This is a genomic window from Pasteurella atlantica, from assembly GCF_963693435.1.
In the GTDB taxonomy this organism is placed as follows: Bacteria; Pseudomonadota; Gammaproteobacteria; order Enterobacterales; family Pasteurellaceae; genus Phocoenobacter; species Phocoenobacter atlanticus.
This window is the reverse complement of sequence record NZ_OY856306.1, coordinates 173,015-230,685: the sequence shown is the minus strand read 5'-3', so window position 1 is coordinate 230,685 and position 57,671 is coordinate 173,015. Positions and strand designations below refer to the sequence as shown.

The 57,671-nt window shown below is 35.5% G+C and carries 46 protein-coding genes, 1 tRNA gene and 1 pseudogene (2 of these 48 running past the window's edge); 18 read left to right on the top strand and 30 right to left on the bottom strand.

Features of this window, described 5'->3' with window-relative positions:
- From srlB to uvrD, 4 genes are all read right to left on the bottom strand, one after another.
- Nucleotides 1–249, bottom strand: partial view of a PTS glucitol/sorbitol transporter subunit IIA gene (gene srlB, locus U9966_RS01075; RefSeq protein WP_306346766.1) — the 5' portion only. The gene continues 114 nt to the left of window position 1, outside the view; 249 of the gene's 363 nt are visible here — the first part of the coding sequence; it begins with the start codon at nucleotides 247–249; its stop codon lies beyond the left edge, outside the window.
- A gap of 14 nt (nucleotides 250–263) precedes the next feature.
- Nucleotides 264–1,238: a PTS glucitol/sorbitol transporter subunit IIB gene (gene srlE / locus U9966_RS01070; RefSeq protein ID WP_306346765.1), complete on the bottom strand. Its 975-nt coding sequence runs from the start codon at nucleotides 1,236–1,238 to the stop codon at nucleotides 264–266.
- A 21-nt stretch (nucleotides 1,239–1,259) separates the two neighbouring features.
- On the bottom strand, nucleotides 1,260–1,808 hold the full coding sequence (gene srlA, locus U9966_RS01065; RefSeq protein WP_306346764.1) for a PTS glucitol/sorbitol transporter subunit IIC: 549 nt from the start codon (nucleotides 1,806–1,808) through the stop codon (nucleotides 1,260–1,262).
- Nucleotides 1,809–2,323: 515 nt separating this feature from the next.
- The gene (gene uvrD, locus U9966_RS01060) at nucleotides 2,324–4,510 is read right to left on the bottom strand and encodes a DNA helicase II (protein ID WP_306346763.1); all 2,187 of its coding nucleotides are present in this window, start codon (nucleotides 4,508–4,510) and stop codon (nucleotides 2,324–2,326) included.
- 288 nt (nucleotides 4,511–4,798) lie between these two features.
- On the opposite strand from uvrD, the gene U9966_RS01055 reads away from it, so the two are divergent.
- A complete protein-coding gene (locus U9966_RS01055; RefSeq protein WP_306346762.1) occupies nucleotides 4,799–6,058 on the top strand; it encodes a SulP family inorganic anion transporter in 1,260 nt (419 codons plus the stop codon).
- A 93-nt stretch (nucleotides 6,059–6,151) separates the two neighbouring features.
- Here the strand turns inward: U9966_RS01055 and asnB are convergent, their stop codons facing one another.
- Nucleotides 6,152–7,735 carry an asparagine synthase B gene (gene asnB / locus U9966_RS01050; protein ID WP_306346761.1) on the bottom strand — a complete coding sequence of 528 codons (1,584 nt, stop codon included), beginning with the start codon at nucleotides 7,733–7,735 and terminating at the stop codon, nucleotides 6,152–6,154.
- A gap of 245 nt (nucleotides 7,736–7,980) precedes the next feature.
- Between asnB and menB the strand changes: the two genes are divergently transcribed.
- Nucleotides 7,981–8,838: a 1,4-dihydroxy-2-naphthoyl-CoA synthase gene (gene menB, locus U9966_RS01045; RefSeq protein ID WP_211597305.1), complete on the top strand. Its 858-nt coding sequence runs from the start codon at nucleotides 7,981–7,983 to the stop codon at nucleotides 8,836–8,838.
- Nucleotides 8,839–8,910: 72 nt separating this feature from the next.
- On the opposite strand, the gene ompA is transcribed toward menB, so the two are convergent.
- The 3 genes from ompA to accB form a co-directional block, all read right to left on the bottom strand.
- Nucleotides 8,911–10,008, bottom strand: a complete 1,098-nt coding sequence (gene ompA, locus U9966_RS01040) for a porin OmpA (RefSeq protein WP_306346760.1) — start codon at nucleotides 10,006–10,008, stop codon at nucleotides 8,911–8,913.
- A gap of 279 nt (nucleotides 10,009–10,287) precedes the next feature.
- Nucleotides 10,288–11,631: an acetyl-CoA carboxylase biotin carboxylase subunit gene (accC, locus tag U9966_RS01035; RefSeq protein ID WP_306346759.1), complete on the bottom strand. Its 1,344-nt coding sequence runs from the start codon at nucleotides 11,629–11,631 to the stop codon at nucleotides 10,288–10,290.
- A gap of 16 nt (nucleotides 11,632–11,647) precedes the next feature.
- Nucleotides 11,648–12,109 (bottom strand): acetyl-CoA carboxylase biotin carboxyl carrier protein, encoded by a 462-nt coding sequence (gene accB / locus U9966_RS01030; protein WP_306346758.1) that lies wholly within the window; start codon nucleotides 12,107–12,109, stop codon nucleotides 11,648–11,650.
- 336 nt (nucleotides 12,110–12,445) lie between these two features.
- Between accB and U9966_RS01025 the strand changes: the two genes are divergently transcribed.
- Nucleotides 12,446–12,802: a diacylglycerol kinase gene (locus U9966_RS01025; RefSeq protein WP_306346757.1), complete on the top strand. Its 357-nt coding sequence runs from the start codon at nucleotides 12,446–12,448 to the stop codon at nucleotides 12,800–12,802.
- Between the two features lie 98 nt (nucleotides 12,803–12,900).
- Here the strand turns inward: U9966_RS01025 and U9966_RS01020 are convergent, their stop codons facing one another.
- From U9966_RS01020 to U9966_RS01010, 3 genes are all read right to left on the bottom strand, one after another.
- Complete coding sequence (locus tag U9966_RS01020; protein WP_211598759.1) at nucleotides 12,901–13,332, bottom strand: guanosine-3',5'-bis(diphosphate) 3'-pyrophosphohydrolase; 432 nt, start codon at nucleotides 13,330–13,332, stop codon at nucleotides 12,901–12,903.
- Between the two features lie 16 nt (nucleotides 13,333–13,348).
- A complete protein-coding gene (locus U9966_RS01015) occupies nucleotides 13,349–14,614 on the bottom strand; it encodes an HlyC/CorC family transporter (RefSeq protein WP_306346756.1) in 1,266 nt (421 codons plus the stop codon).
- Between the two features lie 121 nt (nucleotides 14,615–14,735).
- Nucleotides 14,736–15,509, bottom strand: a complete 774-nt coding sequence (locus U9966_RS01010) for a cytochrome C assembly family protein (RefSeq protein WP_306346755.1) — start codon at nucleotides 15,507–15,509, stop codon at nucleotides 14,736–14,738.
- 188 nt (nucleotides 15,510–15,697) lie between these two features.
- Here U9966_RS01010 and U9966_RS01005 point away from each other — a divergent pair.
- A tRNA-Ser gene (locus U9966_RS01005) sits at nucleotides 15,698–15,787 on the top strand.
- A 53-nt stretch (nucleotides 15,788–15,840) separates the two neighbouring features.
- On the opposite strand, the gene U9966_RS01000 is transcribed toward U9966_RS01005, so the two are convergent.
- The 3 genes from U9966_RS01000 to U9966_RS00990 form a co-directional block, all read right to left on the bottom strand.
- Nucleotides 15,841–16,323, bottom strand: a complete 483-nt coding sequence (locus tag U9966_RS01000; protein WP_306346754.1) for a flavin reductase — start codon at nucleotides 16,321–16,323, stop codon at nucleotides 15,841–15,843.
- A 10-nt stretch (nucleotides 16,324–16,333) separates the two neighbouring features.
- Nucleotides 16,334–16,654 (bottom strand): HI1450 family dsDNA-mimic protein, encoded by a 321-nt coding sequence (locus U9966_RS00995; protein ID WP_306346753.1) that lies wholly within the window; start codon nucleotides 16,652–16,654, stop codon nucleotides 16,334–16,336.
- A 90-nt stretch (nucleotides 16,655–16,744) separates the two neighbouring features.
- The gene (locus tag U9966_RS00990) at nucleotides 16,745–17,299 is read right to left on the bottom strand and encodes a DUF2799 domain-containing protein (protein ID WP_306346752.1); all 555 of its coding nucleotides are present in this window, start codon (nucleotides 17,297–17,299) and stop codon (nucleotides 16,745–16,747) included.
- Nucleotides 17,300–17,450: 151 nt separating this feature from the next.
- Between U9966_RS00990 and dapD the strand changes: the two genes are divergently transcribed.
- Nucleotides 17,451–18,272, top strand: a complete 822-nt coding sequence (gene dapD, locus U9966_RS00985; RefSeq protein WP_211598740.1) for a 2,3,4,5-tetrahydropyridine-2,6-dicarboxylate N-succinyltransferase — start codon at nucleotides 17,451–17,453, stop codon at nucleotides 18,270–18,272.
- Nucleotides 18,273–18,387: 115 nt separating this feature from the next.
- On the opposite strand, the gene U9966_RS00980 is transcribed toward dapD, so the two are convergent.
- The 3 genes from U9966_RS00980 to U9966_RS00970 form a co-directional block, all read right to left on the bottom strand.
- Nucleotides 18,388–19,017, bottom strand: coding sequence for a BamJ family beta-barrel-assembly machinery protein (locus U9966_RS00980; protein WP_211598738.1), 630 nt, complete (start codon nucleotides 19,015–19,017; stop codon nucleotides 18,388–18,390).
- A gap of 198 nt (nucleotides 19,018–19,215) precedes the next feature.
- Nucleotides 19,216–20,937 carry a hypothetical protein gene (locus U9966_RS00975; protein WP_306346751.1) on the bottom strand — a complete coding sequence of 574 codons (1,722 nt, stop codon included), beginning with the start codon at nucleotides 20,935–20,937 and terminating at the stop codon, nucleotides 19,216–19,218.
- A gap of 739 nt (nucleotides 20,938–21,676) precedes the next feature.
- Nucleotides 21,677–22,840: an FAD-dependent oxidoreductase gene (locus U9966_RS00970; protein WP_306346750.1), complete on the bottom strand. Its 1,164-nt coding sequence runs from the start codon at nucleotides 22,838–22,840 to the stop codon at nucleotides 21,677–21,679.
- A 210-nt stretch (nucleotides 22,841–23,050) separates the two neighbouring features.
- Between U9966_RS00970 and U9966_RS00965 the strand changes: the two genes are divergently transcribed.
- The 3 genes from U9966_RS00965 (at nucleotide 23,051) to U9966_RS00955 (ending at nucleotide 30,198) form a co-directional block, all read left to right on the top strand.
- Nucleotides 23,051–24,580 (top strand): YifB family Mg chelatase-like AAA ATPase, encoded by a 1,530-nt coding sequence (locus U9966_RS00965; protein WP_306346749.1) that lies wholly within the window; start codon nucleotides 23,051–23,053, stop codon nucleotides 24,578–24,580.
- 245 nt (nucleotides 24,581–24,825) lie between these two features.
- Nucleotides 24,826–26,025: an aminotransferase class V-fold PLP-dependent enzyme gene (locus U9966_RS00960; protein WP_306346748.1), complete on the top strand. Its 1,200-nt coding sequence runs from the start codon at nucleotides 24,826–24,828 to the stop codon at nucleotides 26,023–26,025.
- Between the two features lie 174 nt (nucleotides 26,026–26,199).
- Nucleotides 26,200–30,198 (top strand): BapA/Bap/LapF family prefix-like domain-containing protein, encoded by a 3,999-nt coding sequence (locus U9966_RS00955; RefSeq protein WP_322631707.1) that lies wholly within the window; start codon nucleotides 26,200–26,202, stop codon nucleotides 30,196–30,198.
- Between the two features lie 228 nt (nucleotides 30,199–30,426).
- On the opposite strand, the gene fumC is transcribed toward U9966_RS00955, so the two are convergent.
- The 3 genes and pseudogenes from fumC to rpoZ form a co-directional block, all read right to left on the bottom strand.
- The gene (gene fumC / locus U9966_RS00950) at nucleotides 30,427–31,821 is read right to left on the bottom strand and encodes a class II fumarate hydratase (protein ID WP_306346745.1); all 1,395 of its coding nucleotides are present in this window, start codon (nucleotides 31,819–31,821) and stop codon (nucleotides 30,427–30,429) included.
- Between the two features lie 167 nt (nucleotides 31,822–31,988).
- Nucleotides 31,989–33,404, bottom strand: a pseudogene (locus U9966_RS00945) (RelA/SpoT family protein); the annotation flags it as partial.
- Nucleotides 33,405–33,432: 28 nt separating this feature from the next.
- Entirely contained in the window at nucleotides 33,433–33,717 is a 285-nt protein-coding gene (gene rpoZ / locus U9966_RS00940; RefSeq protein WP_306346744.1) for a DNA-directed RNA polymerase subunit omega, read from the bottom strand.
- A gap of 169 nt (nucleotides 33,718–33,886) precedes the next feature.
- Between rpoZ and rraA the strand changes: the two genes are divergently transcribed.
- From rraA to U9966_RS00925, 3 genes are all read left to right on the top strand, one after another.
- Nucleotides 33,887–34,378: a ribonuclease E activity regulator RraA gene (gene rraA / locus U9966_RS00935; RefSeq protein ID WP_306346743.1), complete on the top strand. Its 492-nt coding sequence runs from the start codon at nucleotides 33,887–33,889 to the stop codon at nucleotides 34,376–34,378.
- A gap of 173 nt (nucleotides 34,379–34,551) precedes the next feature.
- Entirely contained in the window at nucleotides 34,552–36,303 is a 1,752-nt protein-coding gene (locus U9966_RS00930; protein ID WP_306346742.1) for an ABC transporter ATP-binding protein/permease, read from the top strand.
- Nucleotides 36,296–37,954, top strand: coding sequence for an amino acid ABC transporter ATP-binding/permease protein (locus U9966_RS00925; protein WP_306346741.1), 1,659 nt, complete (start codon nucleotides 36,296–36,298; stop codon nucleotides 37,952–37,954). The genes U9966_RS00930 and U9966_RS00925 overlap by 8 nt, the downstream gene beginning before the upstream one ends.
- Before the next feature lie 79 nt (nucleotides 37,955–38,033).
- Here the strand turns inward: U9966_RS00925 and U9966_RS00920 are convergent, their stop codons facing one another.
- Both U9966_RS00920 and U9966_RS00915 read right to left on the bottom strand, forming a co-directional pair.
- Nucleotides 38,034–39,548 (bottom strand): PTS transporter subunit EIIC, encoded by a 1,515-nt coding sequence (locus U9966_RS00920; RefSeq protein WP_306346740.1) that lies wholly within the window; start codon nucleotides 39,546–39,548, stop codon nucleotides 38,034–38,036.
- Between the two features lie 191 nt (nucleotides 39,549–39,739).
- The gene (locus tag U9966_RS00915) at nucleotides 39,740–40,417 is read right to left on the bottom strand and encodes a phosphoribosyltransferase family protein (protein WP_306346739.1); all 678 of its coding nucleotides are present in this window, start codon (nucleotides 40,415–40,417) and stop codon (nucleotides 39,740–39,742) included.
- A 117-nt stretch (nucleotides 40,418–40,534) separates the two neighbouring features.
- On the opposite strand from U9966_RS00915, the gene U9966_RS00910 reads away from it, so the two are divergent.
- The gene (locus U9966_RS00910) at nucleotides 40,535–41,344 is read left to right on the top strand and encodes a Cof-type HAD-IIB family hydrolase (RefSeq protein WP_306346738.1); all 810 of its coding nucleotides are present in this window, start codon (nucleotides 40,535–40,537) and stop codon (nucleotides 41,342–41,344) included.
- Between the two features lie 150 nt (nucleotides 41,345–41,494).
- Nucleotides 41,495–43,519, top strand: coding sequence for an NAD-dependent DNA ligase LigA (gene ligA, locus U9966_RS00905; protein ID WP_306346737.1), 2,025 nt, complete (start codon nucleotides 41,495–41,497; stop codon nucleotides 43,517–43,519).
- A gap of 77 nt (nucleotides 43,520–43,596) precedes the next feature.
- Here ligA and mnmE read toward each other — a convergent pair whose 3' ends face one another.
- From mnmE to ampD, 8 genes are all read right to left on the bottom strand, one after another.
- The gene (mnmE, locus tag U9966_RS00900; RefSeq protein ID WP_306346736.1) at nucleotides 43,597–44,955 is read right to left on the bottom strand and encodes a tRNA uridine-5-carboxymethylaminomethyl(34) synthesis GTPase MnmE; all 1,359 of its coding nucleotides are present in this window, start codon (nucleotides 44,953–44,955) and stop codon (nucleotides 43,597–43,599) included.
- Between the two features lie 32 nt (nucleotides 44,956–44,987).
- A complete protein-coding gene (gene lipA, locus U9966_RS00895) occupies nucleotides 44,988–45,950 on the bottom strand; it encodes a lipoyl synthase (RefSeq protein ID WP_211597345.1) in 963 nt (320 codons plus the stop codon).
- A 21-nt stretch (nucleotides 45,951–45,971) separates the two neighbouring features.
- Nucleotides 45,972–46,625 (bottom strand): lipoyl(octanoyl) transferase LipB, encoded by a 654-nt coding sequence (gene lipB / locus U9966_RS00890; RefSeq protein WP_306346735.1) that lies wholly within the window; start codon nucleotides 46,623–46,625, stop codon nucleotides 45,972–45,974.
- A complete protein-coding gene (gene ybeD, locus U9966_RS00885) occupies nucleotides 46,625–46,918 on the bottom strand; it encodes a DUF493 family protein YbeD (protein WP_306346734.1) in 294 nt (97 codons plus the stop codon). The genes lipB and ybeD overlap by 1 nt, the downstream gene beginning before the upstream one ends.
- A gap of 72 nt (nucleotides 46,919–46,990) precedes the next feature.
- Nucleotides 46,991–47,974: an octaprenyl diphosphate synthase gene (gene ispB, locus U9966_RS00880; RefSeq protein ID WP_306346733.1), complete on the bottom strand. Its 984-nt coding sequence runs from the start codon at nucleotides 47,972–47,974 to the stop codon at nucleotides 46,991–46,993.
- Nucleotides 47,975–48,437: 463 nt separating this feature from the next.
- The gene (locus tag U9966_RS00875; protein WP_306346732.1) at nucleotides 48,438–49,607 is read right to left on the bottom strand and encodes an alpha-hydroxy acid oxidase; all 1,170 of its coding nucleotides are present in this window, start codon (nucleotides 49,605–49,607) and stop codon (nucleotides 48,438–48,440) included.
- A gap of 123 nt (nucleotides 49,608–49,730) precedes the next feature.
- Nucleotides 49,731–51,326: an L-lactate permease gene (locus U9966_RS00870; RefSeq protein WP_306346731.1), complete on the bottom strand. Its 1,596-nt coding sequence runs from the start codon at nucleotides 51,324–51,326 to the stop codon at nucleotides 49,731–49,733.
- A gap of 153 nt (nucleotides 51,327–51,479) precedes the next feature.
- A complete protein-coding gene (gene ampD, locus U9966_RS00865) occupies nucleotides 51,480–52,052 on the bottom strand; it encodes a 1,6-anhydro-N-acetylmuramyl-L-alanine amidase AmpD (protein ID WP_306346730.1) in 573 nt (190 codons plus the stop codon).
- A gap of 61 nt (nucleotides 52,053–52,113) precedes the next feature.
- Here ampD and U9966_RS00860 point away from each other — a divergent pair, with 61 nt between their 5' ends.
- The 5 genes from U9966_RS00860 to U9966_RS00840 form a co-directional block, all read left to right on the top strand.
- Nucleotides 52,114–52,953, top strand: coding sequence for a 23S rRNA (adenine(2030)-N(6))-methyltransferase RlmJ (locus U9966_RS00860; protein ID WP_211597352.1), 840 nt, complete (start codon nucleotides 52,114–52,116; stop codon nucleotides 52,951–52,953).
- A 152-nt stretch (nucleotides 52,954–53,105) separates the two neighbouring features.
- Nucleotides 53,106–54,092 carry an oxidoreductase gene (locus U9966_RS00855; RefSeq protein WP_306346729.1) on the top strand — a complete coding sequence of 329 codons (987 nt, stop codon included), beginning with the start codon at nucleotides 53,106–53,108 and terminating at the stop codon, nucleotides 54,090–54,092.
- Between the two features lie 99 nt (nucleotides 54,093–54,191).
- Nucleotides 54,192–55,742 (top strand): TolC family protein, encoded by a 1,551-nt coding sequence (locus U9966_RS00850; RefSeq protein ID WP_306346728.1) that lies wholly within the window; start codon nucleotides 54,192–54,194, stop codon nucleotides 55,740–55,742.
- Nucleotides 55,743–55,759: 17 nt separating this feature from the next.
- The gene (locus U9966_RS00845) at nucleotides 55,760–56,764 is read left to right on the top strand and encodes an HlyD family secretion protein (protein ID WP_306346727.1); all 1,005 of its coding nucleotides are present in this window, start codon (nucleotides 55,760–55,762) and stop codon (nucleotides 56,762–56,764) included.
- 3 nt (nucleotides 56,765–56,767) lie between these two features.
- On the top strand, nucleotides 56,768–57,671 hold the 5' portion of the coding sequence (locus U9966_RS00840) for an ABC transporter permease (RefSeq protein ID WP_306346726.1). The gene runs 305 nt beyond the window's last position; 904 of the gene's 1,209 nt are visible here — the first part of the coding sequence; it begins with the start codon at nucleotides 56,768–56,770; the stop codon falls past the right edge of the window.

Below are 57,671 nucleotides of genomic sequence, written 5' to 3'. Positions count from 1 at the left end.
GTGGCCTAATTCTTTTAAATTATGTGAAGCCACCGAACCCACAGCGGTAATCGGGTAATCTTTACCGTCAATTTGTAAAAGATCACCCGCCTTTACATCACAAAGTAATTCACCGTGATTATGAATAAAGCAGTAGTCTTCCAAATCTTTTGGGACACTTTGTTTAAAAGTGATAAACATATTTTCAACAAGGGCATCTTCGGCTAGTTCGCCCACTTTTGTAATCATTGTTTGGTAAATTACTTTCATTATTTCTCCTTAGATTAGTAAATAAATGCTGATACAAACCAAGCAAGTAATACTGTTGGAGCACCGGTTAAGAAACGGCTCACTAGCACTGAAGGAACACCTACTCGAACGGTATCTTGTTTAGCTTCTGCTAAAGATAAACCAACTGGAATAAAGTCACAGGCTGCTTGAGCATTGATTGCGAATAATGCTGGCAGTGCTAAATGTGGTGGAATATTACCCAATCCAATTTGCGTTCCCACTAACACACCGATTACTTGTGCAATTACCGCTCCAGGGCCTAAGAATGGAGAAAGGAATGGGAATGAACAAATCAATGCAAGAATGATTAATCCAATTGGACTATTTGCTAAAGGTGTTAAACCGTGAGCAATCCAATCCCCTAATCCCGACGCAATGATAATTCCAATAAGAGCAGAAACGAATGCCATAAATGGCAGAATTGTTTTTAAAACGGTATCAATAGTATCACGTCCAGCTTGGAAGAATACCGCAACAATTGATCCCATACCCATACCAATTCTTGACAGTAAACCATCAGTTTGTTCAGTAATTTTTTTAGAACTATCATAGTCTTTTACAATAGATTTAGCTGGTTTTGTTGGTGCTACAGCATCACTTTCAGTCAGTGAAATATTTTCTTCTTTGACTGCAGAAACATAAATGTTTTCCACAATAAATTCAGCTAATGGACCAGATTTACCTGTTGCGTGAACATTGATTGTTGGAATACCACGTTTAGGGTATAAACCACAGCGTAAAGTACCGCCACAATCCACAATCGCAATACCGATTTCGCTATCATTTTCAGGTTCACCCTCTTTAAAGCCATCAATCGCTTCCCAACCTGTAAGTTCAACAAGTTTATTGACGATAGCAGGACGAGTACCAGCAGTCATATAAAGGATTTTTTTACCTTCTTCAATAGGTAGTGTTAAAGGACCGCCCCAACCGCCATTACCTTTTTCAATATAAAGTGCTTTTGTCATAATTTGGTTCTCCTATCAATCTTATAAACGAACTTCACGATCAAGTGTAATATTCATACGTTTTTCAAAAAATGCAGTAGTAAAATCTGTAACCCAACCACGGAAGAAGTTAGTGACCATACCGACTAATAAATAGCTCACTGCAAGTGGCGCAAGAGGAATATTTAATGTAGTTAAACCACTTGCAATACCAAGATAAACAAAAAGTTCGCCAGGATTGATATGTGGGAATAAACCATTCATTGAGTGACAGCTATAAGATGCTGCAGCATAATAACTTGGCTTATAGCACTCTGGTAAAAAACGACCAAGACTTAATGTCATCGGGTTACAGAATACAAACGTACCAATAACAGGGAGAATTAAATAACGAGAAACTGGGTTGCCCGCACTACGTTGTGCTAAACGCTCAATTCTTTCTTGACCAATAAATTTGATCAACGCATTCATTACAACCAATAAAGAAATAAGCAAAGGAAGAATACCTGTTGCCATACTAACAAAGACTTCCCCACCTTTTTGGAATAGCCCAATAAACCATTCCGCACTATGAGTAATTACTTCAATCATAATAGACCTCGCTTTTAGAATTTACGAAAAACTGATTCAACCATTTGAATCATCATAGATATAATAGATCATTTTAAATTAAAAAACTTTTAAGTAGATCACAAAATGAAAATATTTTATTTTATTTTGAAAGGTTTTTATTGAGAAGTAATTAAGAAAGTAAATTACTTTCTTAAAATTTATTGTTATAACAGGTAAAGATTAATCAGAACTAACAGAAATACAGGGCATCGCAAACTTTTACCTATTGATTTTTAGAAATCAGTAATAACTATTGGATGCTATTAAGAAAAGCAAGTATAACAATTGTAAATTGTGGACTGCCATATTGTATCAGTTTTCCACATAACTCATTGATGTATAAATACATTACAGGGAATTAAATTTGTAAACTTTCAATTTGATCTACCCGCTATATTTATACCTAATAATATAATTTATTGATTTTTATTAGATTTTAAGTGCTATTTTGCTCTAATGAAAGCATGATCCTGCCCTGAAAAGAAATATACAAATCAAACTTTTTCTAGCTTCGCCATTTTAGCCACTAACCACTTAATTCCATTTTGAACAAAGGCAATTTGTAAACGTGTCTGTTCACCAGATCCTTCTACATTAATAATAGTCCCCTGCCCAAATTTACTATGTTGAACTTTTTGACCCATTTGCCAACCTGTATCTTGTGATATTGAAGAGGAGGAAGCGGTACGATGTTGTGAACTTTTTACAAAATTTGCAGGGCGGTTGATTGTGCCACGTAAACGAACTACTTGGATATGTTGTTCTGGTAATTCAGAAATAAAACGTGATGGAATATGGCGTTCTTCTTTACCGTATAAACGACGATTTTCGGCATAGCTTAAGGTAAGTTTTTTCTTGGCTCGAGTAATGCCAACATAAGCCAAACGGCGTTCCTCCTGCAAACGATCTTCTTCAAAACTTCGTCCACTTGGAAAAATACCTTCTTCTACACCTACGATAAAAACACGTGGGAATTCCAAGCCTTTGGCTGAATGTAATGTCATTAATTCAACATAATCTTGATGAGGTGAAGCTTGAGACTCTCCCGCTTCCAATGAGGCGTGAGTAAGAAATGCGGTTAAATCTGTCATATCTTCGGCTTCATCCGGTTTAGTAAATTGACGTGTTGCTGTCACTAATTCCCCTAAGTTTTCAATACGAGCCTCACCTTTTTCACCTTTCTCTTTTTGATACATATCTAATAAACCTGAGCGGTTGATGACAAATTCGGTTTGCTCAAAAAGGGGCATTTCTGAGGTTTCAATATCGATGGCATTGATCAATTCAGTAAAGCGTAATAAAGCATTAGCAGCACGTCCTGAAAGTTGCTCTTCTTGTATGGCGACCTGTACAGCTTGCCACAGTGTAATTTGACGAGTACGAGTCAGTTGTCGCAAAATATCTAGGGTACGATCCCCAATCCCTCTTGTTGGCGTGTTCACGACACGTTCAAAAGCAGCATCATCTTGTCGATTGGATATTAAACGTAAGTATGCCAGTGCATCTTTAATTTCTTGGCGTTCAAAAAATCGCATTCCACCATAAATACGATAAGGAATATCCGCTTGAATTAAGGCTTCTTCCATCACACGAGATTGGCTATTGCTACGATAAAGAATGGCACATTCATTTAATTCTCCATCATTTTTACACCATTGTTTTATTTGTGAAGCAACATAACGGGCTTCATCTAACTCATTAAAGGCTTCATAAATTTCAACAGGATCACCGTTGCCACTATCTGTCCATAAATCTTTTCCTAGTCGGTTTTTATTATTTGAAATAAGGGCATTCGCACTATGTAATATATGCCCCGTAGAACGGTAATTCTGCTCAAGACGAATTGTTTGTGAATTAGGATAATCCTCTAAAAAGCGTTGAATATTTTCAACTTCTGCTCCTCGCCAACCATAGATAGATTGATCATCATCGCCAACCACAATGACATTGCCAGATTGTCCTGCTAATAGACGAATCCAACAATATTGAATGTGGTTGGTATCTTGAAATTCGTCAATCAAGATATGTGGAAAGCGTTCTTGATAACGTTTTAAAATCAGAGGCTTATCCTTAAATAATTCATAAGCTCGAATTAATAATTCAGCAAAATCTAACAAACCCGCACGATTACAGGCATCTTGATAAATTTGATAAATTTCTATCAGTCTTTTTTCATTGCTATCATTTTGATGATCGATTTGATGCGGGCGTAACCCTTTATCTTTTTTACCATTGATGTACCACATCACTTGTTTTGGGGGGAAGTTTTTCTCATCAATATGATGTAATTTGAGTAAACGTTTAATTAAGCGATGTTGATCTTCTGAATCCATAATCTGAAAATCTTGCGGAAGATTGGCATCCAAATAATGAGAGCGTAGTAAACGGTTTGCAATACTATGAAATGTACCAACCCACATTCCAAATAGACGATGATTAGAGGATGAAAGCGTATGCTCAATACGATGACGCATTTCTGTCGCTGCTTTGTTGGTAAAAGTAACAGCAAGAATATTGGATTCAGGAATATTTTCAACGCCAATCAGCCACGCAATACGATGGGTTAAAACTCGTGTTTTACCACTGCCAGCTCCTGCAAGTACTAAATAGTTACCCACAGGGGCAGCGACTGCTTCACGTTGCTTTTCATTCAGTCCATCTAATAATAATGAAAAATCCATCCTTTACCTCAAATTTTTTTATATTTGTTATTTTGCATCTGTTTTTTTATACAGTAATTGTTTGGCATTATAGATCAAAGCGGTAAGATGTTGCAAAAAATTTGCAATTATTTTTTACTGGGTTTTCATTATTTTTACTTTTTTTCCCTTTTTTTAGGCGTATAATACCCGATCATTTTGTGATTAAATTTTTATTTTTTCACCCCTTTATAATTACTTGATAACTTTACTATTATGATTTCTTCATCTAAAAGCAATTTTTCAATTTCTAATTTATATACCAATATAATGGCTGCATTAGTCGTGAGTTTTGTTGCCTTGAGTTTAGGTGCGTCTTTTGGCTTATTATCAGGACGTGGGGCATTATCAGGTATGATCGCCGCCGGTGTGATTGCCTTTGTGACATCTTTATTTGGTGGAACAAGAATTCAATGTTCAGGACCTACTGCACCAATGTCAGCGGTGGCAATTGCAGTTTTAGTTTCTGCACAACAATTAAGTGCAAACCAACTTGAAGGGATGACCGTTAATCAACTTTTTAATTTTACCGTTATTTTAAGCGGTTTTATGTTGGGGTTTGCCGCATTATTTCGTGCAGGTAATTTAATTAAATGGATTCCAAATAGTGTTATTTCAGGTTTTATGTCTGGAATTGCTGTGCTAATTTGGATTGGACAAATAGAACAATTATTTGTCGTTGATAGTCTTTGGGTGTTTAATAAAACGGCTCTACTTAATAGCTTAATTGCACTATTAACTCTGGCTATTATTCTTCTTTTTCCTAAAACAAAAAATAAAACTTTCCGTCGAATTTTAGCTTTTTTCCCTGCCACATTAATGGCAATTATAATTAGCACTCTGGTTGTACATTTATTTAATATTCCGATTGAAACTATTAATATAGATAGCAGTGTACTTTCAGTCTCTATCAGTGAATGGGTACAGGCTCAAATTCCAACACATATGTCTTTTGAATTGTTGATATTTGCACTTCCTTTAGCATTTCAGCTAGCATTATTATGTTATCTAGATACCTTAATGACAGCTTTGGTAATGGATAAAATCAGTGGTGAGGATACTCAACGTAATCGTGAGCTTGCTGCTCAAGGTTTAGCAAATGCAGCGGCTGCCTTACTTGGTGGCTTACCAGGTGCTCAGGCAACTATTCGTTCTGTACTAATTTTAAAAGAAGGAGCAACATCAAGATTTGCGGGGATTTTAGTGGGTGTTTTTGTGATTGTGGAAATTTTTGTTTTCCTTGATTGGATCAGCCTTATTCCAAAAGCGGTATTTATAGGAGTGCTGTTTAAAGTCGGTTACGATGTATTTGATAGAACAGTTGCACGAGAAATTGGCAAATTATTATTAGGGCGAAAAGCATTACTTTCTAAGAAAGATGTACCATTAATTGTATTAACCGTATTAGTCACACTCTTTGTGAATTTGAGTGTTGCCGCAATTGGAGCAACAATTTTATTCTATATTATTCAAAAATTAACCAATAATAGTTTACCTGATTTGAATAAATTATTGGTTAAACACGATTGATAATTTGAAAAAATATCCAAAAATTTACAACTAAAAAAGTGAGCAACATTAAGATGCTCACTTTTTTGTAAATTTTAATAAAAATCTAACCGCTTACTTGCCACTATCTCCATAGTTTTTAAGAACTCGTGCTGATGGATCGTTAACATTACAGCCTTCCCACTCTTTATTCGGCATCCAGAAATCTTTAATCCACTCTGCTTGATCTGGATAGAACTTTTCAAAAATATCACGATAAAGCAAGCTTTCTTTGGTAAATGGTGTGCCGTGTAAATATTTTTGTTTAGCATTTTCTAGATCTTCATCAGAATATTTACTTTCTGCAAATTCTTTTAAATGATCCACCATTGAGTGACCAACAGCATCGGAAAATGCGGCTTTTTCACGGTATAAAATACTATCTGGTAAATAATCTAAGCCCTCAAATGCTCGGCGTAATAAGTATTTCCCTTTACCGTATTTATTCATTTTACGCTCTGGGTTAATACTCATTGCGTAATCTACAAAATCAATATCACTAAATGGTACACGAGCTTCTAATGAATTTGCAGCTAAACAACGATCCGCACGCAATACATCATACATATACAATTCACGAATACGCTTTTGTGATTCTTTTTGGAATTCGGCAGGTGTTGGAGCAAAATCCGTATATTTATACCCAAAGATTTCATCACTCACTTCGCCCGTTAAAAGCACTTTTAAGTCAGTATTTTCACGGATATATTTACAAATTAGGTACATTCCCATACTTGCACGAACTGTCGTAATATCCCAAGTTTCTAAGTGCCAAATTACTGTTTCTAATGCTTCTAACACATCTTCTTTAGTCATAATCACTTCAGTATGTTCACAACCTAAAAAATCTGCCACTTCTTTAGCATATTTTAAATCAATAGGATCCGTTTCCATTCCTACAGCAAAGGTACGAATTGGTTTATCTAAATGTTTTTGAGCAATCGCACACACTAATGACGAATCTAATCCACCACTTAATAAAAAGCCTAATGGTGCATCGGCGTGTAAACGCTTAATTACCGCTGCTTCTAATTTTTCTTTTAAATTTTTTGCAATAGTTTCAACATCTTGATCGATAATCACTTTTGGATCAGCAATATCGTTATAACAAACAAACTTACCCGCTTTATAATAATGACCTGGAGGGAATGGCACAACATCACGACAAAATGAAATTAAACCCTTCGCTTCTGACGCAAAAGCAATCGCACCTGTTTCTTTATCGTAACCATAAAATAGTGGACGGATACCCATAGGATCACGACCAGCCATAACTTCACCTGTTTTATGATCAAACATTACCAGTGCAAATTCAGCATCAAGCATTTTCATCATTACATCAATGCCTACGTGTTCATAAAGTGGAATTAATACTTCACAGTCACTGTGTGAATGGAAATTATAGGTATCTTTTAAAATTTCAGTTAAATATTCAAAGTTATATATTTCACCATTACACATTAATTTTACACCATTATGTTCAAATGGCTGGTTACCATTATTGGTCATATCCATAATAGATAAACGGTGAAATCCCCAAATTCCTCCATCATCAACACTGATACTTTGATGATCAGGACCACGATGGAAAGTTGAATCATAACTTTTCTTAAATACTTCACTCATCTCTTTTGCTGATGAATATACAAAACCACACATTTTTTATCTCCAAATTGATTATTCTTTAATTTAGTTATTTTATTTTAAATAAAAATAATCAAAATGCAATTATATTTACTAAAATTATTCAAATATTGCCAATAAGATGAATCTCATTTAATATAAAGCCACTTTTATTAGATATATAATTCTTTTATAGATAAAATCCCTTATTATTTAGACTATCGTTAAAAAAGCAAAATTCCGTTATAATTCTTTCACTTTTAACAAAATAAGGAATAATTATGCAAAATCCAAATGATGATGTACTTTATGCACCAATAGAATGGCAAGATTATAGTAAAAACTATACTGATATTTTATATCACAAATCAACGGATGGAATTGCCAAAATTACGATTAACCGTCCTGAAGTCCGTAATGCTTTTCGACCACAAACGGTCAAAGAGATGATTCAAGCTTTTGCAGATGCCCGCTTTGATGAAAAAATAGGAGTGATCATACTCACTGGTCAAGGTGAAAAAGCATTCTGTTCAGGTGGTGATCAAAAAGTACGTGGAGACTACGGTGGCTACAAAGATGATAGTGGTGTACATCATTTAAACGTACTTGATTTCCAACGTGATATTCGTACTTGTCCAAAACCAGTTGTTGCAATGGTTGCAGGCTATTCTATTGGAGGTGGTCACGTATTACATATGATGTGTGATCTAACTATTGCCGCTGAAAATGCTATTTTCGGTCAAACGGGACCAAAAGTAGGGTCATTCGATGGTGGCTGGGGAGCTAGCTATATGGCTCGTATTGTTGGGCAGAAAAAAGCCCGTGAGATTTGGTTTTTATGTCGTCAATATAATGCACAAGAAGCATTAGAAATGGGATTAGTCAATACTGTTGTTCCGTATAGCGAATTGGAAAAAGAAACCGTAAAATGGTGTCGTGAAATACTACGTAACAGTCCAATTGCGTTACGTTGCTTAAAAGCAGCTCTAAATGCAGACTGTGATGGTCAATCTGGCTTACAAGAACTTGCTGGCAATGCCACGATGTTATTTTATATGACAGAAGAAGGACAAGAAGGGCGTAATGCATTTAATGAAAAACGTCAACCCGACTTTAATAAATTTAAACGTAACCCTTAAATTTAATAGTTTGTTACTACCAATAAAAAAGCCCACTAATATGGGCTTTTTTGTTATTCTTAAAAATACTAATTACATAGTAATTTTTTTAACGCCTTGAACTCGAACTTCAACACGACGATCAGGTGCTAAACAAGAAATTAATGCTTTACGACCTTTTACTTTATCACAAGTATTACCAGTTGCTGGGTTTGTTTCACCATAACCAACTGCTGTAATATTTGCAGGTTGAACACCTTTAGATACTAAGTAGTTTGCTACTGTTTCAGCACGACGTTGTGATAAATGCATATTAGATTTTTCAGAACCAATACGGTCAGCATAACCACTTACTTTAACTGCTGGAGTTTCTAAACCTAATGCATTGATTTCAGCATTTGCTGAATCTAATACTTTAGATGCTGCAGGTTTTAAGCTTGCTTTACTAAATGCAAATAACACATCTGAACTAAATGCAAAGTTCTTAGTTACCACTTTAGCGGCTTTAGGAGCTTTAACCTGACCAAAACGATAAGAAATACCTAAGCTAACTGAACCGATGTCTGGACGGAAATCAACTCGTGAACCATCTTTATTTTCAAAACGTCCAACACTGTTAACCCATTGATACTCTAAACGAGTTGCTAATTGAGGTAATGATGGTAAGTTATATTCTAAACCAGTTGCAAATACTGCTGAAACGTGTGATGAACGTTGACCTGGTTGAGTATTACCAGCCAATTGATTATCTTTAAAGTTATAGTCTGTACGTACTAATGCAGCACCAACACGACCATAAACATCTAAACCGTTAAGAACCTGATAGCTACCTTTTAAGCTTAAAACAGGACCACGGTTTTTCATTTTAGCTACTGTTTCACCATCTTTCTTAACGCCAGAATAACGTAATTTTGCAGAACCAAAATCATCATAAGCTAATTCAGTCGCTAAACCAAATTTACCATTATTAAGAATTTGATAACCACCAAAAACACCGTAAGCTACAGAGTTTTTATAAAAACCGTAGTCTTTACCAAATGTATCTTTGATCTTGTTATCATTTAAACCATCATGAAATGATGCCCAACCTGCTTTAGCACCCACATAAAAAGTTTGTGCTTGTGGTGCTGCTTGAGCAACGCTTGCTAATGCTAAGCTAGAAATAGCTAATGCAATTACTGATTTTTTCATATTGTTTTCCTCTATAAAAACTATTATGTTTAGAATCTTTATTGATTCTTTGTTATCTTTGCCACATTGTACATTACATTATAAGCAAAATACAACTTTCATTGTACAATAAAAAAAACTAAAAAAAAATACTTTTCATAAAATTGTGCTTTTTATAACCAAAATAGTTGTATAAGTTACACATAGCTCGATCGATCAATTACTTACAAAATTAACTCTACATTAAAAATGTTGTTTGTACTCAACAATTGAGTTTTTTATGAAAAAAAACTTAAATAATTATTTAATTCCAAGTTTTTCTTCAAGGTAATGGATGTTCATTCCGCCTTGAAGAAAGTTTTTATCACTTAATATGTTTTGATGTAATGGAATATTTGTCTTTATTCCATTTATAATGGTTTCTGAAAGTGCAATTTCCATTCTACGAATAGCAATGTCTCTTGTTTCGCCATACGTAATAAGTTTTGCAATCATTGAGTCATAATAAGGAGGAACAGTATAATTAGCATAAATGTAGGAATCCCAGCGAACACCTAATCCACCAGGTACGTGAAGACGAGTAATTTTCCCTGGTGATGGTAAAAAACTACTTGGATCTTCAGCATTAATTCTGCACTCAACAGAATGACCTCTTACTTTAACTTGCTCTTGAGTAACGGATAAAGGTAAACCTGAAGCAATACGTAACTGCTCTTTCACTAGGTCAATACCTGTAATCATTTCAGTGACAGGATGTTCTACTTGAATTCGAGTATTCATCTCAATGAAATAAAATTCACCATTTTCATATAAAAACTCAAATGTTCCAGCCCCACGATAACCAATTTCAAGACAAGCATTTGCACAACGCTCACCAATAAATCGACGCAGTTCCTCTGAAATCCCTGGTGCGGGTGCTTCTTCCAATACTTTTTGATGGCGACGCTGCATTGAACAATCACGCTCAGCTAAATAAATAGCATTACCGTGAGTATCAGCTAATACCTGTACTTCGATATGACGAGGGTTCTCAAGATATTTTTCCATATAAACCATATCATTATTAAAAGCGGATCTGGCTTCTGATTTTGTCATTGCAATGGATTCAGCTAGATACTCTTCATTGCGAACAACACGCATTCCTCGACCACCACCTCCACCAGAGGCTTTAATAATAATAGGATAACCAATCTCATTAGCTATTTTCTTATTTTTAACAATATCATCACCCACTGAACCATTAGAACCTGGTACACAAGGAATGCCCGCCTTTTTCATCGATCTAATAGCAGATACTTTGTCTCCCATTAAACGAATAACATCTGCAGATGGTCCTATAAAAGAGAAACCTGAACGTTCCACTTGCTCTGCAAAGTCTGCATTTTCAGATAAAAACCCATAGCCAGGGTGAATAGCATCCGCTCCTGTTACTTCCGCGGCAGCAATAATAGCAGGGATATTTAAGTAGCTTTTTACAGATGACGCTGGACCAATACAAATTGTTTCATCAGCCAGACGTACGTGCTTTAATTCTCTATCTGCTGTAGAGTGTACGGCAACCGTTTGAATATCTAATTCTTTACATGCCCGTAAAATACGCAATGCAATTTCGCCACGATTAGCAATAACAACTTTTTTTAACATTTGTATATCCTAATGATTATTCAATAACAATAAGTGGCTGATCAAATTCAACCGCATCACCATCATTTACTAAAATAGCTTTTACTACACCCGCTTTATCTGATTCAATTTTATTCATCATTTTCATTGCTTCTACAATACAAAGTGCATCACCTACATTCACACTTTGTCCAACTTCTATAAATGGCTGGGCTTCAGGGCTTGGGCTACGATAGAAAGTTCCTACCATCGGGGATGCAATAGTATGACCAGATACAGTTTCTGGTTGAACACTAGTAACCGTGCTTTCTTGGGATATCTCCGTTTTTTCCGTAGGTACTTCAATTGTTTGAGTATTAATATATTGTTGAGGTTGTGATATAGTTTGTGCAACACCACGACTAATGCGTACTGAACCATCTTCTTCAGATACTTCTAGTTCTGTAATACCTGATGCTTCAACAAGCTCTATAAGTTTTTTGATTTTGCGAATATCCATTATAATGAGATCCGTTTAAGTTAAATTGAAAATAAAAACACCACTTCACATTAATAACAATTAAGGAAAAATGGGGTGTAAAATAAAGTTTCGTAAGGTTACCTGAAATTAACCTAGTTTGCGATAATTTTTTTATAAATTTAACCGAAATTATCACAATTTCGTGACTGATCGTAGCAGTTTCTCCTAATTAAGGCAATTTTTTATAAAAATTTTGCAAATTTTTACAAAGATCATATCGCCTCATTTTAGTAAAACTTATTTGTATTTGGCTACCATTATTGAATAGACTATAATAGCATTTTTTACTCATTAGCAACAAACTTAAGGATAACTATGCAAAAATATACTGGATTAACTCATTTTTTTAAAGCTGCTGGCTACTCTATTCAAGGTTTAAAAGCTGCATTTAAATATGAAGCGGGATTTCGCCACGAAATAGGCGCTGCACTTATAATGCTTCCCTTAGCATTTATTTTAGGTAATACAAATATAGAAATTGCATTACTTGTTGCTTCAGTATTAATGGTTTTTGTGATTGAATTGCTCAATAGTGGTTTAGAAGCAATCGTTGATCGTGTTGGCAAAGAGTATCACGAACTATCAGGACGAGCTAAAGATATGGGATCCGCTGCTGTGTTTATGGCAATGGTCACCTGTGGAATTGTTTGGGTAATTATTTTATTTTTTTAATACAGGGTAGTTATCATAGCGGTATGATGTAAACTATTTTTTGCAAATTTAATGTAAAAAGTTCGTTAATTGGAAATCGTGTGCCAAATACGGACTCCTTAAGGTGGGGTGGCTGTTTTTCCCTCTAGATATGCTGTCGCTTTTTTGTATTTTTCTAAACGGTTTAAATCTTTTTGAGTAATATTTTTAATTCGTTTAAGATTCATATTATCCCTTAAATCACTGAGTTTTACCGCTTTTGACATTTCATTTTCTTTAAGTTGTGAAAGGTATTCACTGTACTCTTGAGCCTCTTTTTTAGTGACAAGATCGATGGCTTTTATAATGTCTTTATCAAAATAGTTTTCTAAATTCGTCAAAGTATAATCACTGTCTTCAACAACATCGTGTAACAATGCAACAATCTTTTTTTTGTATCCTTTAACCCCAAACATTACCCTAATTGGATGGGTTATATATGGTTTTCCAGCTTTATCAAACTGCCCTTTATGAGCATCTAAAGCGATTAAGAATGCTCTTAATAATTTCATACATAACCTCTCTATTTTATGATTTCGACAATGTTTCAACCCTTGCTTGCTTAACCATATTATCAGCAACTTCCAATACAGTGACTTTCAAGTTATAGAAAGTAAATTGCGTATCTTCATCTGGGATGTTTTCTAGGTGTTCCATAATCAAACCATTAAAGGTTCTAATATCTTCAGCGGGCAAGTTCCACTTAAAGAGTTTATTTAAATCACGTAAATTCGCTGACCCTTCAATAATAACTGAACCATCTAATTGTGGTTTTACTTCTTGCTCAAGAGTCGGTGAAGTTGAGGTGGTAAATTCACCAATAATTTCTTCTAAAATATCTTCAAGAGTAATTAAGCCTTTAATATCACCATATTCATCAACCACTAATCCAATACGCTCTTTGTTTGCCTTGAAATTAATAAGTTGTGCCGTTAGTGGTGTGCCTTCGGGAATAAAATACGTATTATCCAATGCTCGTACTAACGTTTCTTTACTAAATTCATTTTTTTCAAGCATAAAACGAAACACTTCTCGAACTCGGAGCATTCCCAATACATTATCATCAATGCTTTCTTTATAAATCACAATGCGTCCGTGAGCCGCACCTTTAAGCTGACGTATAATAGACTTCCAATCATCATCAATATTAATGCCATCAATATCATTACGTGGCACCATTACATCATCAACCGTCGCTTTTTCTAAATCAAGAATTGAAACCAGCATATCTTGGTGCTCTGTAGGAATATATTTGCCCGCTTCTAATACTACACTACGCAATTCTTCAGCACTTAATCCTGTTTTTTCCCCCGATTTAATTCGCATTAATTTCATTAAAGAGCTAATAATAATGTTCATTAAAAAAATCAATGGTGTAAGTATTTTTTTTAGTGGTGTTAAAACATAACTTGCAGTGAAACCGACTTTTTCAGGATAAATTGCAGCAATGGTTTTAGGTAAAATTTCTGCAAAAACAAGCATTACAAGGGTAAGCAATCCTGTTGCAATAGCGACGCCTGCATCACCAGACAAACGCATTCCAATCATAGTAGCAATGGCAGAAGCAACGATATTGACAAGATTATTACAGATTAAAATTAAACTTAGTAGAATGTCTGTTTTTTCAAGTAATTTTTCAGTTTGGATAGCGGCTTTATGTCCTTTTTCAACAAGATTTCGCATTTTATAGCGGTTAAGTGACATTAACGCAGTTTCAGAACTTGAAAAGAATGCAGAAAGAAAAAGTAGTAGCACAAGAGTAATAAAAAGCGTACTCAAGGGTATGGTTTCCAAAATTTAAAATCCTATATTAGTTATATCATCAAGTGGTAACATATTTTTATTATTTTTAATAATTGAGTTTTTGCAAAATTTTATAATAATGTGACCGCTTACCTAAACATTTATTTGGTAGCTATATTCGACTTCCGAAATAGCCTACAGTAAGTAAGATCATACCTGAAATTGAATAAATTAGCACTCGTTTTCCTCGCCAATGTAACTTCCATTGTCCAAAAAGTAAAATAGCATAAATAATCCAAGCCATAAAAGAAAATACTGTTTTATGTATTTGAGTATTTGAGAAAACTTGTGGTAAATAAATTATACCTGTAATCAACGTGAGAGTTAATAAAACTTGGGCGATAAACGTCAAAGAAAATAGATGTCGCTCAACGGTCATCAATGGGGGTAAATGCGAATTAAAAGAGAGCTGTTTATTTTTTAATTTAATATCAATCCATTTCAATTGAAATACATAAAGCAATGCAATAAAAAACATTGCATAGGAAAGCATTGCAATTGAGATATGAAATAATAAACTTATATTTTGAGAAAAATATTTTGCAGTCTCTCCTATAATAAAACCTGAAAGTGCGACACTCACAATACTTAAAATATAAATGACCAACAAAGGTAATAAACTTGTTTTCCATTTTGTAATGGCAAAAGTCATCATTAGGCTCATTAATAAACAGATAAATGAAACAACATTTATTATAGTTAGCCTAAATCCAAACATAGTAGAAAGTTGATTAGAGAGGGTAATAAAATGAAGCAGTACTGCCAATATTCCGAAACCCAAAATAACGGTAGTATTTGGTTTATTTGTATTTGTTTTTATAATAGTGGGCGCAATCCAAAGTATCGCCGCTACATAGGTAATAATAGTTAAAATAACAAACAACATTTTCTTTTTCTCTACAATAAGATAGGTGTATTAAATTACCATTTTTAGTCCTGTTTTTCTATCTAAAAAGAGAAAATTATATATAAATAAAGATGAAGATTGATGAAAAACAATGCAAACAGACATTTTTTTTATTTTTCTTCTTGACGACTTTTCGTAATATCTATATTATTCAACACGTTTTCAACGGAGGAATGGTCGAGCGGTTGAAGGCACCGGTCTTGAAAACCGGCGAGGGTTTAAATCCTCCGTGAGTTCGAATCTCACTTCCTCCGCCACTTATTCTAAACCACTGATAAGAAATTATCGGTGGTTTTTTTTATGGAAATTTTTAATCTAATATAGCGGTACTGAAACGACGGTTAAAATAAGTTAAAACATTGCCTATTGTGGAATTAATCTCTGTAAGCTGCAAAATAAATACGGTATGAGTACCCACTTCATAACAATTAACAATATTTCCCTGCAGAGTTGAAACTGCCTCTTTTAGTGCAGGTTGATCACTGTCTTGCCATATATCCCATTCAAAACGTTGTTCCATTGTTGAATCCAGCATATTTGCGAAATGTTTAGCAAGTTCTACTTGTTGAGGCATTAAGATGTTGATACAGGCTTTACCATTTTGCTTAAAAATATCGTGAGTACCACTCTCTTTGTTGATACAAAATAATACTGTAGCAGGTGTATCACTTACAGAACAAACTGAAGATACTGTTAATCCAACTTTACCCGCTTCTCCTTTTGTGGTAACAATACTAACCGCTGTGGGTAAATTTGCCATCGCATTACGAAATTCTAATGAAAAATCACTCATTTTTATCCTCTTATTCTTTCCAAATTATATGATATTCACGATTTTCTGCTTGATGTGAAATTAAAAAACGAGCAAAAACGTTATCCATTTCATCATTATCATTAATCAAACCAATCCAGACTTCTGCAAATGCATCAGGGTCAATTAAAACACCAATTTCTTGTTCCCATTTTTCACTGGTTTCTACCATTTCCACCGCACCACATTCTTCAAATTGAAGATTGAAAAGTAGAATATCCGCAGGATCAAGATTTTCCCCCGCCATTTCTAAAAAAATATCATAAGCAATATCAATGGCTTCATCTGGTGTTAGTTTTGTTACATTATCCAACTTATTACCTCTTTTATGTATAATAAACTCCAAAATAGGCGGTTACTTTATCAGAAAAATTTGCAAAAATAATTCACCTATTTTAAAAAATTACTTCGTCCTTTCTGCTTTTCGAATTTTTTGCTCTAAAGCTAAAATTTCTTTTTGTAGTTTTAGCATATATTCTCTAGCTTCTTTCTCTGTTTTAAAATCAAGCATTTCTCCTTTGAGTAATTTTGCCAGCTTTTCTTTATGTTGAGAAAGTGTACGCTTATCTTGAGCTAATTGTCTTCGTATTGTGTATTTTTGGTATGCCTTATTATAAACATTCTGTAAATTTTCTGTCTGAGCATTTGGGCAAACACGATTAAATGCGTAACCAAAATTTCCTAATCTAGTAGCATTTTCAATTGTACAATAATGCTTTAAACCATTTTCTCGCCCTTTTTCCCATAAGGTAAAATTAGGAATGATACCCGTTTTAGCACAAGCCTCTTGATGAACATTAATACGATCAGGATAATAACCTGCGACCCCATCGTTATAGCCAATTGCTTCCCAATTTCCCGTTAAACATTGCTCTTTTGTGAGTGACGGAGAAGTACAGGCAGTTAATGTAATCATTACACCTAACCAAAAAAGTGCTTTCTTAAATTCAATTTTCATATTATTCCTTTAATTTTCTGTAAAATTTATCGTTGAACTATTGCTGTTTGTTGCAATTTTGACATTATAAATGGATAATGGGGTATTGGCTAATAAATAAAGTTGTTTAATTTTATTTCAATTTATTACTCTTTTATAAAAGGAAATATCAATGTCTTTACAAAGCATTATTGAAACAGCATTTGAGCGTTGTAGTGAAATTACACCTGCAAACGTAGATGCAGAAACCAAAGCCGCAATTGAAGAAGTTGTATTAAAACTTGATTCTGGTGAATTACGTGTTGCAGAAAAAATTGATGGTGAATGGATCGTTCATCAGTGGTTGAAAAAAGCGGTATTACTCTCTTTTCGAATTAGAGATAACGTACTTGTTGAAGGTGGTGAAACCAATTACTACGATAAGGTGCCATTAAAATTTGCAGAATATACCCAAGAACGTTTTGATAAAGAAGGGTTTCGCGTTGTACCTTCGGCAACGGTTCGTCAAGGTGCTTATATTGCAAAAAATACCGTATTAATGCCTTCTTATGTAAATATAGGGGCTTATGTCGATCAAGGAACAATGGTTGATACTTGGGTAACTGTCGGGTCTTGTGCTCAAATTGGTAAAAACGTACATTTATCTGGTGGCGTAGGTATTGGTGGTGTATTAGAACCATTACAAGCAAACCCAACTATTATTGAAGATAACTGTTTTATTGGGGCAAGATCAGAAATTGTAGAAGGTGTGATTGTAGAAGAAGGTTCAGTGATTTCTATGGGCGTATTTATCGGACAATCTACTCGTATTTATGATCGTGAAACAGGTGAAATTCATTATGGTCGTGTACCAGCAGGATCTGTGGTTGTCTCTGGTAGCCTACCGTCAAAAGATGGTAAATATAGCCTTTACTGTGCTGTAATTGTGAAAAAAGTTGATGCTAAAACATTAGGTAAAGTAGGAATTAACGAGTTATTGCGTACGATTGAATAATTATTCCTGATAAGAATACTATTCCACAATACAAGAAAATTAACACTCCATAAATAAAAAGTCTGCTGAGAAATAAACTATCAGCAGACTTTTGTTTTTTCTTAGCAAGTTTTGATTATAAAACCTCTAATAATTCTACTTCAAAAACTAACACACTAAAAGGTGGAATGGTTTGACCTGCACCTCGTTCTCCATAAGCAAGCTCGTGAGGAACAACCAAACGCCATTTAGAACCTGCTGGCATCATTGTTAATGCTTCAGTCCAACCTTTAATTACGCCATTTACAGGGAATTCAGCTGGCTGACCACGTTTAATTGAGCTATCAAATTCTTGTCCAGTAATTAAAGAACCTGCGTAATGCACACGCACTTTATCTTCTGCTGATGGCACTTTTCCATTACCTTCCACAAGTACTTCATACTGTAAACCACTTTCAGTAACTTTAACGCCTTTTGCTTTTTTATTTTCTTCTAAAAATGCTTTCCCATCTTGTTCAAATTGAGCAAACATTTCCTGTTGAGCTTTCTCTGCTCGTTGTTGTAATTCTTGTAATGCAGCACTGATTTCATTAAGATCAACAGCAGGTTGATTTTGATTTAATACATCAAAAATCCCTTTCATTACTGTTTCAGGTTCAACTTCTAAACCACTACTTAACAATTGCTGACCAATCTGCAAACCAATACCATAACCACCTTTTTCTTCGGTAGTTTCAAATTTCACTGAATCAAAATTTAACGCCATAATTATTTCCTTTTTATTTAAATGAGTTTTATAGATGGGGAATATTTTACAAAAAACAAGGGCATTTTGTAAAAATCTACAACCCAATTGCATATTTTAATGCTCTATTTTTTAATAGCATTAATTTTTCCGATGAAAATTGCTGTAATTCGTTAAATGATTTATTTGGGCGTACACAGTACGCCCCATAGTTCTAACTTAGAACACGCCTTTTAACTGTAATGACGTTCCCCAGCCATTATAACCAAAAGCGGTACTTTCATAGTAAGGTGTAAAACTTACCATAAATTTAGGGCTAAAGTCATAGCTTAAGCCCGCTTGTACTCGTCCACGTGTTTTGCGAATTTTCGCTCTTTTACTAAAACTTCCCACTGCTGGCATTGAAACGGCATAAGTTGGTGCATTGTTATTTAGCTGTTGTTCAATTTCTGCACTGGCTAACAGGTTTAATTGTTCTGTTAATGGAAATGTTGTATCAACACCTAAGGCTAAAGCGGTATCTTTATAACTTAATTTTGCAAAACTTGCCGCAAATTCGGCATTTTTTTCCACATAAGCATCACGAGAAACTTGGCGATGACGAAGTGAACTGTAAACAGAAACATTGCCAAAATCATAACCCGTCGTTAATGAAACCGCTGAACCTTTCATTGTGGTTTTGTTACTGCCCGCTTCGGTATTCGCCAATAATGGGCGTTCCACTTTCACTTTATCTTTTTGCCACGCCGCTGTCGTTTCCACAAACCAGTTATCGCCTTTCCAGTTGGCAAAAATCCCTAGCCCTGTGTTGCCGTCGGTTTTATAACTTTTAGGTAATTGACGAGATAAACTTTTATCAAAGTTAACCCCTGCGGTAATGCCATATCCCACACCATAAGATAAGCCAAGTCCAACACTGGCAGTGGTCTCACCTTTTTGTTTAGCCATATCTTGACGAACACCATAACCTACTTCGCCTTGTTTTAAATAACGGCTTTGTTGTAAACGCTGTAAGATTTGGCTTTGTAATGAAGTCACCCCAATCGCATCATTACCCAAACGTGCCATACTTAACTTGGTATTTTCGACATCAATTTTGGCAACAACCACTGGTTTGGTTATCGGTTTAGCAATATCTTCAATTTTCGCCGCAGGAATAGTTCGTTTAGCGATATCCTCAATTTTCGCCGCTGGAATGGTTCGTTTGGCAATATCCTCAATTTTTGCTGCTGGAATAACTTTCTTTTCAGGGTATTTTATTTTCCAAATAGTCGCTCTATGATTATTGCTATCACTATCAGCCCAACCACCTGCAATCGTACCATCACTACTTAAAGCCTGAACCTCTGAATCCCCAGTATTATCTGATCTTAATGTGCCTAAATCCGTTTTATTTTGCCAGTTTTTCCCTGACCAAATTATTGCTCTCTCAACATTGTTATCATTATGAGCCCCACCACCTGCAATAGTTCCATCACTACTTAAAGCAAAAACCATTGAGCTCCCAGTATTATCTGATCTTAATGTGCCTAACTCCGTTTTATTTTGCCAGTTTTTCCCTGACCAAATTATTGCTCTAATATCAGCGTTATCATTACGAGCCCCACCACCTGCAATCGTACCATCACTACTTAAAGCGAAAACCGTTGAGCTCCCAGTATTATCTGATTTTAATGTGCCTAAATCCGTTTTATTTTGCCAGTTTTTCCCTGACCAAATTATTGCTCTATCAACATTGTTATCATTATTAGCCCAACCACCTGCAATCGTACCATCACTACTTAAAGCCCGAACCCTTGAGCCCCCAGTATTATCTGATTTTAATGTGCCTAACTCCGTTTTATTTTGCCAGTTTTTCCCTGACCAAATAGTTGCCCTATTCCTACCATTATCAGCCCAACCACCTGCAATCGTACCATCACTACTTAAAGCGAAAACCATTGAGCCCCCAGTATTATCTGATTTTAATGTGCCTAAATCCGTTTTATTTTGCCAGTTTTTTCCAGACCAAATAGTTGCCCTTCTCCTATCATCATAAAACCAACCACCTGCAATAGTACCATCACTACTTAAAGCCCAAACCCCAGTATTACCTGATCTTAATGTGCCTAAATCCGTTTTATTTTGCCAGTTTTTCCCTGACCAAATTATTGCTCTCTCAACATTGTTATCATTATCAGCCCAACCACCTGCAATCGTACCATCACGACTTAAAGCTATAACCCATGACTCCCCAGTATTATCTGATTTTAATGTGCCTAAATTTGTTTTTTGGGTAATACTTGGTTGAGTTTCAGCAACAGCCTGCGAGAATAAAAAAGGATTGAAAGAGAGAAGAATAAGAGAGTGAAGATAAGAAAGTCTTAGACTAGACTTATTTGTTTGTTTGTTTGTTTGTTTGTTTGTTTGTTTGTTTGTTTGTTAAGAGTATTCATAATAATTTTCCTTATAGCAAGAATAAAAAAATATGGAATGAGTTAAAAAATTTAACTGTTTAAATATTAGCATTTTATTTTGTATAAAAAAATAACGTTGGGGTTAAAAATTAAATAAATTTTATACTATGGGTATAGTACATTCAATTCTCACCACATTATTAATGGTATTTTGTTACGATTTATTTTATAACGCTAAGAATTTGCAAAAACATAAACAGATCTTACCGCTTATGTTTTTTTACCTACAACCCAATTGCATATTTCAAGGCTTTCTTTTTCAAAGGCGTAATTTTATCCGCCGTAAATAAGCCTAAATTTCGTACAACTTTTACTGGCAATAAATCCGTTTTAAAGGTTTTATAGAAAAAATCCATTCCGGATTGCATTAACAAATTATCGGGTTTGCGTTTGTGTTGATAACGTTTTAACACCTCATCACTTGCTAGATTTTCGCCTTTTTGTTGGGCTTTTTCTAATACATTTAATAAAGCTTTGACATCTTTAAACCCTAAATTGACCCCTTGCCCTGCTAATGGGTTTATCGTGTGAGCCGAGTCGCCCACCAATACAATGCCATTTTTAAAATAATTTTGTGCGTGTTGTCTGGTAAGTGGGAATGCACCGCAATTTTCCACTTCAATTTGTCCTAAACGTTGTGGAAAATGTGTCAGAATTTCAGCGGTTAATTTTTGCGATGAAAGGCTTTGTAATTCCTTGATACGTTGTGGTGAATCGTACCAAACCACACAACCTTGATGATCTAATAAAGGTAAAAAAGCACGAGGTCCGCTATGATGAAATTGTTGCCAAGTAACACTTTGCTGTGGTAATTCGGTTTTAACTACAGCTAATAAACAGTGCTGACGATATTGCCAGCTGGTTAGCCCAATCCCTGCCCAACCACGCACCTGAGAATTTGCACCGTCAGCGGCAATAATTAAAGGGGCAGAAAATTGTTGCTGATTATCAATGGTTATCGTCCAAACGCCTTGTTCATTTTTTGCAAAAAGTTGTTCAAATCCGACCGCTTGCTGACAATTTGGATAATCTTTTAAACATTGCCATAAACCAAGCTGAATCACATTATTTTCAACCATATAGCCGAGTTCATTCAGCCCTAAATCTTGGGCAGAAAATACCGTATTAAACCCATCAATTTCCCAGGTTTCCAAACCGTCATAAGGGCAAACTCGCATTTCTTGAATATGTTGCCACGCCCCTAACTCTTCCAATAACTGAACTGACGCTTTGCTGATTGCAGAAATACGTAAATCGTAGGGTTGTTCTTGTGAGAATGTTGGCAAGGCTCTTTTTTCAAGTAAAGCAACCTTTAAACCTTGCTTTGCCAAACCCAACGCTGTGGCAGCCCCAACCATTCCACCACCAATCACGATTACATCTTGCATTGTTTATTACCATTTTTAATTTAGATATACTTAAATTCTACATCACAAGCGGTTATATTTTTATAAAAATTTACAAAAATTTTATTTTTAATCAATATTTATGTGAGCGAATAACAATTTGCAAATTTTGCGATCTAGATCGAAAAAATAATTTTGCTTTATTTTCTCCTTTAAAATTTCAGCTAAGATAAAAATAAAACAGGATTTTTTATGTCATTAGCCATTGTATATAGCCGAGCCTCAATCGGTGTTGAAGCCCCCTTAGTGACGATTGAAGTACACATTAGCAATGGTAAACCTGGTTTAACTTTGGTGGGATTGCCTGAAACCACAGTGAAAGAATCACGAGATCGAGTGCGTAGTGCATTGCTAAATGCGAATTTTAGTTATCCTGCTCGTAGAATTACGGTAAATCTTGCCCCTGCAGATTTACCCAAAGAAGGAGGGCGTTTTGATTTACCGATTGCAATTGGGATCTTAGCAGCATCAGGGCAGATTGACAGCGATAAATTAAATCAATTTGAGTTTTTGGGGGAGCTTGCTTTAACGGGATTTTTGCGTGGTGTACACGGTGCAATCCCTGCCACGCTTGCGGCTCAAAAAGTGAAACGAGCTTTGATTATTGCCAAACAAAATGCCAATGAAGTTTCTTTGGTGTCAAATACCGAAACCCTTTGTGCAACTTCGCTGTTGCAAGTGGTTAACTTTTTGAATAATCGTGATCAGTTACCCATCGCCCAACAAATTTTGCAAAAAGAACAAAAAATCGTACCGCTTATTTCACGTGATTTAACAGATATTATCGGACAACAACACGCCAAAAGAGCCTTAATGATTGCTGCGGCAGGGCAACATAATTTATTATTTTTAGGTCCTCCCGGTACAGGTAAAACAATGCTTGCCAGTCGCTTAGCAGATTTATTGCCTGAGATGAATGATGAAGAAGCCATTGAAACGGCAGCAGTGGCAAGCCTTGTACAAAATGAATTAAATTACCATAACTGGAAGCAAAGACCTTTTCGTTCGCCTCATCATTCGGCATCAATGGTAGCGTTAGTGGGTGGTGGTTCGATCCCCAAACCCGGTGAAATATCCCTTTCCCACAACGGTATTCTGTTTTTAGATGAACTGCCTGAGTTTGAGAAAAAAGTATTAGACGCACTCCGACAGCCGTTGGAGTCTGGCGAAATCGTGATTTCTCGTGCCAACGCCAAAGTACAATTTCCTGCAAGTTTTCAGCTGATTGCCGCAATGAATCCAAGCCCAACAGGGCATTATCAAGGTACGCATAACCGTACCTCACCCCAACAAGTAATGCGATATTTAAACCGTTTGTCTGGTCCTTTTTTGGATCGCTTTGATTTATCCATTGAAGTGCCATTACTTCCCAAAGGCGCATTGCAAAATCCGAATGTAAATCGTGGTGAAACCACTGAACAGGTTAAACAACGCGTATTAAAAGCAAGAGAAATTCAGCTTGCACGCTCAGGAAAAATCAATGCCAAACTTTCTACCAAAGAGATCGAGCGAGATTGTAAAATCTCAAAACAAGATGCGATTTTCTTAGAAAATGCTCTAACTAAATTAGGGCTATCAGTGCGTGCTTATCATCGTATTTTGAAAGTAGCACGTACTATTGCAGATTTAGCGGAAGAAGATCAAATTAAACAACCCCATCTTGCCGAAGCCTTAGGTTATCGAGCAATGGATCGTTTATTGCAACGATTACAGGGAGAATAGATTTAAAGTACAAGGCAAGCCCCCTTGAACTAAATACTATTTTTACGATCAGGACAGTAACAAATGTAAAAAAGGTTTACTGATATGACAAATAATTTTATTACTCACTTTTCAATTATCAAAGTTCCTAGAATTGAACGATGTAAAAAGCATACACTTATAGATATTTTATCTAAAATTTTAATCAAGATGATAAGTTAAATAGTGTAAAATAATCGCTTTCTATTATTTAAAAGATAAGCTCAATGATCAATATTTTATTTCGTTCTCATTTTCCTTTTTTTGAAAATCAATCTGAATGGACATATTTAGATTCTGCGGCAACGACTTTAAAACCTGACGTTTTAGTGAATGCAACCCAGCAATTTTATATGTCAGCAGGTTCTGTACATCGCAGTCAATATGATCTGGAACAAAGCTCTGCTTATGAACAAGCCAGAGATTTAGTGGCACTGCGGTTTAATGTTGAGGATCGTAGAGCCGTAGTTTGGACAAGTGGTACCACTCATTCTATTAATTTGGTGGCGAATGGATCAGCGAATAGTATTCAGCAAGGTGATGAAATTATTGTATCAGTGGCAGAGCATCATGCTAATTTTGTCCCTTGGCAACAGTTAGCATTGCGAACTGGTGCAAAATTAATTGTGTTGTCGGTAGATAAATCTTATCAAATTAAAGAAAGAGAATTAAAGCAAGTATTATCCTCTCGAACTAAAATTGTTGCATTTAATTTGGTTTCTAATGTGACAGGTGTGCGTCAGAATGCCGAAAAGTTAATTCCAATTATTCGTCAATATTCTAATGCAAAAATTTTATTGGATATTGCTCAAGCAGTATCTTCTGAAAAAGTGGATGTACAAAGTTTAGATGCTGATTATTATGTCTTTTCCGCACATAAGATGTATGGTGCGACAGGGGTTGGCGTGTTAATGGGGAAATTGCAAAGTTTACTTGAAATCTCACCGCTTATGTTTGGGGGAAAAATGTTGCAAACTGTGGATGAAACCCATTTAGCCCTTGCTGAGATGCCTTATTGTTTTGAGGCTGGCACACCTAATATTGCTGGGGTTATAGGTTTTGGTGCCGTATTGCAGTGGTTGGAGCAATGGGATTTTGAAGAACTAAATAATCACCTTTATTCTTTAGCCAAACAATTTCGTAAGCGGTTAGATTGTTATAAAAATTTGCAAATTTTAGCGGGTAAGCAGATTGCACCGATTATTAGTTTTAATATAAAAGGTGAGCATCACGCTGATATTGGAAGTATCTTAACGGAAAGTAAAATAGCTATTCGTAGTGGTGAACACTGTGCCAAACCGTATTTACATTATTTAAAAGAAAGTGGCACTGTGCGAGTGTCTCTTGCTCATTATAATTCTCAACAAGATATGGAGCAGTTTTTTAAAGCATTAGATTGTGCGTTGGAATTATTGAAGAATGAATAAAGCTCATTTAATTCTTTAAATGAGATTTAATATTTGAGTTTTCAATTTAAAAAATGAGCGGATATACAAAATTATCATTAATATGAAACAAAAAATAAAATCGTTTTTTTTTTGCACAATGAGTGTATAATAAATACACTATTGTAAAGTTCAATTAAAAAAAGAGGGTATCTTATGCAAATAATTAAAAATTTAGGACAGACAAAGTATGTTTCTCTTCCTTTTGATAAACAGAATATCTTATCAATAAATAAAATCAATAATGATTTACAAATTAAATTAAATAATGGAAAAGTGGTGACTGTTGAAGATTATTTTGATACACCGCGTCATTTACTCTTAAATCCACAGCAGGGAAAATCCATTCAGTTGCTTGAAATTGATCCTACTTCGGGAAATATTATTGGTACAAAAACACTTGAGAGTGCAGAAGCATCTGAACTATTAGGTAGCGATCTAAGTGTGTTGAGTTCACAAACATCTGAAAGTGTCGCACTATTAAATGGTTTAAATGCAGCTGAAACAATGGGTGAAACTAGTGTATTAAGCACGGGAGTGATCGGTAGTACAGTTCTAGGTGCAACATTAGGCGCATTTTCATTCATTGATAACGATTCAAAAACTGAAGTTCTTAAAGCAGAAGAGCCTAAAGCAGAAGAGCCTAAAGTAGAAGAGCCTAAAGTAGAAGAGCCTAAAGCAGAAGAGCCTAAAGTAGAAGAGCCTAAAGTAGAAGAGCCTAAAGTAGAAGAGCCTAAAGCAGAAGAGCCTAAAGCAGAAGAGCCTAAAGCAGAAGAGCCTAAAGTAGAAGAGCCTAAAGCAGAAGAGCCTAAAGCAGAAGAGCCTAAAGTAGAAGAGCCTAAAGCAGAAGAGCCAAAAGTAGAAGAGCCTAAAGTAGAAGAGCCTAAAGTAGAAGAGCCTAAAGCAGAAGAGCCTAAAGTAGAAGAGCCTAAAGTAGAAGAGCCTAAAGCAGAAGAGCCTAAAGCAGAAGAGCCTAAAGCAGAAGAGCCTAAAGTAGAAGAGCCTAAAGCAGAAGAGCCAAAAGTAGAAGAGCCTAAAGTAGAAGAGCCTAAAGTAGAAGAGCCTAAAGTAGAAGAGCCTAAAGCAGAAGAGCCTAAAGCAGAAGAGCCTAAAGCAGAAGAGCCTAAAGTAGAAGAGCCTAAAGTAGAAGAGCCTAAAGTAGAAGAGCCTAAAGTAGAAGAGCCTAAAGTAGAAGAGCCTAAAGTAGAAGAGCCTAAAGTAGAAGAGCCTAAAGTAGAAGAGCCTAAAGTAGAAGAGCCTAAAGTAGAAGAGCCTAAAGTAGAAGAGCCTAAAGTAGAAGAGCCTAAAGTAGAAGAGCCTAAAGTAGAAGAGCCTAAAGCAGAAGAGCCTAAAGTAGAAGAGCCTAAAGTAGAAGAGTCTAAAGCAGAAGAGCCTAAAGTAGAAGAGCCTAAAGCAGAAGAGCCTAAAGCAGAAGAGCCTAAAGCAGAAGAGCCTAAAGCAGAAGAGCCTAAAGTAGAAGAGCCTAAAGTAGAAGAGCCTAAAGTAGAAGAATCTAAAGTAGAAGAGCCTAAAGTAGAAGAGCCTAAAGCAGAAGAGTCTAAAGTAGAGGATAAAATTGAAGATAAAGCTGAAGAATCTCAAGTTAAAAACACTACAATTATTACAGCAAAAGATACTGATAATGATGGTGATTTAGATACCACAATAGTTACAGAGAAAGATTCGAATGATCATATAACGAAGATTATTAAAGCAATTGATGAAAATATTGGTGATAAATATAGTGTAGAAACTCAGACTAAAGAAAATGGAAAAAAATCATTAACAGAAAGTATCACGATAATAGAAACTAAAGATGATAATTCAACAGTATCCGTTAAAAAAGTAGATACCACAGGTGATGGTCAACTAGACACCGCTATAGTGACTGAAAAAGACTCAAGTGGTCAAGTTATAAAAACAGTTGAAGCGATAGATGTTGATTTAGATGGAAAAGCTGAAAAAATAATAGAAACTGTTGTGAATGATGATGGTAAATCAATTTCAATGGTGAAAATTGATTCAAATGATGATGGAACGGTAGATCATATACGAAAATATGACTCAGATGATCCTCAAGTTCGAGAAAGCGTGACCGACTTCGATGAAAATGATGCAATTAAGGATTTAGATCCTCTACCGCGAAGTGCGACAAAAACGATAACGAATAAAGATGGCTCAACAGTAACAATAAGAAAAACAGATACAAGCTATTATCAAGATGATAGATTAGATACAACTGTTATTACAGAAAAAGATGTGAAAGGTCAGGTGACTAAAATAACTGAAATCTTTGATGAAGAGTTAGATGGTGAACCTGAATTAATAAAAGAAACAGTTATCAACGATGATGGTAGTAAAGAAACGACCACATTGGTGACTGAACATATTAATGGTTATCATATCGAAACATTAACTAAAGATAATGGAAATGCAGTAACATCAACAGTGACAACAACTAAGCATACGAAAGGTGAAGTTATTGGAACACTAACAGACACTTTTGCTCCAGTAATAAAAGAACTCAATAATGATAATACTAATGACCCTAGAATTATCATTAGAAAAACAGATTCAACACACAATGGTGTATTAGATACTGCAATTCTTCTTGAAGAAAGTGAAAATGGTCAACTTATCAAAAAAATCAAAAAAGTAGATACTGATTTAGATGGAAAAACAGAACTTCATATTGAAAGCTCGACTAATTACAACGGAGTAATCGAAAGAGATTATATAGATGATAATTATATAGCTGGAAGTGTTAAATATAGAGAGCAAGAATTAAATCCTGAAGGATTAAGTATGGCGACTGAGATTACTTCATGCCCAATTTATGTTGGACCAGAGATTCCTGATACTGAGAATGTTGTCACCCATAATGATGGCTCCACTACCACAACACAAAGAATAGACAGTCATCATTTACGTGATGGTGTTTTAGATACAACGATAGTCACTGAGAAAGATTCTAATGGCAATATTACCAAAGTAACAGAAACTTTTGATAAAGAACAAGATGGCACGGTTGAATCAATAAAAGAAACTATTGTAAATTCAGATGGAAGCCGTAGTAGTAAGACTATAACCAATGAGAAGCTTGGTGATAAATATAGTATAGAAACTACTCATATTGAAGAAAAAGGAAAATCATCAACGGAAAGTATTTCTATTACAAAAGCTAATGATGATAAATCTACCGTAACAGTTAAAAAAGTAGATACAACAGGTGATCATCAGCTGGATACGACTATTGTTACCGAAAAAGATGCGAATGGTGAAATTATAAAAACAATTGAAGCGATAGATATCGACTTAGATGGTAAAGCGGAGAAGATAACAGAAACTGTTATTAATGATGATGGAGCATTAATCACTATCGAAACAATTGACTCAAATGATGATGGAACTCCTGAAGTGAAAAACACACATTATCCACCAGATGCTTCTGGTAAACAAATTACAGCAGTAGAAGATTTTGCTGGCGTAATTGAGGATGCCGAACCTCTCAAAAAAGTAACCAATACAATAACGAATGATGATGGTTCTACAACAACAATAACTAAACAGGCATCTAAGCATCTTTACGATGATAGACATACTGATAACTTAGATACAACTATCATCACTGAAAAAGATACAAATGGTAAGGTTACAAAAATAACGGAAACCTTTGATCAAAACTTAGATGGTGAAGCTGAATTAACGAAAGTAACAGTAGTAAACCCTGATAACAGTGAAACAGTTGTTAAATTAGTGACAGAACATATTAATGGATTCCATATAGAAACGTTAACAGAAGACAATGGACATTCAGTAACATCAATTGTAACTCTGACTGAACATCAAGAAAATGAAACTGTTGGGATATTGACGGATATATTAATACCTATGACGGTAAATAGTAAAATTATTTGTGAATATCCAAGAGAGGTCATCTATGATAAAGCTACGGAAGTAGTTGAGGATTCAAAAGAACCTTCAGTTGAAAAATCACAAGAACTCAATGTAGAGTATCGTGAGTTATTCTCAACTCCTCCAGATTTAATTTTAGTAGATGATATGCCAGAAGTAATAGAAAAAACAACTAACATATATGATACCACTACTAATTATTCGTTGATTATTGATCCTGATATTACTTCAGTAATCTAGTATCATTTAGCACTAATAAAAAAGATGGGATTGATGCCCATCTTTTTATTTCTGCATATATTCAGCATTTCTAAGTATTTATTCGTCAAAATATCCATTCGTCAAGGCATGCCTTGACGCTACAGTTTGTGTATTTGCCTGATATATATGTAGATGAAATCAACAAAAAAGTTGAGTTCTATTTTTGTCTAGTATAGAACTCAACTTTTAGTTAATGTAATTAAATGGTTATTTTAAACTACCCACCATATCTTCTGGGCGTACCCATTCATCAAATTGTTCAGAGGTTACTAAGCCTAAGTTAATCGCTTCTTCTCTTAATGTTGTGCCATTTTTGTGTGCAGTTTTTGCAATTTTCGCTGCATTTTCATAACCAATATGTGGATTTAACGCAGTGACTAACATTAGCGAGTTTTCCAATTGCATTTTGATACGTGCGTAATTTGGCTCGATACCGCTTGCACAATGCTCATCAAATGATAAACACGCATCTGCTAAAAGTTGTGCAGATTGTAAGAAGTTAAACGCCATAACAGGTTTGAATACGTTTAACTGGAAGTGTCCTTGTGATCCAGCAAATGAGATTGTTGTATCATTACCTAATACTTGTGCCGCCACCATTGTTAATGCTTCACACTGGGTTGGGTTTACTTTACCTGGCATAATTGATGAACCTGGTTCATTTTCAGGAATTAAGATTTCACCGATACCACTACGAGGACCAGACGCTAATAAACGCACATCATTTGCGATTTTGAATAATGACATTGCGATTTGTTTTAATGCACCGTGCGTTTCTACGATCGCATCGTGAGTTGCTAAGGCTTCAAATTTATTTTGTGCAGTAACAAATGGTAAACCTGTGAATTGTGCGATATATTCCGCCACTTTTACATCATAGCCTTTTGGTGTATTTAACCCTGTACCTACCGCTGTTCCACCTAAGGCTAATTCGCTTAAATGTGGTAAGGTATTTTCAAGGGCTTTGATACCGAATGAAAGCTGTGCTGCATAAGCTGAGAATTCTTGACCTAAGGTTAATGGGGTTGCATCCATTAAGTGGGTACGACCGATTTTAACCACATCTTGGAATGCCGCTGATTTATCCGCAAACGTTTTTTGTAATTTTCTTAATGCAGGAAGGGTATGCTCAACCACTTTTTTGTATGCTGCGATGTGCATTGCGGTTGGGTAAGTATCGTTTGAAGATTGTGATTTATTCACATCATCATTTGGGTGGATCACACTTTTCTCGCCTAATTTACCACCATTTAAAACGTGAGCACGGTTCGCCACAACTTCGTTCACATTCATATTTGATTGCGTACCAGAACCTGTTTGCCAAATCACAAGTGGAAACTCGCCTTCTAATTGATTTGCTAAGATTTCATCACAGGCTTTTGCGATTAAATCACGTTTTTCTGCTGGTAATACGCCAAGATCACAGTTAGCAAAAGCCGCTGCTTTTTTCAAATACCCAAAGGCTTCAATAATTTCTTTTGGCATTGATGCTTCTTCGCCAATTTTAAAGTTATTGCGTGAACGCTCAGTTTGTGCAGCCCAATAACGATGAGCTGGTACTTTTACTTCGCCCATAGTATCGTGTTCAGTACGAAATTCCATAGAATACTCCTTCAATTTATAAAAAATAATAACCTCGAAATGGTATCACTGACTAAAAAAGAAAGGAATAATATAATGCTGATTTTCTGATATAGATCACAAATTTAAGCGGTTATTTATTATAAACTTTTTGCAAATTTTTTATAAAATCATACCGCTTAAATTTTATGTTTTAACGCATTTCTAATTTTTGATCTAGTTTTGGCACTCACCACAAAATTTAACCATTCTGCACTTGGTAAATGATCTTCTTGTGTTTCTATTTGAATAGTTTGTCCTGTTTTAAGAGGCTTCGAAAGAGGATAAGGGTTACGATCAACAATAGCTCCAACACATCTATTTCCTATTGCGGAGTGAACGGCATAGGCAAAATCAATAGCAGTAGATTTGGCGGGTAATTCAATAATACGTCCTTTTGGTGTAAAGACATAAATATCATCTGAAAATAAATCAGATTTTACATTTTCAATAAATTCTTCTGTATTTTCAATACTTTGCTGTAATTCAACAATACTTTGTAACCATTTATTTACTCGTAACTGTACACTGGTATGAGAATCATCTTTATAGCTCCAATAAGCAGAAACGCCCATTACTGCCATTTGATCCATATCTTTAGTACGGATATGAGCTTCAATAGGCATACCTTTATGTCCAAACATTGAAGTATGCAAGGATTGGTAACCGTTAGGTTTTGGGATGGCTATATAATCTTTAATTAAGGTTGGACGAGGTTTATATAACGAGTGTAATAAACCTAATGTACGATAGCAACTATCTATATTATCTACAACAATTCTAAAAGAATAAATGTCTAAAATTGATTGAAAATGCTGATCTTTTTGACGCATTTTTTGGTAGAGGGTATAAATATTTTTTTCACGTCCATATACATAACCTTGAATATTTGCCTTATCTAACAAACCTTGAATTTCATTTGAAATAGTTTCAATCAAGCGTTTACGATTCTCTCTTGCGTACTCCACAGCCATTTTTAATACTTGGAAACGGTGTGGATATTGAGCTTCAAAACAGAGATCTTCTAATTCACGTTTAAGATTATCTAATCCTAATCGATAAGCAAGAGGTGTATAAATTTCAAGGGTTTCTTTTGCTATACGACGACGTTTATCTGCTCGTAATGAACCTAAGGTTCGCATATTGTGTGTTCTATCAGCAAGTTTAATTAAAACAACTCGGATATCTTTTGTCATTGCTAAAATCATTTTTTGGAAATTAGCAACTTGAGCTTCTTGACGAGTACGAAATTTTAACTTATCTAATTTGGATACACCCTGCACTATTTCTGCAACACTTGTACCAAATGCATTTGCTAGTTCTTCTTCTGTATAAGGAGTATCTTCAATTACATCGTGCAGTAATGCCGCCATTACCGCCTCATGATCAAGCTTCATTTCTGCAATAATCGTAGCCACTGCAACAGGGTGGCAAATGTAAGGTTCACCACTAGAACGAAACTGTCCTTCGTGAGCATCACGAGCAACAACAAAAGCTTGTTTTATTAATTCAATTTTATCTGATGGTAAATAAGTTTGAATAATTTTATTTAACTCTTCAAAAATTTCTGAAAGATACACAATGACACCTAAATTAAATATCAGTAGATTTTATACTTGTTAAGAAAGAGATCGCATCTTTTTCTGCTTCTTCTTTTTGAATGGCATCACTATTTTCAAATTGATCCATAAGTTCATTAGTAATTAAACCCTGTTCAATTTCACGTAATGCAATTACGGTTGCTTTATCATTTTCTTCTTCAACTAAAGGGTCTCGTATATGAAGTTGTAATTGTCTTGCACGACGAGCCGCCATTAAAATTAAATCAAAACGATTACCAACTTTATCTACTGCACCTTGTACTGTCACTCGAGCCATATTTTATTACTCCAAAAATTATTTATAAATTATAGAAAGGATCTTCGATTATACTACAAGTTGCTAGTAACTTGCTAGCCTCAAAATGAAGGAAACGCAACAAAATGTTGAGTTATTAAATAAAGAGATCTATACTGACCCTCAAACTCATCTTTAAATAGGATTTCTTATGAATATTGATACTTCTTTACTTTGTGATCTTTATAGTGACCAACTTGATGTTGTCGAACCAATGTTTTCAACATTTGGAGGAGATAGTGCTTTTTTTGGAAAAATTACCACAATAAAATGTTTTGAATGTAATGGATTAATTGCAGAAACACTAAAAGAGAATGGTGAAGGACGAGTACTACTTATTGATGGTGGTGGTTCATTAAGACGTGGATTAATTGATGCTGAACTAGCAACTCTTGCGGTTGATAATGGTTGGGAAGGCATTATTGTTTATGGTGCTGTTCGTCAGGTTGATATTTTAGAAACCCTTGAAATTGGTATTCAAGCACTTGCTCCAATTCCTGTTGGAGCTGAATATACCGATATCGGAGAAGTGGACACGCCAGTTAATTTTGGTGGAGTGACTTTTTTCCCAGAGGATTATGTTTATGCTGATTTAACGGGAATAGTCCTTTCTCCAGAGCCATTAGAAGATTATCAGGCATAATTTTTTCAATTCATTAAAATCAAACCTTATTTTAAAATTAGTTTTAAGATAAGGTTTACTCTTATAAAATTCCTACCAAATATTATTAATTTTTAATTAAGAGTGATAATCTTTTGCCTTTCTCTATGCTAAAATAATCAAATTAATAACAAACTTTTCGGGATGATGAATCTATGATGATTGATAAACGTTTGATCGGCACAGTAACCGATAGCAAAAAATGGATTGCGGTAACGGTGCTGTGGAACTGGGTTGCTCTGGTTGGCGGTATTGTAAGTGCGGTAGTTTTTGCGTGGGTATTGCAACAGGCTTTTGATGGCTCTCTTTCACTCGGAAGTGGAGTTTTTTATGCCATTATTTTGATCGCTGCACTTGGGGTACGAGCCTTTGCGGGCAGTATGTCGGTCAAAGCCTCTTATAAAGCGAGTACTGATGTTAAACACAGATTACGTACTTTAATTTTTGAAAAATTGGCATCAATGCCGTTAAATCAAGTTAATCAACAATCTACATCATCGATTATTCAGGTAGCATCGGAAGGGGTAGAGCAGTTAGAAATCTACTTCGGTCGTTATTTGCCACAGCTTTTTTATAGCTTGCTTGCACCTTTAACTTTATTTGCCTTTTTGGTGTTTTTCAATGCACCGACAGCCTTGATTTTGTTGGTGTGCGTACCGTTAATTCCGATGTCTATCATTGCGGTCAATAAAATCGCTAAAAAATTATTAAGTAAATATTGGGCGATTTATGTCGGCTTAGGCAGTAGCTTTTTAGATAATTTACAGGGCTTGATTACTTTAAAAATCTATCAAGATGATGAGCATAAATCCCAAAAAATGGACGAAGAAGCGGAGCATTTTCGTAAAATCACAATGAAAGTTCTCACAATGCAGTTAAACTCCGTTTCATTGATGGACTTGCTGGCTTATGGTGGGGCAGCGGTAGGGATTTTAACCGCATTATTGCAATATCAAGACGGCAATTTGGGGATTTTCGGTGTCATTTTATTTATTTTATTATCATCAGAATTCTTTATTCCACTACGTTTACTCGGTTCATTCTTTCACGTTGCAATGAACGGTAAAGCCGCGTCCGATAAAATCTTCACTTTATTAGATACGCCAGTAGAAGAGAATAAACAAGCGGTCACATTCTCAGTAAAAAATGCAATTTCTATTGAAATTAAAGATTTACATTTTTCTTATTCCTCTGAAAAACAAGCCATTAAAGGTTTGAACTTAACCATTGCCCCAAAACAATTAACGGTCTTTGTGGGTAAAAGTGGTTGCGGAAAATCAACCTTAGTTTCATTGCTAATGGGCTTTTATAAAGCACAGCAAGGCAAAATTTTATTCAACGGACAAGATATTCAAGACGTCGAACGCCACTCTTTCTATCAACAGGTTTCACTTGTGAGCCACAGTTCGTATATTTTCAAAGGTAGCTTACGAGAAAATATGTTAATGGCAAACTTAGAGGCGAGCGATGAGCAAATCTATCAAACCTTAGAGCAAGTCAATTTAGCGAATTTCGTGCGTGAAAATGGCGGGTTAGAAATGGAATTGTTAAGTCGTGGTAGCAATTTATCTGGCGGACAAATTCAGCGTTTAGCTCTTGCTCGTGCCTTATTACACAATGCGGATTTATATATTTTTGATGAAGCGACCAGTAATATTGACGTGGAAAGTGAAGAGATTATTCTCAACTTTATCCAAAAACTCAAAAATGAAAAAACCATTGTGATGATTTCGCACCGCTTAGCAAATGCCGTGTGGGCAGATAATATTTTTGTTTTACAACAAGGCGAACTTGCCGAGCAGGGTAATCATCGTCAGTTAATGGATAAACAAGGTATTTACGCTGAAATGTTTAATCAGCAACAGAATTTAGAAAGTATCAGAAACGGGGGAAATAACAATGCGTAAAAATGGATTTGTTGTGATGTGGCATTTATTAAAATTAGTCGCACCGCTGGCTCACATTATGAGTTTTACCGTAATCACTGGCGTGTTAGGTTTCCTTTCTGCGATTTTTATTATGGTGCTTGGTGCAATGGGCTTGGCGAGTTTGCTCGATTTTCAAATGCACTTAGAATTACGTAGTGTGCTGATGATTTTGATTATCTTGGCGGTTTCTCGTGGACTATTGCGTTACTTAGAGCAAATGTCAGGACATTATATTGCCTTCAAATTGCTTGCATTATTGCGTGAAAAAGTCTTTACCGCATTGCGTAAATTAGCCTTTGTAAAATTACAAGATAAGCAATCAGGACAGCTTGTTTCTCTGGTCACTAACGACATTGAATTGTTAGAAGTTTTCTACGCTCACACTATCGCCCCGATAATGATCGCATTTTTAACTTCTACATTATTATTAGTTGTGTTCGCTCATATTTCAATTTGGTTTACTGTTATCGCCTTTTTAGCCTATCTCACAATCGGCTTTATTTTACCTATTATTACCACCAAAATGGCACGAGAAGACGGGCGTAAATACCGTGATTTAGTTGGCGAAATGAATGATTATTTCTTAGATAGCGTGCGTGGAATGAAAGAGTTACAGCTTTTTGGCAATGAAAAACCACGTTTAGATGAAATCAATCAACGCAGTGAAAAAATTGACCAAGCATTCTTAAAAATCAAACAGCAAGAAGGCAAAGTACGTTCTTACACCGAGATTGCGGTATCTGCTTTCAACATCGTGATTTTATTCGCAGGTTTAATTCTATTCTATTACCAACAGATTGATTTTGCAGGCTTATTAGTGGCGGTGATCTTATTGATGTCGAGCTACGGACCTGTGATTGCGTTAAGTAATTTATCGAGCAATTTACTACAAACCCTCGCGAGTGGCGAACGTGTTTTAACCCTATTAAATGAAACGCCTGATTTAGAAGATGTAGTAAATAGCACCGATTTAGATAACGTTGCACAAATCACAGTAGAAAATTTAAGCTTTGCTTATGAAAATGAGAAGATTTTATCGGATCTCAACTTAACCATAAACAAAGGCGAAATCGTGGGTATTCACGGACGTAGCGGAAGCGGTAAAAGTACCTTACTGAAACTGATTATGCGTTTTTACGATCCACAAAGTGGAAAAATTACGATAAATCAGACCGCTTTGCCACAGATTAACACCGCGAGTTTGCGTGATCATATCGCTTACATCACACAACAAACCTATATTTTCAACGAAAGTATTTATGAAAATATTCTAATGGCAAACCGCTCGGCAACCAAAGAACAAGTGATCGAGGCAAGTAAAAAAGCGTCATTGCACGACTTTATTATGAGCTTACCAGAAGGCTACGACACCAAAGTTACCGAGCTTGGCAACAATTTATCAGACGGCGAAAAACAGCGTATCGGTATCGCCCGAGCGTTCTTACACAACGCCCCGATCATTTTACTTGATGAACCGACCAGTAACTTAGATAGCTTAAACGAGGCAATCATTTTACAATCGTTACAAAAAGTAAAACAGGATAAACTGATTATTTTGGTTAGCCACAGAGCCTCAACAATGGCAATTTGCGATCAAGTGATTGAAATTGAAAATGGTAGAATGTCTTAGTTGATATGGTGATATAGCTTAATAGGGACAGGGTTAGATGCCTGTCCCTTGATAAAAATTAGAATATTTTCACACAATTTTATTGTTTATTTATATAGTCAGCAATAAATTGTGCTTTTGCTCCAAAGATAACTTGTACTCCTTTTTCTCCTACGTTTATCACACCCATAGCACCAAGATCTTCCAATGCTTTTGAGTTAATCAGTGATTTATCTTTTACTTCTAAACGTAGACGAGTAATACAAGATGTGACAGATGTTAAATTATCTTTCCCTCCTAAATACCCTAGCGTAGCCTGAGATAATTCTTCGATACTCATGGTATTTTCTTCTTGTTCTTCATCAGTGCGTCCTGGTGTTTGTACGTTGAATTTACGAATGACGAAACGGAACACGAAGTAGTACAAGATCGCCATTGGAATACCAACAATCACCGCCGCTAAATAGTTTGTTTCAAAGCCATTTAATGAAGGCATAATTCCTAAAGAAAGATAGTCAATAAAACCTGCTGAAAAGGATTTTGCCAAGTGTGCATCAAGTAAGTGCATACACATATAAGCACCACCAGCACAAATTGCATTAAAGATATAAAGCAATGGGGAAACGAAAATAAAGGTAAACTCTACTGGTTCAGTGATCCCTGTTAAAAAACAGGTTAAAGCCGCTGAAAATAAAATACCCGCAGCAAATTTTTTGTTTTTCGTTTTTGCTTCATTATACATTGCTAAACAAGCAGCAGGTAAAGCAAATAACATTAACGGGAATTCGCCTTGCATAAATTTACCAGCACCGTGATAAGTTTCAGAATCAAATGATTTCACTCCTTCAGCAAGCATTTTAAACCAAATTGTTTGGTCACCAGTAATAACTGCTCCAGTATTTGTTGTGAACTCACCAAAAGAGAACCAGAATGGAGGATACCAAATATGGTGTAAACCAAGTGGAATCAATGCTCTTTCTGTAAATCCGAAAATAAAGGTTGATAGTGCTTGGTTATCACCATTCACCAATGTGGACATTGCATCGATACCACTTTGAACATGCATCCAGAAGCTTGGTAAAATTAACCCTAAGATAAATGCACTAAATGCCGTTACGATTGGAACAAAGCGTTTTCCTGCAAAGAAACCTAAGAATGCAGGAAGTTCAATATTATGGAAGCGGTTATACATTGTGGCGGCTAAAATACCCGCTATTAATCCTCCAAATACACCCATTTGTAGTGATGGAATACCTAATACAAATGCATAAGCACCACCTTGTTGAGCCATTTCTGGAGTAATTCCAACGTGGACACCTATTGTAATATTCATTACTAACATTGCCACAACAGCAGCTAAAGCCGCGATTCCTGATTCTTTAGCTAAACCAACAGCAGCACCGACAGCGAATAATAGTGGTAAATTACTGAATATAACATCACCAGCACTAAGCATTAACGGGATTTGGAATTTATCACCAAAAGCAAGTAGCAAACCTGCTGCTGGTAAAATAGAAATTGGAAGCATTAATGCTCGCCCAATGGTTGATAATTTTGATAGACCTCGCATCAAGTATGATACGATGGATATTTTGTTCTTAGTGTTTGTTGTCATAGTTTTATTCTCATCAATGTAATAATTAAATTTTTTATAATGAGGACTCATTATGGATTGTATGATAATAGATATATAATATGGTATCTGTGATCTTACTCACATTATAGATATTAAGCATGTAAAATTTTTCTAAAATGTCACCGCTTGTTTTAACAATAAAACCATAAGTTTAGAAAATTTATTTAAAACTAAGCTCTACACAACGTCCAAACCTGTATTTCCTTCACACCTTGTTTTAATAACTCCACACAAATAGCATTAATCGTTGATCCTGTTGTGACGACATCATCCACAATTGCCACGCTTTTATAGGGTTTTATAGGTTGATAGCAAAAGGCTTTTTTTAAATTTGTTCTACGTTCTTGAGCAGAAAGCTCTCGCTGTGGAATGGTTGATCTTACTCTTGTTAAGCAGTCAGTATCCATTGGAATATTTAACCATTTTGAAAGAGGAGCTGCTAATAACTCAGCTTGATTATAGCCACGCTTCCAATGGCGTTGCCAATATAATGGAACAGGGATGATTACGTCTGGTAATGTTAAAAAATGCTCTCTTTTGGCTTTCGTAACGGCTAATAGTAATAATCTTGCTAAAGGTTGATCTAAATAATAACATTGATGAAATTTAAAATCAGCAATCCAATGGGTAAGCGGTGACTTATACCAACAAATTTGCACAAATTTATGCCATTTTGGTTCGTCTTGTAAACAATTTCCACAGCCTAAGCTATTCTCTAACAATAGCGAACCACAGCAACCACAATAAGGAGATTGCTCAATCTGTTTATAGCAATGACTACAAAAACCGTGATGGCTGATTGCTAATGGTTTTTCACACTGAAAACAACGAAACTGTCCAATATTCATATTTATCAAATTAAAATAAAACGAATAATAAAGAATAAAAATCAAGAAAAGTAAAAATTTTTGTGACCTAGATCGAGAAAAAGCCTAAAATAGACCCATATTCAGCGAGGAGAAAAAATGAATAATTTAAACTACCCAATTAAAATTGTTTTTTTTGATATTGACGATACCCTTTACTATAAAAAAGAAACCCGTATTCCAGAGAGTATTTTTAAAGAAGTTATTCCAAAACTAAAAGCCAAGGGGATTATTCCCGCTATTGCAACTGGGCGTTGTTTTGGTGCTTTTCCGATTCCTTTAAGACCTTTTGTGAATGAAGATGGCTTTGAATTGTTAGTTACTATAAATGGGCAACATAATCGTTATAAAAATGAAATGATTAGTAAATATGCTCTTCCAATCGCACGAATGGAAGCTGTAGTTAAACAGTTGAAAGCTTTAAATATTGAATATGGCTTTGTGACTAATGAACAGTTTGCTGTGTCTAATAATACTGCTGAAGTGATTGAAGCCTTAAAGCCAATTAAAGAAGATTATATTGTTGATCCTGAACATTATAAACACAATGATATTATGCAGATGTTAGCCTTTTATCCACAAGAGCGTTCTCAAGAAGTAAAAAACTCAGGATTATTTGGTGATGATTTAAAAGAAGTACGTTGGCATTCTAAAGCTGTCGATATTTTAGATAAGACGAATTCTAAAGCAAAAGGAATTCAAGATGTGCTTGCTTATTTTAATATTGATATCAAAAATGCAATGGCATTTGGTGATGGCTTAAATGACCTTGAAATGCTTTCCAGTGTTGGTTTTGGTGTGGCAATGGGAAATAGTGAAGAAGAGTTAAAAAAATTAGCGGATTATGTCACCAAGCCAATTTGGGAAGATGGTGTATTATTTGCGTTAAAAGAGTTTAATATAATTTAACGTTGAAGCGGTATGATGTTATACAAAATTTGCAAAATGCTAAATTTTACCTATAAAAAATAGCATCTATGTTAGAATAGCCCATCTATTTTATAGCCCTATATCATTATAATAAAAGTGTTTTTATACTTTTTATCGAGAGATTTATTAATGTCATCACTAATACAACAAATTACTGAATTAAAAGAAAAATTACGTGAATATGAATACCATTACCACGTATTAGATAATCCAATTGTACCAGATGCTGAGTATGATCGTTTAATGAATACACTCAAACAGCTTGAAACAGACAATCCAGAGTTAATTACAACAGATTCACCCACGCAACGAGTGGGTGCAAAACCCTTAGATGGATTTAACCAAGTTACTCACAAAGTGCCAATGCTCTCGTTAGATAATGCTTTTTCTGATAATGAATTAGAGGCTTTTTTACGTCGAATTAAAGATAGAGGAGCAGTAAATACTTCCTCACTTGAGTTTTGCTGTGAACCAAAACTAGATGGTTTAGCGGTCAGTATTTTGTATGAAGATGGAATATTAACCCAAGCAGCAACTCGAGGCGATGGTGCAGTTGGGGAGGATATTACGGCAAATATTCGTACTATTCGTAATATTCCATTAAAGCTTAATATGACAAATCCTCCTGCCAGTTTAGAGGTTCGTGGAGAGGTATTTATGCCTCAAAAGGGGTTTGATTTATTAAATAAAAACGCACTAGCAAAAGGTGAAAAAGGCTTTGCTAATCCACGTAATGCTGCTGCAGGTTCACTACGCCAACTTGATCCTAAAATTACTCGTTCTAGACCATTAGTTTTAAACGCTTACGGAATAGGTGTTTATCAAAGTGAGCAACCACTTCCTGATACTCATTTTGCTCGTTTACAGTGGTTAAAATCTATTGGTATTCCCGTCAATAATGAAATTATGCTTGCAAAAGGAATAGAGGGTTTATTGGCGTTCTATCATTCTATTGCACAAAAACGTAATTCTCTCGGTTACGATATTGATGGTACAGTGTTAAAAATTAATGACATTAAATTACAAGAGCAATTAGGTTTTGTTTCTAAAGCACCTCGTTGGGCGATTGCGTATAAATTTCCTGCTCAGGAAGAGATGACGGTGTTAAAGGATGTTGAGTTTCAAGTCGGGAGAACAGGCGCGATCACGCCGGTTGCAAAATTAGAACCCGTCTTTGTAGCGGGAGTGACGGTGAGTAATGCAACATTGCACAATGGTGATGAAATTGCTCGTTTAGGTGTCTGTATTCACGATACTGTAATTATTCGTCGTGCAGGTGATGTTATTCCTCAAATTGTTGGTGTGGTGTTAGAGCGTCGTCCTGAATTTGCAAAAAGTATTTATTTTCCTACCGCTTGCCCTGAATGTGGCTCAACCATTATTCGTGTTGAAGGTGAAGCGGTGGCTCGTTGTACTGGTGGTCTGTTTTGTAACGCACAACGTAAAGAAGTTTTAAAACATTTTGTTTCTCGCAAGGCAATGGATATTGATGGTGTTGGTGTAAAATTGATTGAACAATTAATGGAAAAAGAGTTGCTCCACACCCCTGCAGATTTGTTTAAATTAGAAAAAGAAACCTTGTCTAGACTAGAAAGAATGGGAGAAAAGTCTGCAACTAATGCTCTACAAAGTATTGAAAAATCGAAATCTACTACCCTTGCCCGTTTTTTATTTGCACTTGGCATTCGAGAAGTGGGCGAAGCAACCGCACTGAATTTAGCTAACCATTTTGGAACACTAGATGCTATTCGCCAAGCTAATGTTGAGCAGTTGAAAGAGGTGCCAGATGTTGGTGAAATTGTAGCAAATCATATTTATCGTTTTTGGTTAGAGCCACATAATGTCGCTGTAGTTGAAGAGTTGATTGCATTGGGCGTTCATTGGGAAGATGTTGTATTACAAGAGGTTAAAGACAATCCATTAAAAGATAAGAATGTCGTACTAACAGGCTCTCTTTCACAGTTAACACGTGATCAGGCAAAAGCATTGCTACAAAGTTATGGATGTAAAGTTTCTGGCAGTGTCTCAGGTAAGACAGATTTTCTAATTGCAGGAGAAAAGGCAGGCTCAAAATTAACTAAAGCCCAAGAGCTTGGAATTAAAATACTCAGTGAGCAAGATTTAATTGATTTAACCAATGAATTTAGTGCTTAATATGTAATAGTAACTAGCTTATGGATTATTGGCATAGGATCTCTAAATTATTTTTCTGAGACGATATGCCAACAACTTTATTTACCAATACAAAATGAACTAAAAATATTACCGAGTAAATCATCAGAAGTAAATTCGCCTGTAATTTCACTTAAGGAGTTTTGTGTCATTCGTAATTCTTCTGCCAGTAATTCACCCGCATAAAATTCAGTTAATTGAGTATGCCCATTTAATAAATGTTCAGCCGCTTTTTCTAAGGCGACCAAATGACGACGACGAGCAATAAAGCCCCCCTCTGTTGAACTTTGATAACCCATTGATTGTTTTAAATGTTCACGTAATAGATCAATCCCTACTTTGGTTTGAGCAGAAAGATGAATTAAATTAAAATCTTCTAATTGTTCAAAACCTTCTTTTTCGCCCGAGAGATCCACTTTATTACGAATTACAGTAACAGGAATATTTTCAGGTAAACGTGTTAAAAAATCTTGCCATTCGGCTTGAATATTTTCATTACTACTTTCTGTGCTATCAATCATCAATAAAACGTGATCCGCTTGCTCTATTTCGCTCCACGCACGCTCAATCCCAATACGCTCTACTTCATCACTTGCATCTCGTAACCCTGCGGTATCAATAATATGTAATGGCATTCCGTCAATATGAATATGCTCACGCAACACATCACGGGTTGTTCCCGCAATATTGGTCACAATCGCCGCATCTCGTCCCGCAAGGGCATTTAATAGGCTTGATTTTCCTGCATTTGGACGACCCGCAATTACTACTTTCATACCTTCACGAATGATCGAACCTTGTTTTGCTTCTTTACGTACATTGTCTAAACTGGCAATAATCTGATTGAGTTTATTTTCAATTTTACCGTCAGCAAGAAAATCAATTTCCTCATCTGGAAAATCAATGGAGGCTTCAACATAGGTACGCAAATAAATCACATCATCAACCAGCTGATGAATTTTATTTGAAAATTCGCCTTGTAATGATTTTAACGCACTGCGAGCCGCTTGCTCAGAGGTAGCATCAATTAAATCGGCAATGGCTTCGGCTTGGGTTAAATCTAACTTATCATTTAGAAATGCCTGTTCGGAAAACTCCCCAGCACGAGCAATGCGTAAGCCTTTTACTTGTAAAATACGTTTAAGCAGAATATCTAAGATAATCTGCCCACCGTGTCCTTGTAATTCAAGGACATCTTCGCCAGTAAATGAATTTGGCGATTTGAAAAATAATGCAATTCCCTGATCGATAGTTGAACCATCAATATCTTTAAAAGGTAAATAATTTGCCATACGAGGTTTAAGTGTTTTCCCTAACACTTCTTGTGCCACTGTTTCGGCAAGAGGTCCTGAAATTCGTAAAATACCTACTCCACCACGACCGATTGGGGTTGCTTGTGCAACTATAGTTTCTTTCATAATCATCTCAATAAATTCTTTTCTTTGTAAATTTACTTCACAATCCCACCGCTTGCTTGCAAATCAGCGTGATAAGATGAACGTACAAAAGGACCACAAGCGGCATGTTCAAAGCCCATTTTTTCAGCTTTTACTCTAAATTCATCAAAATCATCTGGGTGGACATAACGATCAACAGGTAAATGATGGCGACTTGGTTGTAGATATTGTCCAAGGGTTAGCATTGTCACGCCATTTTCACGCAAGTCTTCCATCACCGTGAGAATTTCTTCATTTTTTTCACCGAGTCCTACCATTAACCCTGATTTGGTTGGAATATCAGGGAACATTTCTTTAAATTCTTTCAGTAATTTAAGTGACCATTCATAATTTGCACCAGGGCGAATATTTTTATATAAACGAGGTACATTTTCTAAATTATGGTTAAATACATCTGGTGGGTTGTCTTTTAATTTCTCTAATGCTAATTCAATGCGTCCACGAAAATCTGGGACTAAAATTTCAATTTTAATATCAGGATTCAGTTTACGAATTTCTTTTACACAAGCAGCGAAGTGTCCAGCACCACGATCAGGGAGATCATCACGATCCACCGAAGTGATAACTACATATTTTAATTTCATATCCGCAATGGTTTCTGCTAATTTTAATGGCTCTTCTTGATCCAAAGGTAATGGTTTACCGTGTGCGACATCGCAGAAAGGACAACGGCGAGTACAAATTGCGCCCATAATCATAAAGGTCGCAGTACCGTGATTAAAACATTCGTGTAAATTAGGGCAACTTGCCTCTTCACAGACTGAATGTAATCCGTGACGACGCATACCATTTTTAATACTCTCAATTCTCGCCGAGCTTGCTGGAAGTTTGATCTTCATCCAACTTGGTTTTTTTAATACTTCCTGATCGGGGTCAATATTTTTGACAGGAATAATAGAGGTTTTTGCTGCATCACGATATTTAACCCCTCTTTCCATTTTGAAAGGTGTACCCATTCATTAAATCCTATTTCTTAACTATTTTTTAACAATTTGGGTGCTATTGTAACCGAGAATTTGTGTAAAGTAATCCACTAATTTTAGAGAAACTTTATCACAATCTGCCAGTTCTTCGCTGATAAAGTCTTTTAATTGGCACATTTCAAGTCCTGTATAGCCACAAGGATTGATATTTTTAAAAGGGGATAAGTCCATATTGATGTTTAACGCAAGCCCGTGAAAAGAGCAGCCTTTACGAATACGTAGTCCTAGTGAACAGATTTTCTTTTCACTCACATAAACACCGGGTGCGTCCGCTTTGGGATAACTTTTAATGTTATACTCCGCTAAGGTTTTGACGACAGATTGTTCCAGAGCGGTCACTAATTGTCGCACGTTAAAATCTCGACCTTCGGCTTTGTGACGTTTGATATCAATTAGCACGTACATCACTTGTTGCCCTAAACCGTGATAGGTAATTTGTCCCCCACGATCAGACTGAACAACAGGAATGTTGGTTGGATTGAGCAAATGTTCTGGCTTTCCCGCTTGCCCCTGCGTAAAAACCGCAGGGTGTTGTACTAGCCAGATTTCATCTGTGGTCGAAGTATTACGATTATCGGTAAACTGTTGCATTTCGTGCCACGTTTGTTGATAATCACAAATACCAAGTTGGCGAACAATGAGTTCCATTAAAGCACCATTCTTACGCCTTCAATTTTGGCAAGCTCGGTATAAAGGCTTTCTACTTGATCGATATTTTCTGCCACTATATCAATAGAAATAGAACTATAAGTGCCTTTTGAACTCGCTTGTTCACGAGGTATATAATCGCCTTGAATGTATTGTTGAACCACTTTTACTACATCATCAGCCAAATCATCACGTTTCGCACCGACGACTTTAAAAGTAAAGTTGCACGGAAATTCTAATAAATCTTTTAATTTTTGTTGTGGTAAATCTTGTAAGTTTACAGATTTTGTCATCTTTTCCTCTTTAATAACAATATACTTTCAATTGAAAGCGGTATGATTTTGTATAAAATTTGCAAATTTTTCTTAATAATTTCTATCAACAGAAAGATAAGCTAAAGAAATTAATGCCTGCTTATATTCAGTATCTGGTAAAATTCGAATGGCATCAACGGCTTTTTGTGCTTCTTCTTTGGCACGTTGCATTACATAGTCAAGGGATTGATATTTTTGCATAATTGCAAGAATTTGATCTAATGCGTCTCTTTTCCCTCCTTGCTCAATCGCTTCACGAATAAGTGATGCTTCTGCGGTATTGCCTTGTTGCATTGCGTGAAGTAAGGGTAGAGTAGGTTTACCTTCAGCTAAATCATCACCGATATTTTTACCTAATTTTTCCGCATTTGCACTGTAATCTAAAATATCATCAATTAATTGAAATGCTGTACCTAAATAACGCCCATAATCTTGTAATGCTTTTTCCATTTGTGGCGTCGCTTTTGAAACAATCGCTGCACATTGTGTTGCCGCTTCAAACAAGCGAGCAGTCTTACCATAAATCACCTGCATATAACTTTGTTCTGTTGTATCAGGATCATTACAATTCATTAACTGTTGCACTTCACCTTCTGCGATCACATTCGTTGCGTTTGACATTATTTTTAAGACTTCTAACGAATTGACGCTTGTCATCATCTGAAAAGAGCGAGTATAAATAAAATCGCCAACAAGCACGCTTGCCGCATTTCCAAATAACGCATTAGCCGTTTCTTTGCCACGACGCATATTCGATTCATCGACTACATCGTCGTGTAATAAGGTTGCGGTATGCACAAATTCAATAAAGGCAGCGCAAGTGATATGATCGGAGCCTTGATAACCTAAAGATTTTGCTGATAATAAAGCGATTAATGGACGAATACGTTTACCACCACCACTAATAATATAGTGACCTAATTGATTGATTAGAACAACATCAGAATTTAATTGATCTAAAATTGCTTGGTTTACCCCTTGCATATCGTCTTTTATAAGTGCTTGAATTTGTTCAAGGGAAAGTTGAGTTGTCATTATTATTCCAAATTGCAAAAATTTTCCTAATTTTACCTCAAATTTACAGTTCGTTAAAATAAAATCACAAATCTAGTTTAAAAAATTGAGATAAGCACTGTTAAGGTTAGCGCTATGACTTAACCATTTTTAATTAATATCAGTATTCATTAAATTCTTGAAAGATAACCTATTAATGGGCTTTATGAAATGATTTTATTTTTATTTAAAGTCTGGTACAACCAGACTGTCTTTACAAATGTTTATCTTGGTATTATTAAAAAAGAGTATACAATGCGTTTTCTTTTGCTGAGGCAATGAGGTATAAACGGATTTTATGCCTTCCATAAAGCTTAAAAGGATTTTTAGCAATATACGATTTTAGCATAGAAAATGGAGTTATACCGAACAAGGATGTTCACCCAATTTATGAAAAAGTGGAGTACTTTTCAAAGTACTCCACTTTTTTTATTTTTATTACCCATTATTTTTTCAGTAAGAAACTCGGTAAATCTTCTACTTTTTCACAGTTTAGCTGTTCCATCACTTGTTGGAACTCACGTTTTAAGATCCACGCAGCTTGATCGCCACCTTTTGCACCTAATGCCCCAGTTCCATACATAAATGGACGACCTAAGAAACAGAAATCAGCACCGCTTGCAAGCACACGAGCCATATCTGGTCCATTACGCATACCACCGTCCATCATAATGGTAATTTTACCTTTGAATTTCTCAACGATTGGACCTAAAGTTGAAATTGAACTTGGACCAGCATCTAATTGACGCCCCCCGTGATTAGACACGATGACACCATCTAAGCCTAAATCTACACAGGTTTGTACATCTTCAACGCTTGCAACACCTTTAATAACAATTTTTCCTGGCCAGATTTTCTGGATATCTTTGATACGCTCAACCGTTAATTTACCATCAAAGAAGTCATCCATAAAGATACCTAATTGACGTAAATCCATACCACCTGGCATATATTTTTCCAACGTTTTAAAACTTGGCATACCTAGTTTTTCAATTCCATTATATTTTAATGACTCTAATGCCCAAGTTGGGTGTAATGCAGCATTAACAATATTACGAAGCATCATTTTTGGTGGCATACCAAAGCCGTTATAAATATCTTTTGGACGATAGCCAAAAGTTGGTACATCTGATAATAAGCAAAGTACACGACAGCCGTTATCCCAAGCACGTTTTAAAATATCTTCACGGTATTCTTTGTTTTTTGGGTAATAAAGTTGGAACCAGAAGTTACCTTTTGTGATTTCAGCACATTCTTCGATAGACATTGTGGTAACTGTTGAAAGCATAAATGGAATATTGAAATCAACAGACGTTTTCGCCAGAATTTGTGAAGTTTGTGGCCACATTAAAGATTGTAAACCAACGGCAGTGATACCAAATGGAGCATCGTAAGTTTTACCAAAAAGTTCCTTTTTCATAGAAACTTCTTTTAAATCAGTTAAGTAAGTTGGCATTAACTCAATATCACGAATTTCTTTGGTATTTTTATATACGTTTAGATCTTCGTTACAGCCTTCTGTTAAATATTCGTAGGCAAATTTTGGCATACGTTTTTTTGATTTAATACGAAGGTGTTCGATACTTGGATAATCTGGATTCATTTGAAAGCTCATAATATTTTCTCTCTTATAAATGATGAAGGTTGCTTACCTAGTAAGCGAACCTTTTGTTTTAGTAAATAAAATTTGTAAATTTTTATGTAAATCTAACCGCTTAGTTACACATTAAAAAGCTATTTATACGTTAAAAAATAGCGGAATAACAAAGGATGCACATAATGCAGCGATGATACCATAAACAATCATAGGAACGACGGTTTTCTTAATGATTACACCTTCTTGTTTCTCAATATTTAATACTGAACTTACGGCAATGATGTTGTTAATACAAACCATATTCCCCATTGCCCCACCAACAGATTGTAATGCAAGCACTAAGGTTGCCGATAAACCTGTAATTTCAGCAGTTGATAATTGCACACTACCAAAGGTTAAGTTAGAAACAGTGTTAGAACCAGAGAAGAACGCACCTACCGCACCTAAATATGAGGCAAAGACAGTCCAGTATTCCCCTGTTGCAGCAGCAAAGCCTCTACCGATAATTTTTACCATTGACTCATCGCCACCAACTAACATCAATTTAACCATAATTAACGCACCAACTAAGGCTAAGAATGGATTGCGAGTTTGTTTTAAACTATCCACAAATACATTTTTTGTTTTTCCAAAAGACATTGCAAATAATGGTGCAACCAGTAAAACAGTAATAATAAAAGGAATAAATGCTGGAACATAAAGTGCTTTGTAGCTTGCACTAATTGAAGAGCCAAAGATATTTTTTAAACTAAGAATTAAACTTTGGCTGACTTCAAAGTGACCTAATGAACCTAACTGAACACTAAACCACTCTGTTGCATTAGTTAACATTCCTTTGAATGGTAACTGTTTGATACGAGTAATAATTAAAATGAAAATTAACATTCCCGTTGGTAATAATGCTTTCATTACTTCTGCTTTGGTTACCGCTTTATCATCTAAATTATCTTCAACCTTTTCTAGGCCAAAACCTTTGTGAGCAACAAAAACAGAGATTAATAAACCAACAGCACCACCTACCAATGATGGGAACTCATAGTTTACTTGAGCAATTAAGAAGTAAGGAACAACGCAGGCAAAAATACTGATATAAATGAACACAATATTTTTACGAATCTCTTGCCAGCTAACAATCATACGTAATGCCATTATTGGAATGACAATTGCAGCGATGGTATGAATAAGAGATGTCATTGAACCAATTTCTAAAATTTGAGAATCCGTTAAATTCATTGGACCAAAACCAAACCACGTTGGCGTACCTACTGCACCAAATGATACTGGTACAGAGTTCATTACTAATGCAAGCATTGCCACACGTAATGCAGGGAAGCCTAAGCCAACTAAGATAGGAGCAGCGATAGCCGCAGGCGTACCAAATCCACTTGCACCTTCAATCATAAAGGCAAATGCCCAACCAATAATCATAAGCTGAGCAATAGGGTTAGGGCTAATATTACCTAGCCATTTACGTAATGTATTCGTTACCCCTGATTTTTCAGAGAAACGATTAAATAAAATAGCACCAAAAATAACGGTAATTGGTGTTTGTACCGAAATAATTGCTGAAACAATATTAGCACTAATCGTTGTTATATCTGTTTCAAAGAAAATAAGTTGAACAATTAATACAACTGCTGCGATCCAAGGTAAAGCAACATAAGAAGGAAGTGCATTGCGTTTTACCATCAGATAAATTAACAATACAATCGGAAAAATACTAAGAAAAAGAGCCATAAAGCTACTCCAAAATAAAAATTAAAGTCGTATTGTAAATATAATTATAGAAAAATGTAACAAAAAAGTTAAAGAAACGAGAGGTTGATCACAAAAAATACGAAATTGTTTCAAAAATTGTATAAGTTTCAAAAATAGGATCTAATATTATTCTTAGATCTTTTTGCTAAAGATCGTGAGTAATTGATTATAATAATCCCAATTAAAATACTGACCAGGGTCAATTTTTCGTTCAGGTGCAATATCACAATGTCCAACAATACGATCTTGAGTAATTTGAGGATAATTTTTCATAATAATGTGAGTTAATTTTACAAGACTTTGATATTGCAATTCTGTAAATGGTTGCTCATTACTTCCTTCCAGTTCAATACCAATAGAAAACTCATTACACTTGTCTCTATTTTGAAACTGAGAAATGCCTGCGTGCCACGCCATATCATTGAAATTGACATATTGAGTGATTTCACCGTTGCGGTTAATTAAACAATGTGCGGATACTTTAAGATCTTTAATTTCTTTGAAATAGGGGTGATGGGTAGGATCTAGTGTTCCTTCAAAAAAGCGATCAATAAAGTCTCCTCCAAATTGTTCTGGTGGAAGGCTGATATAATGGATAACCAACAGTGAGATATCATTCACATCAGAACGTTGCGAAAAATGAGGAGAAAGTACCCGCTTACTTTGAGTTAACCAGCCATTTTTAATTGTTAGATTTGATTTCATTCTATAAATTACTCTGATATTACGTTAGAATAGAACCTATTTTACGAGAAAGAGAAATAAAATGCTAAGTTATCGTCACAGTTTTCACGCAGGCAACCACGCTGATGTGCTAAAACACATTGTTTTAACTCTAATTTTAGAATCATTAAAGCAAAAAGAAAAAGGGTTTTTCTATCTTGATACTCACGCAGGAACGGGGCGTTATAGTTTGTTGAGTCGAGAATCTGAAAAAACAGGAGAGTTCCTTGAAGGTATTGCAAGACTTTGGGATAGGGATGATTTACCGTCAGAGGTTGCAAAATATGTTGCTGAGGTCAAAAAAATAAATAAAGGGAAATTGCGTTTTTATACAGGTTCTCCTTTGCTTGCAGTACAACAATTGCGTCCACAAGATAGAGCATTGTTAACAGAACTTCATCCTAGCGATTATCCTTTATTGCGTAATGAATTTTCAAAGAATGCGATAGTTATTACTAAACGAGAAAATGGTTTTCAACAATTAAAAGCTGCACTTCCTCCTAAGGAAAAACGAGGTTTAATTTTAATCGATCCTCCTTATGAGCTTAAAGAAGATTATGAGCTAGTGGTAAAAGCAATTCAAGAGGGTTATAAACGCTTTGCAACAGGTTGTTATGCAATTTGGTATCCAGTCGTATTACGCCAACATATTAGACGAATGGTACGAGGATTAGAAGAGACAGGAATTCGTAAAATTTTGCAAATTGAATTAGCGATACGTCCAGATTCTGATCAACGAGGAATGACGGCAAGTGGAATGATTATAATTAATCCACCTTGGCAGTTAGAAAAACAAATGAAAACTATTTTACCTTACTTAACAAAAACACTAGTACCAGAAGGAACGGGCAGTTGGAAAGTAAGTTGGATTGCGCCTGAATAAACACAGGGTAATATAGCCTCGGAATTTACTGTACAACACTACATAAACTAAAAATTCCCTTTTTCACTTGCCACTATTACTATTTGTATTTTTTGTGGCTTTTGGAATATTAAAAATCAATAGTTAAGAATTATTTTAAAAGAGAAAGTATAATGTCAGATATTCAATTAGCAATTGTCAGTGATTTTCATACCGCTGAAAAATTATTGGAAGCACTAGAAAAAACGAACCTCAGTTTTGATAAAGTTTGTGCCGTTGAACTTGAAGTATTTAACGAAGAGCAAGGGTTACGTTTTAATCATTCAAGTCTTGAGCAACTTAAATTAGATGAGGTAAATTGGTCACAGTTTAGCTATGTTCTTTTTGCGGGTAAGCCAAGTAATGCAGAACTGTTAGCTGAAATGGCTCAAGCAGGTTGTGTAGTACTGGATTTATATGGTTTAACGGCATTAATTAGTGATGTGCCTGTTATTGTGCCTAGTGTGAATGATGAAGACTTAGTTAATTTACGTGAGCGTAATATTGTGGCATTGGCTAATCCTCAAATTAGCCAGCTGGCTTTAGCCTTAAAACCATTAAGGGATCAACCTATTCAACAGGTTTTTGTGACCTCTTTACTTTCAAGTGCCTATTTTGGTGAGAAAAAAGTGCAACAATTAGCAGGGCAAACTGCTCAATTATTAAATGGTGTGCCATTAGATAGAGATATACCACGCGTGGCTTTTGATACTGTGCCAAGCAATGTGCAAGATGATGAGGCAATGTTACCTTTTTCTAAAGCTTTTGTATTACAACTTGCAAAAATTATGCCAAATCTTACCGCTTGTACCACTTTTCATAGTGTTCAAGTTCCCTTGTTTTATGGTGCATCACAAATGGTAACTGTGCAATCTGAGTTTCCACTTGATGCAGTTGAATTAAGCGAACAGTGGAAGCAACAATCTTGGCTTACTTTTAATGAAGATGCTGTTATTACACCAGTAAAAAATGGTGAAGATGAAGAGACAAACACACTTCAAATTAGTCAATTAATCAGTAAAGATGAAAATGCTATTCAATTTTGGAGTGTCAATGATGAACAACGCTTTAGTGTGGCATTTTTAGGTATAAAATTATTAGAATTAGTACTTCATTATTAAAAAATATTGCTCTCAATAATCTATTTTATTTTTGGATATCCATTTAAGGCAGAAATTTGTTATACTTAGTGAAAATATCTGATGAGGTAAATATTCACAATGTATAGTAAAAAAATGTGGGGATTATTGGGAGCGATCATTTTGACAGGTTGTCACTTTCAAACAACAGAACCTTCTCAAGATGTTATTTCACCAGTAGCTACTCCAAAAGTAAATAATCAAAAAGCGTTGTCTCAGGTTGATGAAACCGCGGTAAAAATAAAAGCATTAGATTTTTCAAAACCTGTCAATTTTCAGCAAGCAGCAGATTATGTTTTACAACATTCTGATAAGTTACTGGCTGCTCAAGCAGGCTGGCAAGCAAGCCAATTACAAGCGGATTCGCTAGATTTACATCAGCCTATGGTAATGATTGGTGGTATGGTGGGGCGTTATAATGTAGAAACGGATATAAATACAGCAGGTTTGACTGAGCGATTAGATAGTTATAAAAAACTTTTATCTAATCCTCAGATGTTAGGAAAATTACAGCAAATTGCACCAAATATGATAGGTAATATTGCTGAATTACAAAAACTCTCTAGTTTAGGCATAATGCCTGAAATTCCCTCTAATATTCATTTACAAAAACAAGATAATTTCTCAAATGCTCATTTGATGGCACTACTACCACTTTATACGGGTGGACGTATCAATGCCATTCAAGAGTTTGCACAGGGACGAGCCGATGCAAATGCCACTGAAGTGGTAACCACCAAAGAAGAACTACTAAAAACCTTGATTAAACGTTATTTTCAGGTGCAGTTAGCGGAACGTGTTGTTAAAGTGCGAGAAGTTGCGTTGAAGTCAGTTAAAGGGCATAGTCATTCGGCAAAACGTATGCAGCAGTTGGGTATGATTTCCAAAGTACAACGTTTACAAGCAGTTGCTGCACTCTCTGATGCTGAATTTCAGTTGGATAAAGCAAAAGATAATTTACGTCTTGCACAACGAGCATTAAATTCCTTATTACAAGGTAAAAATATTAATACAGCAACAACATTATTTGTAAAAAAACATAAATTAGCACCGCTATCCACATTTCAAACTAAGGCACAGGCACATTACCCCATTTTTGCTCAAATTAAAGCCAAAAGAAAGCAAGCAAAAGCAATGGAGCAGTTAAGTGATGCCGCTTGGAAACCAAATGTTGCTGCTTTTGGTTCTTATCAACTTGATAAAGATCATAATTGGGTGGTTGGTATCAATGCTCGTTGGACATTACACAGTTCTGTGGATAGAAGCAAAATTCAACAAGCAGCACAAATGACATTAAGGCAAGTTGATGCGATTTATCGTCAGGTAGAAAAAGATATTAATTTGTTAGTAGAAAAAAACTGGCTTGCTGTTGATGATACTCGCCAACGTTATCAATCTCTTGCGAAAGAAGAAACGCTCGCACAACAAGTTCTTAAATTACATCGAGCAGGTTTTAAAGAGGGTATCAATACAGTTATTGAATTAAATGATGCACAAGCAAAATTAGTTAAAATTCAAACTGAACGTGCTAATGTGGCTTATGAGTATGTAATCGCATTGGCAGAATTATTAGAATCAACAGGAAATCTTCACACTTTTGTCGATTATATTCCAACAAGTTTAAAGCATTAAAATAAAGTGAGAAAACAATGAAAGAAAACACTAAAAAAACACTGAAACCTATTCTAGGATTAGTTATATTAGGTCTTGTTATTGTCTTTATTATTTGTGGATATTTAAAGGTTTCTGAGCCTGAACCTGTAGTATTACAGGGGCAAATGGAAGCCCACGAGGTAAATATTGCCAGTAAAATATCTGGGCGTATTGATAAAATTTATATTCAAGAAGGCGATAAAATCACAAAAGGCTCACCAATTTTACATTTTGATAGCCCAGAAATTGCCGCCAAAGTCGCTCAAGCTGAAGCTGTTCGAGATGCCGCCTCCTCGGTAGCAAATAAAGCGGAAGCTGGAGCAAGAACCCAAGAAAAAGAAATGGCATTTAAACAAATGCAACGTGCAAAAGCAGGCTTAGATGTAATGAACAAAACGTGGAAAAGGGTTAATACATTAACAAAAGAAGGATTATTAAGCCAACAAAAAGCCGATGAAGTCAAAGCGAAATACCTAAGTTCACAAAAATTATATGAAATAGCAAAAGCACAATATGAAATGGCACAAGAAGGCGCGAGAAAAGAAGATATTTCTGCTGCAAAAGCCAAAGCTCGTCAGGGGCAAGCGGTGTTTGATGAAGCGCTTGTTGCAAAAGATGAAATGCAATTAAAAAGTCCTGTTGATGGTGAAATCGCAGAAATCATACCAAATGTAGGTGAAATTATTGCTAAAGGTGTACCTATTGTTACAGTCGTGAATTTACAAGAGCAACGTTTAGAGTTAAACGTCCGTGAAGATTACCTTAAATATTTTGCAATTAACCAAATTTTTGAAGGGGTCATTCCTGCACTGGATAATTTAAATGTGACCTTTAAAGTCTATGCAAGTTCTGTCTTACCTGATTTTGCGACGTGGCGACCAACTCGTACTGATCAAGGTTTTGATATGCGTACATTTTTAGTTAAATCACATCCTGAAAAACCGATCGCAAAAATGCGACCAGGGATGAGTGTATTAGTTGAGCTACCGATAGGTGAGTAATCGATGTTGAGTTTATGGCGTATCTTTGTACGTAGTGCGGTATGGGAATGGCGAATTATCCAACGTCACAGAATAGAACAAGTGTTATTGATCCTGTTACCAGCACTGACTATTGGCTTAATTTGGTATACCTTTTCAGCTTCACAAGTTCGTAATTTACCCATTGGCGTGATTGACAAAGATAATACAACGTTATCTCGAAAATTGATTTCAATGGTTGATGCCTCGCCGAATGTTGCAGTTACTACACATTTTCGAGATGCTCAAGAAATGAAACTTGCCATACAAGATACTGAAGTTTATGCAACATTAATTATTCCAGCAGATTTTTCACATCGTATTCATCAACTTAAAGTAAGCCCTGTTAATTTAGTTGTAAATGCACAATATGGTACACATTCAGGGATCATTCAATCGGGTGTTGGCAGTGCCGTCAGAACATTTTCAGCAGGTATTGAATTACGTTTACGAACCAAAATGGGAATGATGAAACAACAAGCTCTCGATAGTCTTATTCCTATTAAACCCAATGTCAAAATGGCATTTAATCAATCTCTTAATTATCAACAATTCTTGGCAAGTACGATTATTCCTGCATTATTGCATATCTTAGCCACAGTAGTAGGTGTTGGTGTGATAGGGCGAGAATTACGCCACAGTACGCTTGGTTGGTGGTTTGCTGGTGTATCCAAATACGAAAGTGAGCAAGTTCCTCGTATTTTAGCTCTTTTTGTGGCTTTAAAAGGTAAATTATTTTGGCACTCATTAATATTTTGTACTTGGATTACCATTGCAATTATACTGGCTACTTGGCACAATCCACCATCTTTTGAAAATTTATGTATCACCATATTGAATGGCTGGTTATTAATGATTATTTCCTTATGGCTTGGCGTGGTATTAACTG

Excerpts from the sequence above, each read along its gene's own strand:
- srlE (WP_306346765.1), bottom strand. The coding sequence starts at position 1,238 with ATGACAAAAGCACTTTATATTGAAAAAGGTAATGGCGGTTGGGGCGGT.
- srlA (WP_306346764.1), bottom strand. The coding sequence starts at position 1,808 with ATGATTGAAGTAATTACTCATAGTGCGGAATGGTTTATTGGGCTATTC.
- uvrD (WP_306346763.1), bottom strand. The coding sequence starts at position 4,510 with ATGGATTTTTCATTATTATTAGATGGACTGAATGAAAAGCAACGTGAA.
- U9966_RS01055 (WP_306346762.1), top strand. The coding sequence starts at position 4,799 with ATGGCTGCATTAGTCGTGAGTTTTGTTGCCTTGAGTTTAGGTGCGTCT.
- asnB (WP_306346761.1), bottom strand. The coding sequence starts at position 7,735 with ATGTGTGGTTTTGTATATTCATCAGCAAAAGAGATGAGTGAAGTATTT.
- menB (WP_211597305.1), top strand. The coding sequence starts at position 7,981 with ATGCAAAATCCAAATGATGATGTACTTTATGCACCAATAGAATGGCAA.
- ompA (WP_306346760.1), bottom strand. The coding sequence starts at position 10,008 with ATGAAAAAATCAGTAATTGCATTAGCTATTTCTAGCTTAGCATTAGCA.
- accC (WP_306346759.1), bottom strand. The coding sequence starts at position 11,631 with ATGTTAAAAAAAGTTGTTATTGCTAATCGTGGCGAAATTGCATTGCGT.
- accB (WP_306346758.1), bottom strand. The coding sequence starts at position 12,109 with ATGGATATTCGCAAAATCAAAAAACTTATAGAGCTTGTTGAAGCATCA.
- U9966_RS01025 (WP_306346757.1), top strand. The coding sequence starts at position 12,446 with ATGCAAAAATATACTGGATTAACTCATTTTTTTAAAGCTGCTGGCTAC.
- U9966_RS01020 (WP_211598759.1), bottom strand. The coding sequence starts at position 13,332 with ATGAAATTATTAAGAGCATTCTTAATCGCTTTAGATGCTCATAAAGGG.
- U9966_RS01010 (WP_306346755.1), bottom strand. The coding sequence starts at position 15,509 with ATGTTGTTTGTTATTTTAACTATTATTACCTATGTAGCGGCGATACTT.
- U9966_RS01000 (WP_306346754.1), bottom strand. The coding sequence starts at position 16,323 with ATGAGTGATTTTTCATTAGAATTTCGTAATGCGATGGCAAATTTACCC.
- U9966_RS00990 (WP_306346752.1), bottom strand. The coding sequence starts at position 17,299 with ATGAAAATTGAATTTAAGAAAGCACTTTTTTGGTTAGGTGTAATGATT.
- dapD (WP_211598740.1), top strand. The coding sequence starts at position 17,451 with ATGTCTTTACAAAGCATTATTGAAACAGCATTTGAGCGTTGTAGTGAA.
- U9966_RS00980 (WP_211598738.1), bottom strand. The coding sequence starts at position 19,017 with ATGGCGTTAAATTTTGATTCAGTGAAATTTGAAACTACCGAAGAAAAA.
- U9966_RS00975 (WP_306346751.1), bottom strand. The coding sequence starts at position 20,937 with ATGGTTTTCGCTTTAAGTAGTGATGGTACGATTGCAGGTGGTTGGGCT.
- U9966_RS00970 (WP_306346750.1), bottom strand. The coding sequence starts at position 22,840 with ATGCAAGATGTAATCGTGATTGGTGGTGGAATGGTTGGGGCTGCCACA.
- U9966_RS00965 (WP_306346749.1), top strand. The coding sequence starts at position 23,051 with ATGTCATTAGCCATTGTATATAGCCGAGCCTCAATCGGTGTTGAAGCC.
- U9966_RS00960 (WP_306346748.1), top strand. The coding sequence starts at position 24,826 with ATGATCAATATTTTATTTCGTTCTCATTTTCCTTTTTTTGAAAATCAA.
- U9966_RS00955 (WP_322631707.1), top strand. The coding sequence starts at position 26,200 with ATGCAAATAATTAAAAATTTAGGACAGACAAAGTATGTTTCTCTTCCT.
- fumC (WP_306346745.1), bottom strand. The coding sequence starts at position 31,821 with ATGGAATTTCGTACTGAACACGATACTATGGGCGAAGTAAAAGTACCA.
- rpoZ (WP_306346744.1), bottom strand. The coding sequence starts at position 33,717 with ATGGCTCGAGTGACAGTACAAGGTGCAGTAGATAAAGTTGGTAATCGT.
- rraA (WP_306346743.1), top strand. The coding sequence starts at position 33,887 with ATGAATATTGATACTTCTTTACTTTGTGATCTTTATAGTGACCAACTT.
- U9966_RS00930 (WP_306346742.1), top strand. The coding sequence starts at position 34,552 with ATGATGATTGATAAACGTTTGATCGGCACAGTAACCGATAGCAAAAAA.
- U9966_RS00925 (WP_306346741.1), top strand. The coding sequence starts at position 36,296 with ATGCGTAAAAATGGATTTGTTGTGATGTGGCATTTATTAAAATTAGTC.
- U9966_RS00920 (WP_306346740.1), bottom strand. The coding sequence starts at position 39,548 with ATGACAACAAACACTAAGAACAAAATATCCATCGTATCATACTTGATG.
- U9966_RS00915 (WP_306346739.1), bottom strand. The coding sequence starts at position 40,417 with ATGAATATTGGACAGTTTCGTTGTTTTCAGTGTGAAAAACCATTAGCA.
- U9966_RS00910 (WP_306346738.1), top strand. The coding sequence starts at position 40,535 with ATGAATAATTTAAACTACCCAATTAAAATTGTTTTTTTTGATATTGAC.
- ligA (WP_306346737.1), top strand. The coding sequence starts at position 41,495 with ATGTCATCACTAATACAACAAATTACTGAATTAAAAGAAAAATTACGT.
- mnmE (WP_306346736.1), bottom strand. The coding sequence starts at position 44,955 with ATGAAAGAAACTATAGTTGCACAAGCAACCCCAATCGGTCGTGGTGGA.
- lipA (WP_211597345.1), bottom strand. The coding sequence starts at position 45,950 with ATGGGTACACCTTTCAAAATGGAAAGAGGGGTTAAATATCGTGATGCA.
- lipB (WP_306346735.1), bottom strand. The coding sequence starts at position 46,625 with ATGGAACTCATTGTTCGCCAACTTGGTATTTGTGATTATCAACAAACG.
- ybeD (WP_306346734.1), bottom strand. The coding sequence starts at position 46,918 with ATGACAAAATCTGTAAACTTACAAGATTTACCACAACAAAAATTAAAA.
- ispB (WP_306346733.1), bottom strand. The coding sequence starts at position 47,974 with ATGACAACTCAACTTTCCCTTGAACAAATTCAAGCACTTATAAAAGAC.
- U9966_RS00875 (WP_306346732.1), bottom strand. The coding sequence starts at position 49,607 with ATGAGCTTTCAAATGAATCCAGATTATCCAAGTATCGAACACCTTCGT.
- U9966_RS00870 (WP_306346731.1), bottom strand. The coding sequence starts at position 51,326 with ATGGCTCTTTTTCTTAGTATTTTTCCGATTGTATTGTTAATTTATCTG.
- ampD (WP_306346730.1), bottom strand. The coding sequence starts at position 52,052 with ATGAAATCAAATCTAACAATTAAAAATGGCTGGTTAACTCAAAGTAAG.
- U9966_RS00860 (WP_211597352.1), top strand. The coding sequence starts at position 52,114 with ATGCTAAGTTATCGTCACAGTTTTCACGCAGGCAACCACGCTGATGTG.
- U9966_RS00855 (WP_306346729.1), top strand. The coding sequence starts at position 53,106 with ATGTCAGATATTCAATTAGCAATTGTCAGTGATTTTCATACCGCTGAA.
- U9966_RS00850 (WP_306346728.1), top strand. The coding sequence starts at position 54,192 with ATGTATAGTAAAAAAATGTGGGGATTATTGGGAGCGATCATTTTGACA.
- U9966_RS00845 (WP_306346727.1), top strand. The coding sequence starts at position 55,760 with ATGAAAGAAAACACTAAAAAAACACTGAAACCTATTCTAGGATTAGTT.